This is a genomic window from Aeromicrobium marinum DSM 15272, assembly GCF_000160775.2.
GTDB classification, from domain to species: Bacteria; Actinomycetota; Actinomycetes; order Propionibacteriales; family Nocardioidaceae; genus Aeromicrobium; species Aeromicrobium marinum.
The window spans coordinates 2222686-2277412 of record NZ_CM001024.1 but is presented as its reverse complement, the minus strand read 5'-3'; the positions used below and the strand labels follow the sequence as shown (position 1 = coordinate 2277412).

Genomic DNA, 54727 nt, shown 5'->3' with positions numbered 1-54727 from the left:
CCCTGCTGGTGCTGGCCCTCGGGTTCTTCGGCCACGCCGTGGTGCGATGGCGCGGGTCCGAGCGAGCGATGCGCACGGGCGGTCCGCTGCCGGGATTCATCGGTCCGATCCTGCTCGGCGTCGGTCTGGCCGTCGTGGTCGCCGGTCTGTTGGTCGCCGTGCTCGTGGCCGGCTAGTTCGACGCGACCGGGTCGCGCAGCACCTCGGCCAGTCGGCCGAGCGCGCCAGGCACGACCGAGTAGAACGCCCAGATCCCGCGCTGCTCGCGGGCCAGGAGTCCGGCATCCACCAGCACCTTCAGGTGGTGCGAGACGGTCGGTTGACTCAGGCCGAGGGGCTCGGTGATGTCGCAGACGCAGGCCTCGCCACCCGCGTGCGCCGCCACGAGCGACAACAGGCGAACGCGGGTGGGATCGCCCAACGCCTTGAACGTCCGCGCGAGGGTCGCCGCGGCGTCCGTGCCGATCGGCGCCGACGTCAGCGGCACGCAGCAGATCGGGTCGGCGGAGGTCATGCGTCGAGTATGACGCATCGACCGTCGCCGATGCGGTGGTCGATGCGCCCGCCGGATGTGCTTGACTAGATCGACAGATGTCGATGGGTTCTCCCGTCGCCCCTCCCGCATCTCCCAGGAGTCCGCGTGACCTCAGCCGAGCCCCGCCCAGCAGCCCGGTCCGACGCCGAGGTCGTGGCTGGCCTGTCCCGGCTCGACCGCTTCCTCCCGGTGTGGATCGTCGTGGCGATGGCGGTCGGCCTCGTGCTGGGCCGCACCGTCGACGGGCTCGACGACGCGCTCGACCAGGCGAAGATCGGCTCGGTGTCGTTGCCGATCGCCGTCGGGCTGCTGGTCATGATGTACCCCGTCCTCGCGAAGGTCCGGTACGACGAGACCCATCGGGTCACCGGCGACCGCCGGCTCCTCGCCGCCTCTCTGGTCCTCAACTGGGTGATCGGACCCGCGTTGATGTTCGCCTTGGCGTGGCTGCTGCTGCCCGACCTGCCGGAGTTCCGCACCGGCCTGATCATCGTCGGTCTCGCGCGCTGCATCGCGATGGTGCTGATCTGGAACGACCTGGCCTGCGGCGACCGAGAGGCCGCCGCCGTGCTGGTGGCGATCAACTCGGTCTTCCAGGTGTTCGCCTTCTCTGCCCTCGGCTGGTTCTACCTGCAGACACTGCCCGGCTGGCTGGGGCTCGAGACCACGAGCGCCGACTTCTCGTTCTGGGCGATCACCGTGAGCGTCCTGGTGTTCCTAGGGATCCCGTTGGTGGCGGGTTTCCTCACCCGCACGATCGGGGAGCGGGCGAAGGGGCGTGAGTGGTACGAGGAGACCTTCCTGCCGCGCCTCGGTCCGTGGGCCCTCTACGGGCTGCTGTTCACGATCGTCGTGCTCTTCGCCCTGCAGGGCGACGCCATCACGAGCGAGCCGTTCGACGTCGTGCGAATCGCGGTACCGCTGCTGGTGTACTTCGCCGTGACGTTCGCGCTCGGCATGGTGGTGGGGCGGTGGCTCGGCCTCGGCTACGCCAAGACCGCGACGCTGGCCTTCACGGCGTCGGGCAACAACTTCGAACTGGCCATCGCCGTGGCGATCGGCACCTTCGGCGTCACCTCGGGTCAGGCGCTGGCCGGGGTCGTCGGCCCGCTCATCGAGGTGCCGGTCCTCGTCGGCCTCGTCTACGTCGCGCTGTGGGCGCGACGGTTCTTCCCGTCCACCGACGCTGCCCGAGGAGTCACCCGTGACTGATCGTCCCTCCGTCCTGTTCGTCTGCGTCCACAACGCCGGCCGGTCCCAGATGGCCGCCGGGTTCCTCTCCACGCTGTCCGAGGGTGCGGTCGAGGTCCGGTCGGCCGGGTCGATGCCCGGCGAGCAGATCAACCCGGTCGCGGTCGCGGCGATGGCCGAGGTCGGCATCGACATCGCCGGCGAGCAGCCCAAGAAGCTCACCGAGCAGGCCGTGCTCGAGTCCGATGTCGTCATCACCATGGGGTGCGGCGATGAGTGCCCGTACTTTCCCGGGAAGCGCTACGAGGACTGGGTGCTCGACGACCCGGCCGGTCAGGGCATCGAGTCGGTCCGACCGATCCGTGACGAGATCCGGACTCGCATCGAGGCGCTGTTGGCGTCCCTCACCCCGGCGGCCGAGGCATAGCAAGGGCCTGCCCCGTGCGTCGAGGTGCTCAGAGGACGTGGCTGCGACGTTCCAGCAGTACGGTGTCGCGCCACACGCCGTCGAGCTGACCGATGCGGGTCCGCACCGCGAGGGTCCGGTAGCCGGCCGAGTGGTGCAGGGCGAGGCTGGCGCGGTTCTCCGGGAAGATCGACGTCTGCAGGGTCCAGAGCCCGGCGGCGTCCGCCTCGGTGACCTGGGCGAACAGCAGGGCCTTGCCGACGCCGCGGCCCCGGGCCGACTCCGCGACGTACACGGAGGTCTCGCCGACGCCGGCGTAGCACTCGCGGTCCGAGGTCGGCGTCACCGCGGTCCAGCCGACGACCTCGCCGTCGAGCTCGGCCACCCAGGCCAGCCCGGGACGCCACCGGGACCGCAGCTGGTCCGCGCTCGGGACGGTGGTCTCGAAGGTCGCGTTGCGGGTCGCCAGGCCTTGGTCGTAGATGGCGAGCACGCGCGGCATGTCCGCGTCCGCCACCGGGCGCACGGCCACGTCGGTCGGCAGGTCCGCGGGGCAGCAGGGGGGCGCCGCGAGCGAACCCATGACGACATCGGCGGCGTGGGGGAGGCCGGTGCAGCAGGCGGTGTTGACCGACACCACGCTGGAGGTGCCGACCTTGTCGACCACGACGAATCCCAGCTTCTTCAGCAGGTCGGCGTGGTGGCTGCAGGTGCTCTGGCTGATCTCCAGCTGATGGGCCAGGTCGCCGATCCTCAACGCTCCGGCGGGCGAGGTGGAGAGGTGGTGCAACAGGCGGACCCGCGTGGGGTCGGCCAGCAGCGCGAACCACGCGGCGTAGTTCTCCGCGTCCTCTCGGCTCAGGTTCGGCGCCGGACGACGGTCACGCGACGGCGTCGCCGCGACTCGTGGCTTCGACATGCCAGAACGATACCTTGCATTCATCGATGACTGTCGATACGTTTGATCCATCGACACACGTCGATGAAGTTGTCCCGAATCAAGGAGCCTCCTGTGCAGCACCCCGTGGTCATCATCGGCGCCGGTCCCGTCGGCCTCGCCGCCGCCGCCAACGCCGCCTCGCGCGGCATGGACTTCGTCGTGCTCGAGGCCGGCCGCGACGCCGGGGCAGCCGTGGGCGAGTGGGCGCACGTCCGCCTGTTCTCGTCCTGGTCCGAGCTGGTCGACCCCGTCGCACGGCAACTCCTCGACGCCGGCACCGGGTGGATCGCGCCCGACGAGGCGACCTACCCCACCGGTGGTGAGTGGCGCGAGCGGTACCTGCGCCCCCTCGCCGACGTCCTCGACGCGTCCGAGCGGGGCTCGGTCCACTTCGGCGCCCGGGTGACCGGGGTGAGCCGGGCGGGCCGTGACCTCCTGGTCGACTCCGGTCGCGACGCCGATCCGTTCGCCGTGCACGTCGAGACCGCCGACGGGCGTGAGCGCCTGCTGGCGAGCGCCGTGGTCGACGCGTCCGGCACATGGACCCGACCGAACCCGCTCGGCGCCGACGGCTGGCCCGCCCTGGGGGAGCGCGAGAACGCTGACCGGTTCATCTATGGCATTCCTGACTTCACCGACCCGGCTGTGGCCGCACGCTACGTCGGCAGGCACGTCGCCGTCGCAGGCAAGGGGGCGTCCGCGCAGGGCGCGCTCATCGGTCTGGCCCGCCTCGCCGGTCACGAACCGGCGACCCGCGTCTCCTGGCTGCTGCGCCGCCCGAGCGTCGGCGATGCGTTCGGCGGCGGCGACAACGACCAGCTCGAGCAGCGCGGCAAGCTCGGGCAGGACGCCCGGACCGCGGCGGCGAGCGGAGTCGTGACGGATGTGACCCAGTTCCGCACGGTGTCCGCCGAGACGCAGTCGAACGGTCGACTGACGCTCGTCTCCACCGGCGGTCAGCGGGTCCAGGACGTCGACGAGGTGATCGTGGTGACCGGCTACCGCCCGGACTTCAGCTTCCTGGCCGAGGTTCGCTTGGACCTCGACCCAGCCCTCGGCGCTGCGCGGATCCTCGCCGACCAGATCCACCCCGACCACCACAGCTGCGGTGACGTGGCTCCGCACGGCCACCGCGAGCTGGCCCAACCCGAGCGAGACTTCTTCATCGTCGGCATGAAGTCCTACGGCCGCGCGCCGTCCTTCCTCGCCATGACCGGGTACGAGCAGGTCCGCTCGGTCGTCGCCGCGCTGGACGGCGACCTCGAGGCGGCCGACCGCGTCGACCTCGTGCTGCCCGAGACCGGGGTGTGCGACGGTGCCGGCGCGTTCGACGACCCCGCCGCCTCCGGCGGTGGCTGCTGCGGCGCGCCGCAGGCCGGCGTCCTCACCCTCGGCGGCGCGGGCGCTCGCTGAGGTCGGTCCTGGTAGGGCCCGTGGGACTCGAACCCACAACCTGCGGATCAATAGTCCTGTCGAGGACGTGCCGGGCGGTGACGTCTGATGTCAGGTTCGTCCGTTCTGTACCGGGATGTCAGCCGTTTCGTGCCGGGTAGTGTCGGCGGCGTCCGGCCGTTCTGCGCGCCTCCGTTCTCACAGTGTTTTCACACCTGCGGACTGTCATGGCGTGCTGGCAGACCACTGACTGTCACCGCCGGGCGGCACGGTGGTCGCATGACAGCACACGCTGACCGCCTGTCCCCGCTCCACTCGATCGACGAGGTCGCAGACCGCTCCGGAGTGACAGTCGACTTTGTGCGGCGCCGTTGCGCGGCCGCCAACCCGTAGCCACACATGCGACCTTCTCGGTACGCCTCGACGTGGCGGTTCACTGACGAGGACGTCGCCCCTGGCGTTGGCCGACTGTGGGGTGTTCTCTTCCTGGGACTACCTGAGAAACTCCGAGAACAGCGACTCCGTCAGCGAGTCGGCCGCCTTCGCGAAGTAGTGCCCGTGGGTCTTCTCGATCGTGGCGAGGCTGTCCGCTCCGACCAGTACAACCTCGAACTTGTCAGCGTCCTTGACGTGCAGTGCTTCCATCTCGGCGTAAGCCGCGGTGGCCTCGGCGATGTCGTCGAACTGTTGAATGTCGAGGTGATGGTCGTCGTAGCGGTAGACGATCAACACGTGGACGGTGGTGTTGGACATCCGGACCTCCTGTCTAGCCAGTGTAGAAGCCGGCCGCAATCACTTGCCGGCGGGCCTCGTCGAACTCTGCGTGGAAGGCATCGTCGAGCGCGATCCCGAACTCACGACGATAGATCATCTCGCCTGCGGTGCGGAAGAAGTTCTTCAACTCCTCCGGTGCAACCTCATCTTTCAGGTTGATGCCGTCGACCGTTGCCCAGCGCGCGTCAGCTGCTTCAACAGCATCGGCCCACTGCTGCTGACCTCGCGTCCGGAGTTGGATCTCGATCGCTCGCTTGTCACGTTCGACGACGAAGTGGATCGCCCGGTATCCCATGTCCTTCGGCATGGCGACGTAGTCGCGAGGGCTCCGCACGAACTGGCCACTCCACCGCCTGCGGATGTGTGCCGCTAGCTTCGAGAGTTCCTGAGGCGTGGCGACGACCGTCCGGCACCCCCCGATGTCCTCAAGGCGATCGAGCGCGGTGCCGCCGCCTGGTCCGTCTCGCGTCCGACGCAGTTTCCGAACGATGCGAGCAACTCGTTTGTGTCGCTGCGTCGTTCCCCCGTTGACCTTGGTCGTTCTCACGAAACCCTCGAGTCCGATCCGTACCTTCAGCATCGGGTAGGCGTGCGCCGCGCGGAACAACTGAACGATCTCGAGTGCCTCGTCGACCTTGGTCCCGTCCAGTGCTGACAGATCGGGTTCTTGATCAAGGTCCCGCAGGAACTTTCCGGCCTTCCGGATCTGGTTCTTGGAGGGAACGATGATCTCGGGCGGCATGACGTCAGGCTAGGTGAAACACCTCTGCAGCGGTGTGGTTCAGTCCACGATCCAGCGGCGGGTGAGTCGCTTCGTCTTCCCGATCTGCCGGCGGACAGCGAACGGCTCACGCTCCGACCGGCCCAGGCCGCGGCGCTGGTGCGGCTTGCACAGACCACATCCGCGGAACGACCGTGACGGGTGCTGTGCGGACATGCGCACCAGTATGCAGGCGATCGCCGACGGGACGCCTTGATGTCAGCCAGGGGCGTACCCTCGGCACCATGATGTACCCGCTGACGATGTCCGAAGAGGACTGCGAGCGCGCCTCTGACGAGGACATCATCGCTGCCCGTATGACGGATGGGCGGACGCGCGGAGCTGCGGAGTACATGCTCCCGGTCATCCGCGGCACCGTCGACCCGACGCACACCATCGACTAGTACCCCGGGTGCCACCCGGGCCCAGACTGCTGCATCGAAACAGCTCCGCACCGCAGACACTTGTAGTCCTCGTGGGCACCGTCCATCGCGATCGTCACACCCTTCAGCTTCCAGGCGTGCTCGAGGCACTCGCCCGGACCGTCGCCCTCATTCCGGTCATCGTCGCCCATCGGCCGAGCGTATGACCGCCCGCCGACACTCCGGCACGGTCAGCCAGGGCGTCGGCCGGCAGGCCGCGGAGGCCGCCATGGCGCTCGTCCCACGGGCTCCGGGGGCTCGTGTTCCCACAGTGTTCTCACACAGGGCCGATGACCCCAAGTCGGGGGAGTCCAACAGTGACATTTCGCCGGAACCGCCTGGTAGGGCCCGTGGGACTCGAACCCACAACCCGCGGATTAAAAGATCCCTCCGCGGACTAGCGGGGCGCCCGCCGTGCCGTGAGGTCGCTCGGAACGGCGGGCAATTCCGGTGGCGCCTACACCGGTCTGTTGCTGAGCGGTCCAGTCCGCTTGCGGACTGCGTGCGGATCGGGACCGAAAAATGTCTACACAACACACAGTAGACGGCGGGTCGCGTGTGCATTAATGTGGAAGTACGTTCCCACCCAGGAGGTCATCATGGCTCAGTACATCTTCGATCTGTCCCGATTCCAGCTCGAGTGCGACGAGGGCGAATCCACCACTGAATACGTCGTCGAATTGCTCAACCTCCCTGAGGTGGTCGGTTCCGACGTCGACTACTGGTCCGCCCTCGAGGGTTTCGCACTGGACTCGCTGCTGCCTGAGCACGTGGGTCAGCCGTACGAGGTCACCCGGTTTGCCGGGCCGTGCGACGCGGACCGCGGTCGAGACATGGTCTACCTCGCCCTCTCCTACGAAGATGCGGCAGCCGCCTGAGGTTCAGGCTGAGCGGCGACACACACGAGGGGCAGGCACACCGCCTGCCCCTCGTTGACGTGCCGCCGGATATTGGACTGACCCACAAGGACTTGTACCTGCGCTCGTCGCTTGCCGCTGGCTGGCCCGGTGGGTGAGCGTCACGGCGCACCGCGTCACTTAGCCGTGCCAGGGGGAGGGGGAGGGGTGCGCGGCCGGCTGTGCGCGCCCACGCTTGACCCGGGGGTTTTAAACTCGCCGCTCCCTCTCCCTCTCTGTCTCCCTCTCTGTGTCCGAACCTAAATTCGGGGGATCGGAGCCGTGCCCTGCACCGCGCCGTGTAGAAGCAAGCTTGGTGTCAGCGGTCGCCGATAGCCTTCGCATGTGACGGATGATCCGAAGGCCGAGCGGCGCTCCGTGTGGGAGCAGCCGATCCACCCGCCGTACGACCAGCACTGGTCGTACGAGCGTGAGCGGCGCATGTTCCCGAACCCGTCGCTGTCGGACCGTGCCATCCGGTACGCGATCCCCGCGTTCTGGCTGTTCGGGTTGTTCGCCCTCGTGTACGGCGCCATCACCGTCATCTTCTGAGCGCACGACAAAGGCCCCACGCTTCACGGCGTGGGGCACTCCCTCTCGGGGTCGAATCCACTACAACCGCTAGCCGTGGAGCGCCTAGCGGCCTCACTGCGGGGTATTTGTACCCCCGACCGTTTCTAGGGCCTGTTTCGTCGCTTTTTCTGACGCGCGCAGAAGGCGTCCTGGCGGATCGTCACGATGTCGATGGCTTACTCGCAGGCGACGCCGTCACCATCGCGGTCGAGCTTGTTTGAGTAGCCGGGTTGTCCTGCGTAGATGGGGGCCGCTCCTGCTGCTCGCACGGCGGTGCAATTCTCGTAGTAGACGCTGCTGGGGGCCGGAGGTGGAGGGGCGGGAGCGGGCGGTGGCGGTGGCTGGGGTGCGAATGGTGCAGGCGCGGGCGCGGGCGCCGGCGCCGGCGGGGGTGTGGTCGGCGCGCTGCTTCGCGGGAGTGCAGCCTCGGTGGGCGCAGTGCCCGGGTCCGTTGCGGCCAGGTCGGCGCAGTTGGACAGCACTCGAACCATGGCGTCGCGTTCCGCAGCGGTGACCCATACTTCGTACTTGACCTTCACTGCCACTTGGCGCGCGATGTACTCGCAGCGATAGGGCCTGTTGGGCGGCAGCCAGGTGGCCGCATCGCCGTCACCTTTGGATCGGTTGGCCCCGGCATCGACGGCCAAGAGGTTGAGCGGGTCGTTGGCGAAAGCGAGGCGGCGCTCTGCTGACCACGTCCCGGCGCCCTTCTGCCACGCGTCGCTGAGGGCCACGACATGGTCGATATCGACCTCGCTGGGGCCTCCGACCTCGAATCTGATCTCCTGACCGGTGTAGGGGTCGGGCCGCAGCGTCCCGGCAAGGACTTTGCACGAGTTGGACATGTTCTTCTCGACCAGGTCGCGCCGGAGCATGTCGTTGCGTGTGTCGCAACCGTTGCGGTCGGCATCGAACCAAGCCTGACCGAAGGCTTCGCGCGAGTACCCGGTCTTGGGAGCGCGGCCCTTTACCGCCAACGCTGCGACTGCGGACAGCGCCGTGCCTTGTTCGGCCGACGCCGGGCTGACTGCCGGCGTCGTTGGTTCAGACGTGGGTTCGGGTGTCGGAGCCGGCTCAGGCTCCTCGTCTTCCTTGTCTACTGATTCCTCGCTGGCTACCGCCGCAGAGGATGACTCGGGTTGCGGGTCAGCGCTTGCGCCGCTGAAGGCGATGAGAGCGAAAGCCGTGGCCAGGGCGACCCCGCCAAGGGCTCGACTGCGCATCCCAGCCCACTCCACGTGGCCGCGGATCAGCGCGACGACAGCCACGCCCAAGACGTAGAGGCCGGAGAAGCCGAGCAACCCCTCGAGGCCTGAGTCAACGAGCCCCATCAGGCACATGAGGGCCAAGCCGGACCAGCCGAACCAGACGGCTGGTCCCCATTCGAGCGTCTTGCCGACTCCGCCGACTGAAGAGGGGGTTGGCGGCCACGCGTTGCCATGCGGCGGAGGCGGCGGGGGCGGTGGTGGTGCGACGGCGGGCGATGACGACGTGGGAGGGGGCGGCGGAACCGTCGAGTCGCGGGGTTCGACGTGGGAGGTCCACTGAGAACCGTCCCACCATCGGGATGAGCCGCGCCCGTAGTCGTACCAGCCGGGGGGCCATCCGTTGCCGTCACTCATTGCATGTACCTGACCTTGGATCAACCGTCAGGCTACGAGCCATTTCAGGCGTGTGTACCGGTTATAGCGAGAACGCCGATCATCAGTGCTCGTCGGACCACCTAGAGGCGGCTGCGTGTGAGAGGACCGGTGGCCTTCTGCCGGATCTGGCCCCTACAGTCACCCGCCCGAAGCCGGGCAAGGCATCCGAACGTAGGCCCGCACCCAAGCCCGATCCGATTCGCCGGTGGAAGTGGTGACCACGCCGACCAGGTTCATGGCTTGGGCCTCCCCACAATCCAAGGCGGTTGCCTCACCAACAATCAGCGTCGCCATCACGTAGAAGCTTCCCCCTGGGGAGTAGCTGCCAAAGTTCCCGCCGGCCTCGGTGAATGCTCCGTTCGAAGCTCGCACCCCGTCGGGAATCCTCGCGTTCCCCCAGAGGACTGAGTCGGGAACGAGGGATACACCATCTGGGAGTTCCACGCGAAGAGTCCAGTCGTCAATCTGCTCAGACGACATGTTCCGGGCAGCGAAGACGACTTCGAAGGTTTGTCCAGCCTGGAGGGGGGCAATCTCGTCCCTCCAGCAGGAGTACTCGTCGAACCGGACCTTCATCGTCAGACCGGTCTCGGTGTCTTCGCCACCTACGCTGACGGGGCAGTTGAGGCTCTCAGTGACCACCTCGACAGTGGGCTCGCGGAGACCGGCCGACTCCATCCAGCCATCGACTCGTGGCTCTAGAGCCGACACGAGGAATGTGCTGAGGAGGGTTCCGAGGAACGTGGCGGCGACCCACGTACACAGTGCCCGCGTGGACCACTTTCGGTTGGTGCCTGTCGCGGCGTCAGTATCAACCAGTGGGAGGGGGCGCCGCCAGCAGATCCAGCACTGCACCCACCGAGTCGAGAGTTCGCAAACCGCGCTAGTGCACTAGCGCGCCCCACGGCGGCAGTTGCCGGCTGAGCCCGCCTGATTGGAGTCAGCCCCGGTCATGGGAGTCGGGCCACCTTCCGCTCTTCGCTGTGACACCATCCATCCATGTTCGATCGCGCCGATTGGAACGGGGCACTAGCCGGAGCCCCGCGAGGCCGTCCCGCTGTGAGGCTTATCGCGCCAGTTCGGAAGAGCGGGTCAGGGTCAAACGCGTTTCTAGGATTGGCGGACGACGGCCGCTCGTACTGGTTGAAGGTGCCTGGGAATGCTCAGGGCGACGAGATTCTGAGCGCAGAACAGATCGTCGCCGCAGCAGCGATGCTGATTGAAGCTCCCGCGGTCAAGGTCGAGTTGATCGAAGTCCCGGAGGCATTGAGCGGCTGGGAGTACGCGACGTTTCACCGCCTAAGGCCAGGCATCGCCCACGGTTCGCTCGTACTGGACTCTGCCGAGGAAGGCGACCGCCTCGTCTACTCCCGCCGTGATGGCAACCCGGACAGGATGCCGTCTTTCTTCGCGCTCTGGGACTGGTGCATGGGGGACGACGAACAGTGGCTGTTCGATCAGTCAAAGGACTACGCAATGTGGACCTTCGACCACGGCTGGTGGCTAGGCGGAGGCCCCGGCTGGGATGCCGAGTCACTTGCCACCATGGTGGATCGTGACTGGAGGTGGGGAGGTCCAGTCGCCGGGAGTAACCCCGAGGCATTCGAGGCAGCTGCTGTCAGGCTTGAGGGTGTGACTCCGCAGCAACTCATTGGGGCAGTGGCTTCTGTTCCAGTTGAGTGGGGGGTCTCGGAATCGGAACTCGAGACTGTCGCATGGGCGCTCTATCGTCGTCGAGGACCGGTCGCCCAGCGTCTGCGAGAATTATCAGCTCGGGCTGCGCACTGAGATGGAGGTGACTTCGATGTACAAGTACTGGGTGCTCCGGTACGTACCTGACTCATTGCGCGCCGAGTTCGTAAACATCGGAGTCGTAGTAGGCAACGCTGATGGCGATTGGGACATGCGTCGCGTCATCTCCCTGAGGCGTGCATCGAAGCTGGGCGGCGACGCTAGCCGTGCTGAGTATTGGCTGAATCGACTGGAACGCCGATTCGGCCAGACGGATGTGCGATACCTCGATCTCGATCACGAACCGGGATACGAGTCACGTCCGCCATCGCTCGCGTGGCTTGAGCATCAGAGGGGTCGACTAAACAACTCTGTACAGATTTCGGAAGGCACACCCGTTGCGGCCGAGTCGGCAACTGAAGCTGTGTCTCGCCTCTTTCCCGCACTGGTGCTCGAACCACCGCTGGGGCGCGGACGTACGGCACGCGCTGAGGCAGTGACGAGGCTCGGTGAGGCATACCTCGGCGGGCAGGGAATCCGTCCCCGCCAGATTCAGCGAGACGTCAAACTCGAGACGATGAAGCAGGTTGCCCATTTTGAGTTTGCGATTGGCAGCGAGCATGTGAGGCAGCTCTCGCGTGTCGTTTCATTCCAGCGCCAAGGCATGGACAACTTGCTCCAGGACGTACAGGCCTGGAGCTTCGCGGTCGGCCAGCTGCGACGACGCGGCGGTGAGGTGAGGAACAGTGCGCGAAGGAAGAACCCGATTGCTGAGGTCGACCCAGACGTGCCAGTGCGGGTGCTCTACGTGCCACCCGAGACGACAGAACAGCACTCAGCGTTCAGTGCTGCAAAGTCGGCCTGGGATGATCTGGACGTGAAGGCGTATGCGGCTGGTGACGAGGCTTCCATTGCTCACGAGGCCGAGAGCCTTCTTGCCAGTGCCCCATAGCGCTGGGCGGGGCGGCCAACCTCAATGCTGTGCCGCCCGGGGCACCCCTTAGCCACCCTCGAGCCGGAGGCTCGACGGGTCCCCTTGGGTGTTTCTGGCGAACTATCTCGGCACGCGTGGCCGTCTCTTCAGTACGTTCTTTGCATGGCCATGTTCAGGAGGAAGAAGACCCCGGAGCGACCGTTGCTCTACCAAGGGAAGCTCATTGAGGTCCAGCTTCGACCGAAGGAGGGGTGGTTCCCGGAGCGGAACGCCGCCTTGGGGGACCGGGGCAGGGGCAACCTGTGGTGTGACTTGAGGACGCGACGGGTGGCTTCGGGGAAACTGGCCGGCACCATCGAGATTGACGTCTTGGTAAGGCTTGAGAATGGCAAGTCTGTGGTCGTCGGGCGGATCGTGCAGGATCAGATGGAGCGCGATCCGGCTCTTCTCGAGGCGCTCCAGTCAGGCATCAACGCAGCCACGGTGTTCTTGAGCCGCGACGGGCGCGACGGAGAGCTCACTGCGATCCTCCGGCTGGGTCCTCACCGGTACATGCCCCGGCCCTACTGGTAGCGCTCCGGTGGAGTGTCCCTACCCGCAGTCCCAGAGGGCCTGATTGGCCGAGTTTGGCGATGTCGTGGATTCACGGCACTACTTCGGCCGACACTGGGATGGTGAACGATGAAGCTGACTACCTGACGGCATGCCAAGCCGCGATCGCAAAGTCGAGAAATCTTGGGTACGCGCCAACGGCGTGGGAGCAAATGATTGATCGTCACGGGGCGGTCGAGGCATCTCGCCGGCTGGTCCACAGTACGAACGTGAACAGCGGACTCTTGAGGCTCCTTGTGCTCGGCTGCGAAGAGCTCACCGTGGAGCGAGCAGTGTTGGACGAACGCTGGGCCGACCTCTTCGATGACCAGGATCGATTCATGGCGCAGAAGCATCTTGATGCTGCGCGATGGCAGCGGGACAACGGGCAATGAGCATCCGCGGATGCGGTGATGGTGACCCAGTAGTGAAATCGGAACCCTCGAGCCGCGTAGGCACGTTCCTGCGATTGGCAATGGCTGCGTGCATCTTGCCCACGCTGGTTTCCTGTGGCGAAGCAAGCGATGGTGATCTCGGCGGGGTGACCCTCACTGAACTTGAGTCTGCGATCGACCGTGGCGTCGATTGCCCCGACTTGTTCAAGATTCGAAATGAGATCGACCCTAAAACCGAAGACTTCGAGGCAGCCGCACCTCTGCTGCGCGACGTTGGCTGCTTCAGCAGTTCGTCGTCTCGGAATCGGTAGAGCTATCGCCCCCGGGCAGCACCGCTCTTGACGCTGTCGTCTGGTCGTTCCGGGGCGACCCATCACGAGCTTGAGAGATCGCCGCAAGAGGTCCCTCTTGAGGTCGAAATCGTTACAACCGCTAGCCGTACACCGTCTATCAGCCTCACGGTGGGGTATTCGTACCCCCAACGGTTTCGAGGACCTGTTTCGTCGCTTCTCCTGACGCGCGCAGGCGCGTCGCGAGAGCCGCACCGCTGCGTACGCCGGAGGTCTTGCTTGGCCGCTGACGGCCACCATGCGCATCATCAATTGGTAGTACGATCCCGGGGATGACGGACAGGTACCCAGTGCCCCGGGCGGAGAAGTGGTACACGCATCCGGCGACGACGGTGCGCGGACAGTTCCAGCGGTGGCCGTGGTCGACAGCCCTGTTCTACGGAGCGCTGGCCCTGTTCTATGGCATCGGCCTGTGGGCCGGCATCAGCGCCCTCATCTACTACGTTTTCTGAACTCACGACAAAGGCCCCACGCTTAACGGCGTGGGGCCTTTCGTCGTTCCCGAACCTACTGATGGTTCTCCTGGTTCTGCGTGATCGCATGGGTGGGTGGTCGAGAAGAGTCGAGCCCGTGCTACCTGACGATGCAAACCTCAAGGAAGTCGAAAATCTCCTGTTCACCCGGGAACGACGATCGGTACTCGGCGATCAGCCCTCCGGTTCTTGTGCCCGATGGACAGAAATCGAACTGGTGCTGCAAGAAGCCGGACCCGGACGGAAGTGGGTAGACCGCGCCCGCCTGACCCTCAGGCCCGCGCGGACCACGTTCACCGCGCGGGCCTTCATCCGGGCCAAGTAGGAGGACTGCGCCCGACCCTGTCAGGCCACCGACGAAAGCCGCAGTCAGAACTGCTGCGATGTTGTTGCGAACTGACCTGTCCCGGGTTTCCCGGACGGTTCTTGTGTGTTGATCATGCCGCTTGGTCGGTGGCGGTGTGAAGGGTTTCGTACTCGATTGGGCTGAGGTAGTCCAGGCTCGAGTGGCGGCGGGTCGGGTTGTAGAACGCTTCGATCCACTCGAAGATCCCGTTGGCCAGCTCGGCGCGGGTTGACCAGTTCCGGCGGTCGAGCAGTTCGATCTGCATCGAGCCGAAGAACGACTCCATGAGGGAGTTGTCGTAGGCGCAGGCGACCTTGCCCATCGATCCCATCAGTCCGGCCTCGCGGAGCCGGTTGCCGAACAGCCAGGACGTGAACTGGGTTCCGCGGTCGGAGTGGACCACCGTTCCCGGCAACGGCTTGCGACGCCATCTGGCCATGTCGATCGCGTCGACGACCAACTCGGTGCGCAGGTGATCGGCGATCGACCACCCGACGCATCGGCGGGAGTAGACGTCGATCACCGCAGCGCAGTAGACCCACCCTTCGACGGTTCTGTGTTGGGTGATGTCGGTGACCCACAGCTTGTCGGGCGCATCAGCAACGAACTCGCGTCTGACGTGGTCCTCGAACACCGCCGGCGACCGGCCACCTGCGTGGCGCCATTTGCGGCGGTGAACACCCTGCAGGCCGCCCAGGACCATGAGCCGTTCGACCCGGCCGCGACTGCACCGGATCTGGCGGCCCAGGCGCAGTTCGGCGTGGACCCGCCGGACCCCGTAGGTCTGCCGCGACGCGGCATGGATCTCGCGGATGACGTTCAGCAGGTGCGCGTCGGCGACATCACGCGCCGATGGCGGCCGGCTGCGCCACTCGTAGTAGCCCGACGTCGAGACACCCAGGACCCGGCAGATCACCGCGACGGCAAAGCCATCCGCGGCGAGCTCGTGGACCAGCCGGAACCCTATTTTGGGAGGACGTTCTCCTTGGCGAAGTACGCCGACGCCCGCTTCAGGATCTCGATCTCCATCGCCTGAACACGATTCTCACGACGAAGACGCACCAGCTCGGACCGCTCGTCCTTGCTCAAACCGGGACGCTCACCGTTCTCGACCTCGGCCTGCGCCATCCACCGGCGAAGACCGGACTCGCTGATCCCCAAGTCCTTCGCGATCTGCGCCACCGGCTTGTCACCGGACCGCGCCAACTCCACCGCCCTGCGACGGAACTCCTCGGGCTTTGCTGCAGGCATCCAGACTCCTCTCGTGAAGCGATTCTCGCTCCAACATCGGTGTCCGGGGAACTCGGGACAGGTCAAACGGTCATGCAGTGATTGTGGCGGTCACCATCACACCACCGAGCCGATGCCCCGCATGAGCGCATCGAAGTACGTGGTCGACGCCTGGTAGGCGCCGGCCTCAGGCGTGTCCGTCATCTTCTTCGCCTCGAGTGCGAAGTCGTCGCCGGTGGCGCCAGGCTGCACGGTCGTGTTCGTCGTCTGCGACGAGCCGTCCGCGTTCTGCGTCATCGTGCTCTTGGTGATCTGCGGGTTCGCCGACGCGATCTGGTTGGCGCGCTGCGCGAACGCGCGCACCTCCTCATCCGTCGGGGCACGGCCCAATGCCTGACGCGCGGCGTCCGTCATCAGCGCCCACGCGCCACCCTCGGTGATCTCGTTGATGGTGCGCGACGTCTGTGTGATCGTGCGAGGGCGACCACCGCCACCACCACCGCCGCGGCCACCGCTGCCGCCGGCGGAGCGGGCGCGCAGGTCGATCACATCCCACACGGACAGCGGGGTGCCGGTCTTGCCCCCGTTCGTCGCCTCCCAGGAGCGCGCAGCAAGCTTCACAGCCGCATCCCACTCGCCCAGAAAGTCGTCCAGCCCGACCGGGACGCCGTAGGCGTTGGACATGCGGTCGAACGCCTGCTGCTGCTTCTTCTGCGACCAGCCAAGCGGCAGGTTCGAGGCGTAGGTCGGGCTGACGCCGGAGCGGATACCGCCATTGCGGCCCCACTCGCCCAGCCACACGCCGCCCTCATCCTCGCGGCGAGCGGTGCCGCCGCCACCCAGGTCGGACAGATTGATTCGGCCCTCCGCCAAGGCTTGGATCTGTGACAGTTTGCTGCCGCTTGGACGTGGCCGTTCGGTCTGGCTTCCGCCTCGGGCGGCGCGCATCAAGAGTTCAAGCAAGGTACTCATCTGGTCGTCTCTCCAATTAGGTCGGGGCGGTACAAGGGGTCACGGTCGATCAGACCCGGGACGTGATAGTTGGCGAAGTGGGTATTGCTCTCGCTCAGCTCGTCCACCATCCCCACGAACAGCGTGAGGATGTCGGCGTTCGCCTGCGCCGTGATCGAGCCAGGTTCTCCTGCGTCTACGCGCTTCTGGAGTTCATCGACGATGACTCCGCGGTAGAACAGGTAGTCGTTGAGTGCTCGGATGTCACCACGGGCAGGGTCGCGCGACAGCCGCCGATCAGCGGCAACCTTCCGTAGGCCAGGCAGGATCGTCGACTCGTAGTCGCGCTTACCGATCCGGTTCTCCGCCCACTGCGGGAACCGCTCAGACAGCTCGTCGATGACCTCCGCGCGGAGTCTGCGCAGTTCGGGGTGATCGTTCGGCGACACCAGACCGTTCTGCGTGGCGATGGACTGCAACAGGTCCATCGCCTTGTTGTACTCGCGGTAGCCGGCGCTGACAGCAGTCGAGAACATGGCGTCACGCACGCTCTTGCGGTCGATCAGCTTGCCCCCGCCCTGGGTCAGGGCGATGTCCTTCTGCTGCATCCAGCGGTAGGCGTCGATGCTGAACGCACCCTCACCCTCGCCGCCGACAATCGCCTGCCACACCTCCGGCGGCGTGTCCTCAGTGAGGTCTTCGTACGCCTTCAGCGCGCGCACCGTCGCCGTCGTCGGGTCGATGTTGGCCCGGTACTCCGACGACGAACGCGTCAGGTAGATGTACTCCTCGCCATAGCGGTCAAGGAACTTGTCGGTGGCCCAGGCCCAGCCCTGGCCGCTGTTGCGGCCCTCGTCGGCGAGACGCTGGTACTCCTTGATGAAGCCCTCGAACTTGGACTGGGGCCGGGGCTGCACCGGCGACAGGATCGAGGAGAACGCTCGCAGGAGCGCCATCGACTTCACGACCTCGTCGACCTCGCGCTCGAGCTCGGCCGCCTCCTGCGAGTTCGGGGGGCGATCGTACTTCTCGTGGAACTCGACCTGAGCCTCTTGGAACTTGATCGACCACATGTCGACGAACTCACGCGAGTGCTTCTGGCTGTAGGCATCAAACAAGGTGCCGAGTCGCTTGATCGGCGTCGGAATCGCTTGGTCGAGTGCTTGCAGTGCCTCCGGCAGCAGCGGATTGTCACCCGTGTTCGGGGCGCCGAAGGCGTTGAACCAGCGCATCATGCCGCCGATTCGCTCATCAGAGGAGCCGAACTTGGTGGCGATGTACGCGGCCGGGATCGCAGCTAGCGGACCGGCACCTGGATTCAGGATGGACCCGTTCTGCGTGATCAGGTTGGCGGAGTTGATGTTGACGCTCCACCCGGTTCCCTGCTGTGTCGGATCTTCCGGGTCCGGTCCGCCCCAAGCGGCCGGCACCTGCAACAGCACCCGGTGATCCGACTCGAGGATGCCCTCGCCCGGCTCCACCACGTTGCCGTCCTGGTCAACGACCAGACCCAGCGCATACGGCTGGTTGAACGCGATCTGCAACCCGCGCAGCACCTCAGGTCGCTGCGCGATGGCGCGACCCCAGAACGACATGGAGTCCTGGTGCGCCGCGAAGAACGGGTACAGGTACTTCATCTTCTCCGCCGCGTGCGAACGCGACGTGGTGTCGTAGAAGGTGCGACGCACGTTCAGCGCCGCCGAGCGGCGAGCCTGCTCCGTGATGTCGTTGATCTCGTCCAGTGAGATCATGGCGTCGTCGCCGCGCTCAAGCTGCGCCTTGCGCAGGTAGTCGCCGGCGAGGCGCGTCTGCTCCGCCTCGAAGTGCACCTTGAACATGGGGTGGCGTGTCATGCGCTGCACCGACATCTTGTCGATCCATTGGAAGGCGTGCGCAGACCACCGGTCGATGCGACCGGCCTTGACGCCGATCAGGGAATCCACGCCGGCGGGGTGCGCCCGGGGGCGCACAGTGTGGTCCGGGAACGCCGCCTGCAACTCGTCGAAGCCGACCTCGCGCTCGAGGAGGTTCCGCGACAGGTTCGACGTGGGGGCGTAGTGCATCACCATGTCGGTGATCTCCTCGGCCCACGCGTCCGGGTCGTGGTGGCGGACGATGTTGCCGTTGCGGTAGTCCCGGCCTTCGTCGGACTTCAGGAAGCGCTGCACGCGGGCCACGATCTCGTCAGGCTCGAGCTCGTCAGCCATGCCACGGAGAACCACCCGGCCGGCCGCATCCTGAGCAATCTGCTTGTTCAGAATCCAGGACCAAGCCTCGCCGTGGCGGTCAATGACGTCCTGCGGCGTGCCGGCCACGGACACGTCAATATCGACAGCCTCTCCCAGCCCGCGGAAGCGGGCGTAGGTGCCGTCAGCGAAACCGGTGACATCATTGTCGAACTGGCTGGTCTTCGACAGCTCGCGGTAGATGGCGCCGCGGCTGCCCTCGAAAGCGTTCGGGAACTGCGTGTCGCCGAAGCCGGGCAGCGTGCGAGTGCCCTGGCCCGAGAACTGCGGGTCTTTCAGGGCGGCCTCGAGGGACTCCACCTGGGCGCGCAGCGCCGCAGCCTCCTCGCTCCACTGCGCCTGCTCGAGCAGGGCGGGGCGCGACTCGAGGTACGCGATTCGAGCATCCACCTGCGCGACGTCACCGCCATCCTTCAACTGTCGTTCACGCTGGCTCCGCAGTCGCTTCAGCTCCGCCTTGATCGTGGCGACCTCGGCGGCGAGGTCCGGGTCGGAGGCATCCTCGGTCAGGTCCGCCAAGCGCGTCCGAGCGAGGTTCAGCTCGGTGAACGCCGGCAGAGACTCGTTGACCTGATCCTTCGTCCAGCCACGACGGCGGGCGAAGTCACGGGCGTCATGGTACGCCTGCGCGACAGCCTCGTCGGTCACGGCCGCGGTGCGGCCGACAGCCATCACGCGCAGCTCCTCCTCGATGGAGTTGCGCGCCGCGTACGACGGGGCACGCAGCAGGAGCACCGAACGCTTCCACCACGTGTTGCTGCGCTCAGCGCCAACACGCACCAGGCGGTCCGACGTGCCCTTCCAGGTGCTCGTCACCTTCGAGTTGAAACCGGCCTCGTTGGCGCGAGCCACCAGCGGGTTCGGGTTGCGGCCGTTGCGCAGTACCGCGCTCACCGAAGCGAGCACGTTGTCACGCTTCAGCCACGCCTCGACGTAGTCCAGGTCCATCAGCAGCATGTGGTTCGCGGTCTGCGTGTTGAGGATCGGCGCGACCACGGTGCCGCCCTCGTCGGGCAGCATCATCACGTCGCCGCGTGTGGGGCGACCGTCGTCACCCACACGCACGTGGCCGCTGTACGACTGACCGCGCATGGCGGCAGCGACAGCCTCGGCACGCTTCGAGTGGTCCTGCGAGATGGCCGCCAGGGTGTCCTTGTCGACGCCGTAGCGCTCAGCGATGGCAGCCATCGCCTCGTCCTGGGCGCGGGCGACAGCGATGGCGCGCGCCGGCGCAGTCTCCGCGGCGATCACGCCGTCGGTGAGGGCCTGCACGCGCTCCGGTGCAAGGCCGGCGCGGCGGGCCATGTCCTGCGCGACAGCCACCGACAGGTGCGGGTCTTCGACATTCAGAGAGCCGTGGGTGACGCGACCGCGCAAGGCGTCCGACACCGCGGCGCCTGCCTTCGGAATCCAGCCGCCGGCAACCCAGCCGGCCGTCTTCAGGCCCGAACGGATGGCGATGGCAGGCGTGCCATTGCTCGAGGTGAACCGCACCGAGCGCTCCGGCTGGTACACGCGACCGTTGGCGAGGGCATCATCAGCCAGCGGTGCCGGGTTCAGCTCGTCAGAGGCCGCCAGAGCCTCGTCCACGGGTGAGCCGTTGGAGCGCCAGCGACCCAGCATGCGGTCGTTGACGAAGTTGTCGACACGCTCAAAGCCAGTGTTCAGGGTGCCGTCGCGGCCAAGGCCGCGGCGATCCAGCCGCGCCAGCGCGCGCTGCCCGCCAGGACTCACCCGGAAGGTGCGGTCCTTCATCGCGCCGTACAGCCACGTGGAGTAGCCCTCGGCGGACGTGATCTCACGCTCAATGCCGGCCACGACGGCCGGATCGGAGTAGGCGGGGAGAGCCTCTCCGCGGGCGATCGCGGCAGCGTTCATCTCGTCAGTGATCGCCACCTGGAGGCTGCCGTCACCGCGGGCGCGCATCGCGTTCGACAGGACGTAGGAGAACTCCTCCGTCTCCGCGCGCTCAGCCAGGCGGCCCATCGCAGTCGGATCGCCGCCCATGGCCGCGAGGATGTCGCGGCGGGTATCCACCCGCGCGCCGGCATCAGCGATCTGGTTCGTGCGCGACAGCAGCGTGGCAATCTCCGTGCCGTACGCATGCGTGCGCAGGTTCAGACCTGCGTACACCTGCGTCGCCGACTTGCCATCCAGCCAGCCAGCCCTGTCGGTAACGACGCGCTCGACCGGGTTCCCGGCCTCGTCGAACACGGCGACGCCGTCCTCGAAAACCGTCTCAGACTTCGTCGTCCCGATCAGTGGGTCCGTGCGCGAGCGCAGGCCCGCGCGACGCTGCGAGAACGTCATCCCGAAGACCGGCACCTCGCCCCGGTCTTCCGTCGCCATCAGCTCGGCGAGGTTGTTCTCCTCGCCCTCGCGGACGGGGCGCTGGTTGCGGGCCTGGCGCAGGGCGCCCAGCGGCTTCGCCGCCAGCAGGAACGGGTCAAGCGCGACCTGCGCGCTGAGGTCCGTGGTCGTCGCCAACGCGCCCGACCAGAACGGCGAATACTCCTGAAACTCAGCCCAGGCGTCACGGTCTGCCGCGACGATGTCGCTGTTCTCCTCGACGCCGATGCCAGCACCAGACAAGTACGCGCCCACAAACGGGATAGACCCGATGGCATCCTGGGTGTTGAGGCCGGTGCCATCACGCACCGTCTCAGCCATCTCGTTGCCAACCAGCTGCAACGTCTGTCCGAGGCTGCGCTCGCGGGAGCGTTCCCACGCCTCAGCCCACGAGATGCCAGCGTTCGGCGACCACGAGTCGTGCGACGCCCACGACGAGAACTTCAACCAGGTCGTCTCGATCGGGTTCTCGATCGCGTTGCGGTACGTCCAGTCCAGGCCCTCGCCGGCGCGGTTCACTGACCAGCCGGTCAGGGTGCCCTCGCCGATCAGGAAGTCAGCGGCGCCCTTGCCGGTGAAGAAGCCGGCCGGACCATCATCCAGCGCCTCAGTGCCCGGCAGCTGCCGCGCCACATCCATGGCGAGGCCCGCGGGGAGCGTGGCGATCTGGATCGTCGCCTTGCCTGTGTTCTTCGTCTTCTCCCACAGGTCGTTGAGGAAGTTGCTCATCGGTGATCTCCGTACGTGGTGGTGGGGTCGGTCGTCTGGTTGTCCTGGCGCCTGAGCAGCGCTTCGGCTTCGCGTCGTTTGCGCTCGAGCGTCTGCCACTTCTTGCGCGCCGTCGGGGTCTCCGGCATGAGGGTCAGATGCGTGTACGTCTCGTGCGGCGACCCCAGCCGTCGGATGCGGCCCTCCCGCTGGCGCTCCCGTTGCGGGTTGTCGGAGCAGTCGAGCGTCACGAGGGCGTTGCAGTGCTGAATGTTCAGACCGAGCTCGAGGACTTTCGAGCCAACGAGCACGCGGACCTCTGGCCGGTCTCGGAACGCCGCAAGGGCGATGGTCCGGTCGGGTGCCTTGTTGGCGCCTTCGATGCTGACGTGGCCGATACCGGCGGCCTCAAGCCGCTCGCACACCATGTGGATGATCCCGAGCGTTTCGCAGTAGACGATCACCTTCGACGGGGTCTTCGGTGAGTCCAGGTAGCGCATGAACTCGTCCACCAGCGCAGAGCTGTCACCCGCCCCACGGGCAGCGACCGTGCGCCGGATGTGCCCGACACCGCCGCGGTTCTGAGCGGCGACGTCGTACGCATCAGCCTGTTCCGACGAGAGCTCAACCCAGCGCACCTGCTCACCAACCCGAACGGGCACGGCACCCCCGATGTCTTCCACCGTCCGCCGAAGCATCACCTTGTGCAGGTAGGCAGCAAGCTCGGCCCGGGCCTCCGGCCGCACCCCCAGCGGCCTCGCCGGAACCGTCTTCCACGTACCTGGAATCTGATACGCGGGCGCCCACTCCACGAAGCGGCTGTCGAACTCACCGGACGTCCAGAGGTCCGGCAGGTGCAGCAGACGCAGAATGTTGTATGTCTCAAGCGGCGAGTTCTCGTACGGCGTCGCTGTCATCGCCAACACCCGCGTGGCAGCCGCCGTGATCTCGGAAATCCTGGTGTGGCGTGGTCCGCCGCTCTTCAGCGCCATCGCCTCGTCGATCACCACAAGGGGTGGGGTACCGAACCTGTCGTTGAGGACGCTGCCACGATTGCCGGCCAGTTCGTGCGACACGACCACCACGTCCACGCCAGACGGGAATTTCGAATGGAACCTCGCCCAGCGCAGCGTGCTTCCGCCGGGCTCGAAGAGACGATCGTCGGACGTCAGCACGGCCAGGCTGGGAGCGAAGCGAGCGAACTCCTCGGCCGTCTGCTTCAGCAGGCTCGCCTCAGTGATCCAGATGACCGACGTGCGACCTTCAGGCAGCTCGCCTGCGTAGTCCAAGCGAGCGATGTAGGCGATCGCCTCGACGGTCTTGCCCAAGCCGACGTCGTCGGCCAAGAGCGCGCGAGGGTGGTCCATCAGCCAGTCGGCAGCGTCGAGCTGGTGCGGTTCAAGTGAGCCAGTGAAGATGTCCGGGGCGGACAAGGTGTCGATCATGAGTACCCCTAACGGGTGCCCCAGGAGGGCACCGGCAGCGATGCCCCCAAAGGGGGAATGGATGGGCGCTGCGCTGGTGCGCAGCGAACGGACGAAACAGAAACCGGGGCTGGTCGTCAGACCAGCGGCCCAGAGGTCAACGCAGGCGAGCTACCGCACGCCTGACCGGGACGGACGTGAATGGAGAGCGCTGAAGCGCTCTACCGGGACCAGCGACAGGGCGGAGTCCCACGACGCCCTCATTGCGCGCCCGGCGCTCTGCCCAGGGCAGAGTGCCTACGTGCGTCATGGCTACTCGGCGCCTGTCGACGCCCGCAGGCGTCGTCAGCGCGCTCCCTGCGGCCCGGCGTGCCGGTGCTCCTAGGGTCGCCCCGGCGTTTTTCATGTGTGTGCGTGCGGGGGGTTCTACTAAGGGGGGGTACGCACACACGCACGCCGCACGCGAGGTCACGGCTTGGCCCCGGCAATCCACTTGCCGCCGTCCAGGTGGGCGAAGTTCTTCAGTCCTCGCTGGGCCTTGTTCTTCGACACCCGGAACTGCTGGGCATGCTTCTCAGCGACGGCCCTGAAGCTGCCGGCGTCCGCCGGCTGCTCGGCAACGAGGTAGTCGGCAAGGCGCCCCATGTTCACGGCGTCGTCCCCGGCCCGATTGCGCTTCTTGGATTCCGCGGCAGGTGCGATAGCACGGCTCCAGACAGGCACCTCGGAGTCCGGGGACCGTCGCTCCACGCTGACCCTGATGTCTAGCTCTTGGTGGCCGCGGTTCATTGCCGTGGCCAAACGGCGTCCCTGCTTCTGGCTATTGCGGAGGGTTGCTACTCCACGCGCACCGGCAGCGATAGCTCGGCCGCCAATGACCGAAGAGGAAACCGACAGGCCCTCGGAGTTGCCCTTCGGCGTGTGGGTTATCGCCAGCACCGGGACACCGCTGCCGGTCAGGATGCGAAGAATTGTGACGATGCCCTGCCCGGTGACGGAGTTGGCGATGTCTTCTCCAGCCTTCAACGAGCCCAGCATGTTGTCGAGAACGAACAGGTCCGCCCCTGACTCTGCGAGTTTGTCGCGCACCGTGACCCAGTAGTCGGGTTCGCCCGGCTCACGGATCGAGAAGACGCTCACGCTGCCCGGGGGGACCGCATCGTGCAGGCGGGCCTTGAGCTCTTCCTCTGCGCCGTCGTCGGTGAGGCCAAAGACGACGTGGTGTGCCTGTCGGAAGATCGGCAGATCCAGGAAGGTGTCTTCACCGTTGAGTAGGGCGATCACCATGCCCGCCGCCAAGAGCGTCTTGCCGGACTTCGGTTCGCCACTAAGTATGGTGGCGCGATTGGTCAGTAGGTCGCCGATGAGGAACGAGTCTTCGTAGGCCGTGAGTTCCACGTCCTCGAGTCGCTTGAGGCTGATCACAAGCAACCACCTGTGGACCGACGTCGTGGGCCAAAGGGGTGAACGGCAACGGGCCCACCTGCCTGCGCTCTATCGAGTTCAGCTTCAGCGACGTCGATGGCGAGAACAAGGCGCTGCACCTCAGCGAACGCCGGGGTGACCTGCACGCCGCGGGCTCTCCGCCAGTCATGGACCGCCTTGGCGTACTGCGCGTGGAGTTCCTCGACCCGGTCGCCGGCCCTGATGACCAGCCTCGTCTGTTCCTCATTGATCGCTGGGCCAACTGGGCGGGCGTCGGCGAAGGCCGATGCAGCCGTCACTTGAGCGACCCTGACGCGTGGGACTCGACCCACGAGGCCAGCTCACTCAGTCGGTAGCGCCAGTGATTGCCGACCTTGTAGCGGGGGATCCTGAGGCGCCCCGCATTGGCATACACCCAGCTGGGCGGCTTGTGGAGGAAGGCCGCTGCTTCCTCGGTGTCGCAAAACGGCTCAGCAATGGTGGTGGGCATTGAAGCTCCTGTAGGCATGCGGCTGCTCAGCCGCGATGGGCGAAATTTGGACCACGCATGCCTGGCGGGTGACTCAAGGTCGAAGGGCCATACGGCTGGGGCCAACGAGACCAATCTACGAATACCTAGACGCCGCTACAAGGGCCTCTTGCCGCGTGTCGTGTGTTAATCTCGACCCATGACCTACACGCGAATTACGGATGGGGCTGAGCTGGTGTCGGAGCTCTCCGGATCAGATGTGGACGACGACGTAGAGGTGAGGTACCGAGTGCTCGATCTTTGGATGGTTACGATCCGCTCGGCAACCTCGGGTCTCGATACCGGCCCGGAGACTCTCACCGTCGAACCGTTCGTAGATGAGGACGGGAGGGCAGAGGAGTCGTCTAGGGACGAGTTGCTTACCGGCGACGTGTTGCGCGCGGTGCCGATGCAAGATGCGCGCCGACGGATCAAGCGCGCCAAGCTTGAGTGGGCGCAGACTCATGGCTACATGGATCCAATTCCCTCGCGCTTCTCGACGGATCGAGATTTTGCTCTGCTCGCGAGGATCTATGCCGATGCCGTGGCCGCGGGTCAGCGGAACCCCATCAAGAACCTTTCTGTTCGCTATGGCATCAGTCGAAACACACTGAGTGCACGGATTCGCGTGGCCCGCGATAGGGGACTGCTCACACGACCGGACGAGGGCGACGGCGGGAGCCTGACCCCGGCTGCCGTTGCGCTGCTGGAACAGCAGGCAGGAGAAGCGGGTGGGTCGGATGGCTAGCGCGACGAGGCGCGGCCCCGGCAGGTGGTTGGGGCGCTATCGCGATAAGGCCGGCCGGGAGCGCACCAAGACATTCCCCACGAAGGGTGAAGCGAGGACGTGGGCCGACGAGCAGGAGCGGAAGGTTCGGCGCGGGGAGTGGGTCGACCCCGAAATGTCCCGCATCACCGTCTCCGAATGGGCGGAGACGTGGCTGGCGACGCTGGTCGTGAAGCCCAAGACGATGGAGTCGTACGAATCGCTCCTGCGTTGCCACGTCCTGCCGCGCTGGGGAGCGGTGCGGCTGGAGTCCGTCGCCCTGGCCGACGTGAAGGCGTGGGTCGCCGGAATGCGCCAGCAGAACGGCAGGCCGCTAAGCGCTTCCCGCACGAAACAGGCCTATCAGGTGCTGACGATGATGCTCGACCTTGCCGTAGAGGATGGGCGATTAGCGCGGAACTCGGCCAAGCCCGCGAGCGGGCGATCACGCTCCATGGTGCCGCCCGTGCAGAGAGACCGCGCCAAGAAGTACCTGACTCCGCGCCAACTCGAGGCTCTAGCCGGAGCGGCAGGGGACGGAAGGGTCTTGATCCTCACCTTGGGCTACACAGGACTCAGGTGGGGCGAGGCGTCTGCGCTCCGAGTGTCGGACGTCGACCTCCTGGGGCGTCGTATCCATGTGCGGCGGTCCATCTCGGAGGTCCGGGGAAGTCTGGTGTTCGGCACTACCAAGAGCCACGCCACGAGGACAGTCCCCATCACGAAGAGTCTGGCCGTCGAGCTCGAAGCGTTGATTGACGGTCGCGGTCCGGACGATCCACTCTTCGCCGCCCCCGGCGGCGGATGGCTTCATCTGCGGAACTTCCGCCGCCGGGACTTCGATCCGGCGGTCGCCCGGGCAGGACTCCCGCACATCACGCCGCACGGCCTTCGGCACACCGCCGCGAGCATCGCAGTGTCGGCCGGCGCCAACGTCAAGGCGGTGCAAAAGATGCTCGGTCACGCGAGTGCCGCCATGACGCTGGACGTCTACGCGGACCTGTTTGACGAGGACATGGATGCCCTCGCGGAGCGCCTTGAAACGACCGCTTCTGGAGCTCGTGCGGACTACCTGCGGACTGGGACCGGTGTTGCGGCGCTCCCCAGGGCGACCGATTCGGCCGCTTCGCTGCAAGCGCAGGGGGGATTCCTGGTAGGGCCCGTGGGACTCGAACCCACAACCCGCGGATTAAAAGTCCGCTGCTCTGCCAGTTGAGCTAGAGCCCCTCGCCGGTCCGGTGCCCGGCGCGGCACCAGTCTGTCAGTAGCGCGCCGGTCGCACGGGACAGGTTTCGCCGATTCACGATCACGGGTCGGACGGCGCAGGTATTCTGGCGCTCCAGACGTAGGGGGAGAGGGAGCCCGCTTCGATGACGGAGCCATTGGACGAGCGACTTCGCGACGACGCCGCACTCGACGAGATCGAGCTGACGAGTCGTCTGATGATCGCTGCCTCCGCCACCGACCGGCACCTGACGGCCGGTGAGGTCGACGAGCTGCTGGGGTTGTCCGCGCGCCGCCACCGCACCGAGCCGTTCGGCTGATCGCCGGGCCGTGACGACCCGATCCCCGGGGCGGGGCCGTGGGAGGTTGGTCACCCCCTAGCATGGTGGCGGCCACCTCTGCGTCGACAGGAGTTCAGCGTGCGGATCAGCCTCCGACCCGTGGAGACAGTGTTCTACGACCTGTTCACCACCGCGGCGAACCACCTCGTGGCAGGTGCCGACCTGCTCGCCTCGATCCTTGACGACGACGCTGATCGTGTGGCCGTCTCGGAGGCCATGCGGGAGGCCGAGCACGCGGCCGACGAGACCACCCACGAGATCGTCCGTCGCGTCAACAGCACGTTCGTGACGCCGTTCGACCGCGAGGACATCTACGCGTTGGCCAGCGCCCTCGACGACGTCATGGACTTCATGGAGGAGACCGTCGACACCATCGTGCTCTACAAGGTCGACGAGCTCCCGGCGCAGTTCGCCGAGCAGGTGCACATCCTGCAGCGTGCGACGCGGCTGACCGCCGAGGCCATGCCCCGGTTGCGCAGCATGAAGGACCTCGACGAGTACTGGATCGAGATCAACCGCCTCGAGAACGAGGGCGACCGCAACCACCGGCGCATCCTCGCCGAGCTGTTCAGCGGCTCCTACAAGACCCTGCAGGTGCTGAAGCTCAAGGACGTCGTCGAGTCCGTCGAGCAGGCCATCGACGCGCTCGAGACGGTGGCCAACATCGTGGAGCAGATCGCCGTCAAGGAGTCCTGACCGGTGGACCTGACCCTGGTGATGGTGATCACCGTCGTCGTCGTCGCGCTCGTCTTCGACTACACCAACGGCTTCCACGACGCGGCCAACGCGATCGCGACGTCGGTGTCGACGCGCGCCCTGACCCCGCGGGTCGCGCTCGCCATGGCGGCGATCCTCAACTTCGCCGGCGCCCTGTTGGGCGTGGGGGTGGCCCAGACCATCCAGGGCATCATCGCGATCGAGGAGATCCCGGCCGACCAGAGCGCGCTGGCCCTCACCGTCGTCATGTCGGCACTGGTCGGGGCGATCACGTGGAACCTCATCACGTGGTACTTCGGCATCCCGTCGTCGTCGTCGCACGCGCTGATCGGCGGCATCGTGGGCGCCGGCATCGCCTCGGCGACCTCGGTCGACTGGGACACCCTGGTGACCAAGGTCGCCATCCCACTGGTGCTGTCGCCGGCCATCGGGTTCCTCGGCGCGTTCGCGCTGATGACCTCGATCCTCTGGATCTTCCGCCGCGCCCGCCCCGCCCGCGTGGCGCGAGGGTTCCGGCTGGCCCAGACCGTCTCGGCCGCCGGCATGTCGCTCGGTCACGGACTGCAGGACGCCCAGAAGACGATGGGCGTCATCGTGCTGGCCCTGGTCGCGGGCGGCTACGCCGACGGCTCCGAGGTGCCGTTCTGGGTCATCCTCGCCGCGGCCACCGCCATCGCCCTGGGCACCTACTCCGGCGGCTGGCGGATCATGCGGACCCTCGGGCGGCGCATCATCGACCTCGACCCACCCAAGGGGTTCGCGGCCGAGGCCACCGCGGCCTCGGTCCTCTACGTCATGGCGATCGGTCTGCAGGCTCCGGTGTCGACCACCCACACCATCACCTCGGCCATCATGGGCTCGGGTGCCACCAAGCGGCTCAGCGCCGTCCGGTGGGGCGTCGCTCGCGGCATCATCACCGCCTGGATCATCACGATGCCGGCCGCCGCGGCCATCGCCGCCCTCAGCTACTTCGCCGCGACGCCGTTCCTGCCCTGACGGCGGAAAGACGAGACCGGCCCCGTGACCGCGGCGCCGTGACTACGCCGCGGCCCACGGGGCCGGTCCGAGGCTGAAGGATCAGCCGAAGCGACCGGAGATGTAGTCCTCCGTGCGCTGGTCAGCGGGCGAGCCGAAGATGGTCGCCGTCTTGTCGTACTCGACCAGGACGCCGGTGCGGTCACCGGTGCCCTCGTCGGCGAGAGCCGTGAAGAACGCGGTGCGGTCGGCGACGCGTGCAGCCTGCTGCATGTTGTGCGTGACGATGATGATCGAGTAGTCCTCGCGGAGCTCGACCATCAGGTCCTCGATGCGCGACGTCGCGATGGGGTCGAGCGCCGAGCACGGCTCGTCCATCAGGATGACCTCGGGATTGACCGCGATGGTGCGCGCGATGCACAGGCGCTGCTGCTGGCCACCGGAGAGGCCGTAGGCGGACTGCTTGAGCTTGTCCTTGACTTCGCCCCACAGCGCCGCGCGGGTGAGTGCCTCCTCGACCAGGTCGTCCATGCTCGAGACCTTCATGCCGGTGACCTTCGGGCCGTACGCGATGTTGTCGTAGATCGACTTGGGGAACGGGTTGGGCTTCTGGAAGACCATGCCGATGCGGCGGCGGACCTCGATCGGGTCGACCTCCTTGGCATAGATCTCCTGGTCGTGGAACGTCACCGATCCCTCGACCCGCGCGCCGAGCACCATGTCGTTCATCCGGTTGAGCGAACGCAGGAGCGTCGACTTGCCGCAACCCGAGGGGCCGATGAGGGCCGTGATCTCGTTCTTGCCGAACGTGAGGTCGACGCTCGTGACGGCGCGGAAGTCGCCGTAGTACACGTTGACGTCCTCGCAGGCCATGATGCGTCGCGGGGTGGTCGGGATCTCGCGTTCCACGCGGGCCTCCGGGGTTGGTTCTGTCGACTTCGTGGTCTGGTTGGCCGGAGTCTGTCCGGTCGCGAAAGCTGCCATGGTGGTCACCACCGGTTCTGGAATCGATTGCGGATGAAGATGGCCAGGGCGTTCATGATCAGCAGCAGCCCCAGCATCAGGATGATGGCTGCCGAGGCCACCTGCTGGAACTCCAGCTGCGGCTGACCGGCCCAGTTGAAGATCTGGATGGGCAGGGTGGTGAAACCGGAGAAGAGTCCGTTGGGATCGTAGGTCACGAAGACCAGGCCACCCAACAGCAGCAACGGCGCTGCCTCGCCCAACGCGCGGGAGAGCGCCAGGATCGAGCCGGTCGCGATACCGGGCACGGCCGACGGCAGGGTCTGCCGCCAGACGGTCTGCAACGGAGTCGCACCGAGGGCGATCGAGCCCTGGCGGATCTCCTGAGGCACGGCCCGCAAGGCCTCCCGGGTCGAGATGATGATGACCGGCAGGATCAACAGGGCCAGGGCGATGCCGCCGGCCAGCACGATCCGTCGTTCCATCCCGATCGCGAGGGCGAAGCCGGCGGTCAGCATGCCGTACACGATGGCCGGGACCGCAGCGAGGTTCGAGATGTTGGTCTCGATGAACTTGTTCCACCACTTGCGGTTGTCGGCGAACTCCTCCAGGTAGACCCCGGCGGCGATGCCGAGCGGGATGGCCAGGAGGGCCGTGGTCGAGATGACCCATGCGGACCCGAGAATGGCGGCACGTGCACCGGCGGTCTCGGGGAACACCTGGCTCGTGTAGTTGGTGAGCAGGGCACCGTCGAGCCGGCTGGCGCCGTCGATGAACGACGTGACCAGCAGGACCACCAGGGCCAGCACGGCGAAGGCCAACGCCGCCCACAGGGCGATCAGGAAGCCGATCGACGCGAAACTGGTGTCACCGTGCTTCGCCGTCCGCAGGGCGCGGGGCGGGGGTGTGGCAAGCGCTCCGATGGTGGCCATCAGTACTCCTCCCGGATCCGCCGCACGATGATGCCGGCGATGATGTTGATGGTGAGGGTGATGAGGAACAGCAGCAGGCCGACGGCGAACAGGGTGTTGTACGTCAGCGACCCCGGCGTGCTCTCACCGGTCGCGGTCTGCGCGATGAAGCCGGTCATGGTCTGACCGGCATCGGTCGGGTCGTTGACGACGCTCGCCCGGGTGCCGGCGGCGAGCGCCACGATCATCGTCTCGCCGACCGCGCGGGACAGGGCCAGGACGATCGAGGCGGTGATACCGGAGATCGCGGCCGGGAAGACGACCCGCAAGGTGGTGCGCATCTTGTTGGCGCCGAGGGCGTAGCTGCCCTGGCGCAGGGCCTGGGGCACCGCGCTCATGGCGTCCTCGGACAACGAGGCGACCGTGGGGATGATCATGATGCCGAGCACGAGACCGGCCGACAGCACGCTGAACGTACCGACGTTGATGCCCAGCAGGTCGTTGAGGATGAACGGCGCCACGAAGAACAGGGCGAAGTAGCCGTACACGACCGAGGGGATGCCGGCGAGGATCTCCAGGACGGGCTTCAGGATCTTGCGGATGCGCTGGGGTGCGTACTCGCTGAGGTAGACCGCGGAGGCCAGCCCGATCGGGATCGCGAGCGACAGCCCGATGAGCGTCGTCCAGAACGTGCCGCTGATCAGCGGCACGACACCGAACGAGGCATCGGCGAAGGTCGGCGCCCATCGGGTTCCGGTGAGGAAGTCGATCGGGTTGATCTCGCGGAAGAAGTTGATGGAGGGGAACAGCAGCGCCAGGAAGATGCCGATCGTCACGACGACGGAGGTGGCGGCGGCGCCGAACAGAACGACCATGACGATCTTCTCGCCCGTGCGGGGGGAGGATTTCGCCAAGGGGTTCGTGGTGGGAGCACCCCCGCGGGGGTTCGTCCGGTCGGACGAACCCCCGCGGGTCACGGTGGAGCTCACGGTGAAGGTGACTTTCTCTCGGTGCGTCCGGTCAGCCCGCGAGGCCGGCCAGGACGTCCTCGAGCTCGCCCTGCTGCTCGTCGTTCAGCGCGATGAACTCGGCGGCCTCGGCGATGGACGCCGACTGCTCGACGAAGTAGTCCACGAACGCCGCGACCTGCGGCTTGTCGGCGTAGGACTCGTTCTTCACGTAGATGAAGAGCGGACGGCCGAGCGGGGTGTAGGTGTCGTCGGCGACCGTCTCGGCGCTGGGCTCGACGCAGCCGTCACCGCTGTCGACCTGGACGGTCTTCAACGAACCGGAGTTCTCGAGGAAGTAGCTGAGGCCGAAGTAGCCCAGCGCGAACTCCGAGCCGGAGACGCCCTGCACGATGACGTTGTCGTCCTCAGATGCGTTGTAGTCGGAGCGGCTGGCGCCCTCCTCGCCGTTGATCTCGTCGGTGAAGTAGTCGAACGTGCCCGAGTCGGTACCGGGGCCGTAGAGCTCGATGGTCTCGGCCGGGAACTCCGGGTTGACCTGGTCCCAACTGGTGATGGTGCCCTCGGCGGCCGGGCCCCACAGGGTGGCCAGCTCGTCGGTGGTGAGGCACTCGAGGAACTCGTTGTCCTGCGAGACCACGATCGAGAGGGCGTCGGAGGCGACGCGCAGCTCGGTGAACTCGATGCCGTTCTCCTCGCAGATGACGATCTCGTCGTCGCCGATCGGACGCGAGGCGTTGGAGATGTCGGTCTCGCCGAGGCAGAACTTCTCGAAGCCGCCGCCGGTGCCGGAGGTGCCGACCGAGACGTTGACGCCGCTGTTCTCGGAGCCGAAGAGCTCGCCGGCCGCGGCGGTCAGGGGCTGGACGGTGGAGGAGCCGTCGGAGACGACCTCGCCGGAGATGGAGCCGGAGTCGGACGAGCCGCCGTCGGCGTCGCCACCGCAGGCGGCAAGGCCGAGGGTCAGGACCGCGGCGGCTGGAAGGGCCACCAGGAGCTTGGTGCGTCGGTTCACGGGGAATACCTCTCGAGTGCAGGCTGCGGGGGCAGCCCGGATTGACTGACTCGAGGGACGCTAGGAGGCCCAGGTGTATCGCCGGATGGGGCTTGGTGAACGCAAGGTGAACGATCCTGTAACGCTGGACCCGGTAACCGGCATGGACCGCAGGTGAACGGGGGTGGTCCAGTGACCGACATCACGCCGGGCAGGCGGCTCAGCCCAGAAGGCTGCTCGCGACGACCCGCTCGCCGCGACGGTGCACCACGACCCCGTGCCCGGGGGCCAGGCCGGGATCCTGCACGCCGAGCACGGCGAAGATGTCCGGCAGCACCGGGCCGTGGCTGCACAGCACCACGTGCTTGGACGCGTCGATTGCCTCCCGCACCGCGCGGGTGGTGTCCCGGGGCCGTGAACCTTCGGCGAACCGGGCCTCGGTGCGAGCGGCCACGCCTGCCTGCACGGCGAACGGTGCGACGGTGTCGGCGCACCGGACGGCCGGGCTCGTGACCACCGCGGTGATGCCGAAGGCCGACAGCACCGGGGCCAGCGCGCACGCCTGATGACGTCCGACGTCGGCCAGGGGGCGCTGCTCGTCGCGGCCGGCGAACGACTCCCGCGACTGGGCCTTGGCGTGGCGCAGCACCACGACGGTGCGCGTGCGCAGGCCGTCGGTGTCGCGCAGCACCCGGAAGTGCTCGAGCAGGTCCAGGTCGTGCGCGTAGGTCAGCCGGCGGGCGGCGTCGCGAGGCCGCAGCCACTGCACGGCGTCCACCTCGTCGTTGGGCACGAACCGGCCGGGATCGCCCTTGACGAGGCGGGCGGTCCAGTAGGACACCACCTTCGGCCCGGCGGCGACGCGGTACCGCACGTCGGGCAGGTCGGCCCCGAGACGGACCCGGAACCCGGTCTCCTCCTCGATCTCGCGGACGGCCGTGACGGGCAGCGACTCGCCGGGCTCGGACTTGCCCTTGGGGAAGGTCCAGTCGTCGTAGCGGGGGCGGTGGGCCACCAGCACCTCGACGCCCGTGCGGCTGCCCGCGCGGCGTCGCCACACGATGCCGCCGGCAGCCAGGATCGTCCGCTCACTCGCCATGGACGTATTCTCCATCCCACGGTCGACCGGCGACCGGCGGAGGGTGGTGACGATGACCGAGCGGACCGCTCGTCGTCCCCTGGTCGCCGTCGTGGTGACCGCCCTCGTCCTCGTGGCAGCGCTCGCGGGCGGCTGGTGGGCCTCGGCCCAGGTCGATTCACGCGGCGCTCCGTTGGTGCGGCTGGCCTCGCTCGTCCCCGCCGACGTCCACACGGTGAACCTGACCGACTGGGCCGGAATCCGCGACGCGCTCGGTGAGGGCGGCACCGCCGAGCAGCGCAGCGACCTGGTGGCCACCGCCCAGACCCGTGACCTGTCGTCCCGGTCCGTGGTGTCGCCCTCGGCCGAGCTGCTCGACGAGCTGTTCGGATGGGCGCCCTGGTCGATCGGCTGGGAGGCGTTCGTCCAGACCCCCACCGGCGGGGCGCTGATCATCTCCCTGCCGGAGTCGCAGTCGATGCGCGACCTGGCCGACCGGCTCACCGAGGTCGGGTACGAGCGGGCCGGCGGCGACGGTGACGTGCAGCGGTGGACCATCGACTCGGCCCCCCTGAGGGCGGCCGGCCTCGCGGGCGAGGGCGTCTTCACACGGCTCGCGGTGGTTCCCGGTGAGCGGATCGCGGTCTCGGCCGTCGACGACGCATCGGTCGACCGCGTGCTCGCGGTCATCGACGGCAGGGCCCCGGCCCTGGCCGGCGAGCCGCTCGCCGCGGACGTCCTCGCTCCGCTGCGCAAGGCGGTCACCGTGCTGGCGCAGACCGAGGAGTTCGCCTGCGGACCGGCCGACCCCGCCGGTGTCGGCGAGGACGCTCGCGCCCAGGCTGACGCGGCGCTGGCTCGCACCGGACCGCTGACGCCCTACCGCTGGTCGGCCCGCGCCGTCGCCGACGACGGCGACGAACAGCAGATGACCTTCGCGTTCGGCTTCGACACGGCCGGTGTCGCCGCCGAGCAGGCTGCGGTCCGGCAGGGGCTCGCCACCGGTCCGTTCATCGGTCGCACCGGACGGGTCGACGACGCGCTGCGTGACGGCACCGCCGCCCTGCGCGGCACGACCGCCGTGCTGACCTTCGACCGCGCGCCCGACTCGGCCGTCCTGATGACCGGTACCGGGCCGGTGCTGTTCGCCGCCTGCCGCTGACCCGCGCGGGATCAGGTCGTGGCGCGCGAGCGGCGCCGACGGGCCTTGTCGATGAGCGACGCCTGCAGGTCGACCGAGCCGACGTGCCGCACCCACTCCCCGTCGGGCCCGAGGTGCCACGACGACGTGTCGTCGTCGGCGGAGAGCGCCAGCAGGTCGCCCAGCCGCTCGACGTGGGAGGCCGACGGGATCGACACCAGCACCTCGACCCGTCGGTCGAGGTTGCGGTGCATCAGGTCGGCGGAGCCGATCCAGGCCTCCGGCTCGCCGCCGCCGCCGAACCAGTAGACGCGGCTGTGCTCGAGGAACCGGCCGAGCACGCTGACGGCGCGGATGTTCTCGCTCAGGCCGGGGACACCGGGACGGATCGCGCAGATGCCACGGACGACCAGGTCGACCGGCACCCCGGCGCGGGACGCCTCGTAGAGCTTGTCGATGAGCTCCTCGTCGACCAACGAGTTGACCTTGAACCGCACCGCACCGCCGCGACCGGCGCGGTGGTGCTCGATCTCGCGGTCGATGCGGTCGAGCAGGCCCTGTCGCAGGCGGGCCGGCGCGACCAGCAGGCTGCGGTACTCGGTCTTCTGGCTGAACCCCGACAGGTTGTTGAACAGGTCGGTGAGGTCGTGCGTGATGTCGGGGTCCGACGTCAGCAGGCCCAGGTCCTCGTAGTGCCGGGCGGTCTTGGGGTTGTAGTTGCCGGTGCCGATGTGGGCGTACCGGCGCAGCCCGTCGGGCTCGTCGCGCAGCACCAGCGCGAGCTTGCAGTGGGTCTTCAATCCGACGATGCCGTACACGACGTGGCAGCCGGCCCGCTCCAGCTTGCGGGCCCACCGGATGTTGGCCTGCTCGTCGAAGCGGGCCTTGATCTCGACGAGCACGAGGACCTGTTTGCCGGAGCGGGCGGCGTCGATGAGGGAGTCGATGATGGGCGAGTCGCCGGAGGTGCGGTAGAGCGTCTGCTTGATGGCCAGCACCTTGGGATCGGCGGCCGCCTGCTCGATGAACCGCTGCACGCTGGTGGCGAACGAGTCGTACGGGTGGTGCACCAGCACGTCACGCTTGCGCAGGGCGCTGAACATGTCGGCGGGGCTGGCGGTCTCGACCTCGGCGAGGTGTTCGTGGGTGCCCGGGACGAACGCCTCGAACTTCAGCTCGGGACGGTCGACGTCGGCGATCTCGTTGAGCGACCGCAGGTCGAGCGGACCGTCGAGGTGGACGACCTCGTCGGCGCGGACGCCCAGCTCGGACACCAGCAGGTCGAGCACGTCGGCCGAGATGGACGTCTCGACCTCCAGGCGCACCGGGGGGCCGAACTTGCGGCGCAACAGCTCCTGCTCGAGCGCCTTCAGGAGGTTCTCGGCGTCGTCCTCCTCGACCTCGAGGTCCTCGTTGCGGGTCACGCGGAAGGCGTGGTGCGCCATGACCTCCATCCCCGGGAACAGCAGGTCGAGGTGGGCCGCGATGACGTCCTCGAGCGGCAGGAACCGCTGCGGCGAGACCTCGACCCACCGGTCGATGATGGGCGGCACCTTGACTCGGGCGAAGTGCTCCTTGCCCGAGTCGGGGTTGCGCAGCACCAGGGCGAGGTTGAGCGAGAGCCCGGAGATGTAGGGGAACGGGTGGGCGGGATCGACGGCCAACGGGGTGAGCACGGGGAAGACCCGCTCGCGGTAGGTGGTGCTGACCCGGTCCCGCTCCTCGGGGTCGAGGTCGTCCCAGTGCAGGACCTCGATGCCCTCGGCCCGCAGCTCGCCGACGATCGTGTCGCGGAAGAGGTGGCTGTGGCGCAGCATCAGGTCGTGGCTGGCGGCGAAGCTGCGGGCCAGGACCTCCTTGGGGTTGAGCCCGCTGGCCGACGGCACGGCGACACCGGCGGCGATCCGGCGCTTGAGGCCGGCGATGCGCACCATGAAGAACTCGTCCAGGTTGCTGGCGAAGATCGCGAGGAACCGGGTCCGCTCGAGCAGCGGCAGCTCGGGGTCCTCGGCCAGCTCGAGCACGCGGGCGTTGAACGCGATCCACGACAGCTCACGGTCGAGGAAGCGGTCGGAGGGCAGCTCGCCGGACGTGGAGTCGTAGGGCGGGTCGACATCGAACTCGTCGGGGGATCCTGCGTCCGAGACCTCGAGGTCAGCACTGTCCATGCTGCCCATGGTGACAGGTTCGGGTGACGCGACGGTGAACCGTCCCCGGTGCGATACCTTGCCGCCATGGTGACTGTCCCTGACCTGTTGATCGGCGCACGCGACACCGGGTCGCGAGGTCTGATGCGGCTGCCGCGCCGGGTGCTGGCGACCCTGGCCGGCTCGCCCGTGGTGGTCGACGGCAAGCGGCTGGACGTCGAGATGCAGCTGCTGCTGAAGCTGCAGGGCCTGGCCGGGCCCTCCGTCGAGGACGTGCCGGTGACCAAGGGGCGCAAGATCGTGGCCGAGCAGTCCCAGCTCGTCGGCGGGTCCCCGGTGGTCGGCGCGGTGACCGAGCGCACCGTCCCCGGGCCCGGCGGCCGGCTCCCCGTGCGGTTCTACACGCCTCGCGGGCTGCGCGGCACCTCGGCCGCGCTCGTGTTCTACCACGGTGGTGGCTGGATCTACGGGTCGCTCGACACCCACGACGCGCTCTGCCGGACCCTCGCCGAGCAGGCGCAGGTCCGGGTCGTGTCGGTCGACTACCGGCTCGCGCCGGAGGCCCCGTTCCCCGCCGCGACCGACGACGCGTGGGCCGCCTGGACCTGGGTGCGCGACCACGCGGTCGGCCTGGGCATCGACCCGTCCCGCATCGCGGTCGGCGGCGACAGCGCCGGAGGCAACCTGGCGGCGGGTGTGGCGCAGCGGGCCGCCCGCGAGGACGGGCAGGCGCCGGCGTTCCAGCTGCTCATCTACCCGGCGACCGACTTCGCCGAGCGCGCGCCCAGCCGGGAGCGGTTCGGCACCGGGTTCTTCCTCACCACCGGGTTCATGGACCTGGCCGAGGAGAACTACCTGCTGGGTGACGAGGACCGCTCCGACCCGCGCCTGTCACCGCTGCACGGCGACGTCTCGGGTGTGGCGCCCGCGTTCGTGGTCACCGCCGGCTTCGACCCGCTGCTCGACGAGGGTCTCGCGTACGCCGAGCTGATGCGGTCGGCCGGCGTCACGGTGGAGTACCTGTGCGAGGAGGGGCTGATCCACGGCTACGCCAACATGGTGTCGTTCGGTCGCTCCGCTCCCGCTGCGGTGGCGCGGATCTCGCGCGCCCTGCAGCGCGGTCTGTCCTGACCGAGCGCGGGGAGCGAGCGCGGGGCCCTCAGGGGGCGCGGTACAGGGTGTCGCGGGCGTGCTCGTCGAAGCCGAGCCGCCGGTAGACGGTGAGGGCCGCCTCGTTGTCGCCCTCGACGTAGAGATCGACCACGCGCACGCCGGACTCGAACAGGTGGCGCAGGCCGCGCGCGGTCAGGGCCGTCCCCAGCCCCTTGCCGTGCTCCGACGGATCGACCCCGACCACGTACACCTCGCCGAGGAGCTCCCCGTCGGGGGCGGGTTCGACCTTGGTCCAGTGGAACCCCACCACGGCGCCGTCGCGCTCGGCGACGAACAGCCCCGCCGGGTCGAACCAGTCGGCGGCCGCGCGGCGCCGGAAGTCGGCCAGGTCCATCGCGCCCTGCTCGGGATGGTCGGCGAAGGCTCGCGCGTTCACAGTCACCACCGCCTCGGCGTCGGCGTCCTCGAAGGTCCTCAGCGTCACCCCGTCGGGGACGGTCTCGCGGGCGGGAGCCTGCGGCATCCGCAGCCGCAGCACCAGCAGGGTCCGCCCCGCCGACAGGCCACGGGAGCCGGCCAGCGCCCGGGCGGGGACCAGGTCGCCGTGGGCCCAGAACCCGGTCTCGCCGTCGGTACGGCACAGGTCGAGCAACCGCCCGCCCAGACCGCCTCGGCGGTGGGTCGGCGCCACGAGGATCTCGACCGGCGCCTCGCCTGCGGAGAACGCGGCGGCCACGAGCCGGCCGCCCACCTCGATCCGGTGGTCGACGCGTGGGGGGTCGCCGGCGTCGAGCGCCAGGCGGGAGGCCTCGTTGAGCGGGTCGACGCCGTCGTGCGCGGCGACCGACGCAGCCAGGTCGAGCAGGCTCACGGTGACCGCAGGGTCTCGATGCGGACCGCCACCTCGGCGGCCATCGCCCGGGCGAACGACTCGGCGTCGTCGTCGGCGTACTCGGGCACCAGGTGGTGCACCACGCCGTGTCCGTGCAGGGCGACGGCGCTGACCTGCTGGGCCTCGGCCATCTCGGCGGCATGGTCGACGTCGCCGTGCACGATCGCGCTGGCCCCCTCGGGCGGCAGGGGCGACAGCCACGCGTTCTCGGCCGCGACCACGACGTCGGCCGGCAGCAGCGCCAACGCTCCGCCGCCACAGCCCTGGCCCAGCAGCACCGACACGGTCGGCACGGTCAGGATCGACATCTGGCTGATGCAGCGGGCGATCTCGCCGGCGATCGCGCCCTGCTCGGCCTCCGGCGAGAGCTCGGCGCCGGGGGTGTCGATGAACGAGACCAGCGGCAGGTGCAGCTCCTCGGCCAGCCGCATGCCGCGCCGGGCCTCCCGCAGGGCCGCCGGTCCCATCGGGTTGTCCTTGGTCTGCGTGGAGCGGTCCTGGCCGATGACCACGCACGGCTGACCGTCGAGGCGGGCCAGCGCCACGATCATCGCGGTGTCCCGCTCGCCCTCCCCGGTGCCCTGCAGGCGGATGGTGGCGTCGCTGCCGTAGCGCAGGACCTCCCGCACACCGGCGCGGCCCGGGGCTCGCGTCAGCTCGATGGACTCCCACGTGCCGCGTCGCGGCCCGCCGTGGCCCGCCCGTCGTTCGAGGGAACGCGGCTGCGGCCCGTCGACCAGGAGGGCCAGGGCACGGTCGACGACCGACGGCAGCTCCTCGGGGAAGACGACGGCGTCGATGATCCCGTGCTGGGCGAGGTTCTGGGCGGTCTGCACCCCCGGAGGGAACGGCTTGCCCTCGAGCAGCTCGTAGACCTTGGGCCCCAGGAAGCCGATCAGTGCACCCGGCTCGGCGATCCGGATGTGGCCCAGTGAGCCCCACGACGCGAACACGCCTCCGGTGGTGGGGTGGCGCAGGTACACCAGGTACGGCAGTCCGGCCGCGCGGTGGTCCATGATGGCGCGGCTGATGTCGATCATCCGCACGAAGGCGGGGGTGCCCTCCTGCATACGGGTGCCACCCGAGGAGGTGGCAGCGAGGATGGGCAGCCCTTCGGCGGTCGCCCGCCGGACGGCCGCGACGATGCGGTCGGCTGCGGCGCGCCCGATGGACCCGGCCAGGAACCGGAACTCGTTGACGACGAAGGCGACCGGTCGGCCCTGCATCGTGGCGCGACCCGTCAGCACGGACTCGTCGGTGCCGGCCCGCTCGGCCGCCGCCTCCAGCTCGCGCCGGTACGACGGGGCGTGCCCGCTGATGTCGACCGGGGTGTCCCACGACTGCACGGAGCCGGCGTCCAGCACCAGGTCCATCAGGTCGTGGACGGTCAGGTGGGTCACGGGGGAGTCAGGCGCGGGCGTCGGCGGAGTCGCGCGCGGGCTCGGTCTTGGTCGCGACGAACCGGTAGCCGACGTTGCGGACGGTGCCGATCAGGGTCTCGTGGTCGGTGCCCAGCTTGGCGCGCAGCCGGCGCACGTGGACGTCGACCGTGCGGGTGCCGCCGAAGTAGTCGTAGCCCCACACCTCCTGCAGCAGCTGCTGGCGGGTGAAGACCCGGCCGGGGTGCTGGGCGAGGAACTTGAGCAGCTCGAACTCCTTGAAGGTGAGGTCGAGCGTGCGGCCCTCGAGCTTGGCGGTGTAGGTGGCGTCGTCGACCACCAGACCGCTGGAGGAGATCACGTGGGTCTCGCCCGGACCGTCGCCGGCGGCCGCGATCCGGCCGATGCCGAGCCGCAGCCGGGCCTCGAGCTCGGCCGGCCCGGCGGTGGTGAGCAGGACGTCGTCCATGCCCCAGTCGGCGGCGGCGACGGCGAGACCGCCCTCGGTCAGGATGACGATCAGGGGGCACTCGATGCCGGTGGTGCGGATGACACGGGTCAGGCTGCGGACCTGGGCGAGGTCGTGGCGACCGTCGACGAGCACGGCGTCGCAGGGTGGGGCGTCGAGCAGGGCGCTGGCCTCGGCGGGGAGGATGCGCACGTGGTGGGGCAGCAGGGCCAGAGCGGGCAGCACCTCCACCGACGACTGCGTGCTCTTGGTCAGCAGGAGCAGGTGCGACATGGTGCCTCCGATGTAACCCGGATACAGGACGAGGCCAGGTGAAATCATCACCATGGCCTCATTGCATGAGACAGAATATCCCAGATGACGTCCAGATCTCCATCGAATGACGAACGGGTGACCGTCGTCACGTGCCGGTACTGGGGCGGGGCGAAGGCCGCAGCGGGCACCGAGAGCGAGCTCGTGGCGGCCACCACCCTGGCCGGCGTCATGGCCGAGATCACCCGCCGACGCCCGGCCGACCGGCGGTTCTCCGATGTCGTGGACGCCTGCTCGGTGCTGGTCGAGGGCGTCGCCGTCGGCTCCCGGGATCCCGCGTCGGTGCAGCTGCGGACGCGCACCACGGTGGAGTTCCTCCCGCCCTTCGCCGGCGGCTGACGACGTCCCCCATCGGCGTGTCGGCTGCGGTGCGGTGGCACGTCGGACGGCGGTGCGATCATGCGGAGGTGTCCCGCCTCGCTCCGACCGCCCTCTCGATCGCGTTGGTCGCCGTCATCTCGCTCGCGGCCCACGCGGAGGTGTGGCTGGTCGCCGTGACCGTGGCCGTCGTGCAGGTCCTCGTCGCGGCCGCCCCGCCCCCGGCGGACGCCCGCGGCCGTTCGGTGCGGACCCCCAAGGTCGCCGCCACGGTCGCTGCGGCCACCGTGGCGACCGTCGTCACGGTGCGTCCGTCCGTGCTGGTCGGCGCCGAGGGTTCGGTCTCGGGCAGCTCGGGCGGGGTGGCGAGCGGCACGCTGGCCGGCATCCTTCCCGCCGTCGCCGTCGGCGTCATGCTGGCCCTCGTGTCTCAGATGCTGAGGTCCGACGGCCGGCGCGACCTGGTGAGCTCGACCGGCTACGCGGTCACCCTGACGATGTTCGCTTCGTTGTCGGTCGGCTGGATCAGCGCGGTGCAGGCCGTCAACGGCCCCGAGGTCGTGGTCATCGGTGCTGCTGCCGTGGCGGCGTCCCTGCTGACGTGGACGGTGCCGCTCGACCGGTGGATCTGCGGCTCGCTGGCGATCACCGCCGGTGGTGCTGGCGGGGCGGCCGCGGCGATCGTGCTGGACTCGTCGCTCACTCCTGTCTTCGGGGTCACGGTCGGTCTGGCGGTCGGTCTGTTCGCGGTCCTCGGGCAGGTCCTCGGGCGCGCCTGGGCCAAGGCGCGTCGGCACGCCGCTGCCGGGTGGGGGTTCCCCGGCGCGCTCTCCGTCGCGCTCACCGCGCCCGTGGTGCACGTCGGCGGTCAGCTCGTCACGGCCTTCTGACGCCGACGTAGGCTGGACGCGTGACCGGGATCTGGGTGCTGGCCGTCGCGATCGTCGTGACCTTCGCGCTCGCGCTGCTGATGCGTCGCCGCAACGGTCGCTTCCGCGAGGTCGCCCCGCCCCGTTCCGCCCCGTCCGAGGCCATGACGGGTGAGCGGCTCACGGCGGCGGAGATCGGCGGTGAGCTGGGGTCGCGCGTCAGTCTCGTACAGTTCTCGAGCGCGTTCTGCAGTCCGTGCCGTGCGACCCGCGCGTTGCTGCACGACGTGGTGGCCGGCCGCTCGGACGTGCGCCACGTCGAGATCGACGCCGAGGCCCACCTCGACCTGGTCCGCCGGCTCGGCATCCTGCGCACCCCCACCGTGCTGGTGCTGGACGGCTCCGGGCGGGTCGTCGGGCGGGCCTCGGGACTGCCGTCGCGGGACCAGGTCGAGGCTGCGATCGCAGCGGTCGGTGGCCCGTCGCAGGGATAGTTGTCCGCATCCTGGGATGAATGTCCATCATCTGGGACACCGAGGTGTTCCGCCGGGTCGGGCTCCGTACTCTGTTCACATGCTCGAGCACACCCACCTGACGCGGCGCCTGGCGGTCGACAACTGCCGTACGCGCTCCGCGCTGTGTCGCGCTCGCTGACCGACCCCATCCGTCCGGTCCACCTCCCGCGGCTTCCGCCGCGGTCCCGCCCTGCCGCGTCCCGCGGCCAGCGCCCAGGAGCTCCCATGTCCACGTCCACCTCCCGTCCCGTCGCGGCCGGCGCACCCCAGGTCGATCCCCGGGGGCTGCGAGCCGCTGCAGGCATCACCGCCGCGGTCCTCGTGCTGGTCCTGCTGACGGCGTCGGCGTCCACGCCGATCGCCGTCGGTCTGCTCGCCGTCCAGGCCGCCGTCTTCGCGATCGGCGCCTTCCTCGGCGTCCGGCACTCGCCCTACGGCCTGTTCTTCGCGCGAGCGATCCGGCCCCGGCTCGCGCCCCCGGCCGAGCTCGAGGACGCCCGTCCGCCGCAGTTCGCCCAGCTCGTCGGCCTGGCCTTCGCCGTCGTCGGGCTCCTGGGGTTCGCCCTGGGGTCGTCGGTCGTCGCCCTCGTGGCGGTCGGGTTCGCCCTGGTCGCCGCGCTGCTGAACGCGGTCGTCGGGTTCTGCCTCGGCTGCGAGATGTACCTGCTGGTCCGCCGCCTGGCGCCCAGCGCCGCCTGAACCACCCCGCCTGAACCACACCGACTGCCCACCCTGACCACCACACCATCTTCCGTGGGAACTTCCCACGGCGAAACGGAGGAACCATGAGCCGCGCCACTGCGCTCGTCGACGCCGACTGGGTCGAAGCCCACCTCGACGACCCCAAGGTCGTCCTCATCGAGGTCGACGAGGACGTCTCGGCCTACGACACCGGCCACATCCGCGGAGCCGTCCGGCTCGACTGGCGCCAGGACCTGCAGGACGGCGTCCGCCACGACTTCATCGACAAGGAGCGCCTCGAGCAGCTGCTGTCCGACCGTGGCATCGCCAACGACGACACCCTCGTGTTCTACGGCGGCAACAACAACTGGTTCGCCGCCTACGCCTACTGGTACCTCAAGTACTACGGCCACACCGACCTGCGGCTGCTGGACGGCGGGCGCAAGAAGTGGGAGCTGGACGGCCGCGAGCTCACGACCGAGGTCGCCGACCGCCCGGCCACGAGCTACTCGGCCGGCGAGCCCGACGACGGGATCCGTGCGTTCCGCGACGAGGTGGTCAGCGCCATCGGCAGCCAGAACCTCATCGACGTGCGCAGCCCCGACGAGTACGCGGGTCGCCTGCTGGCCCCGGCCCACCTTCCCCAGGAGGCCGCGCAGATCGCCGGCCACATCCCGACGGCGGGCAACGTGCCGTGGAGCAAGGCGGCCAACGACGACGGCACCTTCAAGAGCGACGACGAGCTCAAGGACCTCTACGCCGAGGTCGGGTTCGACGAGGGCAAGGACTCGATCGCCTACTGCAGGATCGGTGAGCGCAGCTCGCACACCTGGTTCGTGCTGCACGAGATCCTGGAGTACCCGAAGGTCAAGAACTACGACGGGTCGTGGAGCGAGTACGGCTCGCTGCGCGGGGTTCCCGTCGCGGTCGGCGACGAGCGCGGGGAGGCCTGACATGTGCGGAGCGATCTCCGGCGGCCCCAGCCTCGAGGGCGTCGACGTGGCCGGCCAGGCCGTCATCCAGGGCATCGTCACGCGCGACGGCGAGCCGGTGGGCAACGCCTACGTGCGCCTGCTGGACCGCACCGGTGAGTTCACCGCCGAGGTGCCCACCTCGGTCACGGGCCAGTTCCGGTTCTTCGCCGCCCCCGGTGAGTGGACCGTGCGCACCCTGGCCCCGCGGTCGGCCTCGGTCGACCGTCCGGTCATCGCTGCCACCGGCAGCGTGGCCGAGGTCGCGGTCACGGTCTGACCTCTGACCCCCACGCGCGACGCCCCGGAGCCCTGCGGCTCCGGGGCGTCGCGCGTCCCGCAGCACCCCGTACCTCACCGTCACCTTCCGTCACAGTGATCGTTGGACCCTGGTGAGTGCACGTGGACCCTTCATCCATGTAGACTCAGGCAACCCACGCGAACGCTCGTCCAGACTTGGAGCATCATGAACCGGACTCTCGGATCCTTCGTCGCCTTCATGGCGGCGTGCATGATCGCGGTCTTCGCCGCCCCCTCTGCCTCGGCCGACACGGTCGACGACTATGCGCCGTGGGACGTCAACCTCCTGATCGACGTCGGTGGGGGCACCTACTTCGGTGGTGACCTCGTGCCCGTCTCGGTCGAGGTCGAGAACGACGACATCATCTGCAACTGGACCCTGACGCTGAACATCGCCGGCGGCGGCACCGCGTCGTCCACCTCTCCGTCCAAGACCTTCTCGGCCAACCTGGCCTCGCCGGTCGTGCCCAGCCGCACCCCCACCTCGGTCACCGCCACCTGCGGCGTGGTCGAGCTCGACGCCGCACCTGCTGCCGCCTCGTCCGGAACCGCCTCGGCGACGCAGGCGACCTACAGCGTCACGCTCCCGCTGGCGTACCCGTCGTCCGCCTCGGCCACGGCCGAGGTCATCCTCCTGCCGCGCGGCGGCGACTCGACCGACTCCAACGGCTTCCTGCCGGGCACCGGCGGCTTCCCGCTGTGGCTGCTCGTGGCCGGTGGCGCCCTGGTCGTCGGCGGCGGCGCCGTCACCGTCGCAGCACGTCGCCGCAGCTCCTGATGGCGGTCGTGTCCTCGCGACGCGACGCCTGAGCACTGATGTCGAGATCACATGAGGTGTCCCGGCGCGCCCGGATCCGTCGTGCCGTGACGCGGCGACGGATCCTGATCGCCCTCGGCGTCGTCGTCGGGGCCGCGGTGCTGTGGACGGCGTACGAGGTCCCGCGGGCGGCGCTGTCGCTGGACCGGGCCGCCGACCAGTCCGAGATCCTGCGTCAGGCACTGGTCGACGGCGACAACGAGCTGGCCGCCGAGGCCTACGACGCACTGGCCGACTCCACCTCCCGCGCCCGGTCCTCCAGCGACGGGCCGATCTGGTGGCTGGCGGCGAAGCTGCCGGTGCTCGGCTCGACGGTCGACGCCATCAGCACCATCTCGTCGTCCTTGGATGCCGCGGTCGCCGAGGCGCTGCCGCCGATCCTGGAGGTCTCCGACCAGGTCGAGGCCGACGTCTTCACCCCCACCGACGGCCGTGTCGACATCGCGGCCATGGCGGCCATCGCGCCGGCCTTCCAGCAGGCCGACGAGGCCCTCACCGAGGCGGTCGCGCCGGTGGCCGAGATCGACCCCGCCGACCTGTTCGGCCGGCTGCGTCGCCCCGTGGCGGGCCTGCAGACCCGCCTCGTGGAGGCCCAGACCGCCGTGAGCACCGCCGCCGAGGGTTCGCGCCTGCTGCCCCGCATGCTGGGTGCCGAGGGTCCGCGCGACTACCTGCTCATGGTGCAGACCAACGCCGAGATCCGGTCCGCCGGCGGAGTGGCCGGGTCGTGGGCCGTCATCCACGCCGAGAACGGTGTCGTGGAGATGCGGGAGCAGGGCGGGTCGGCCGACATCGCGCCGGTCGACGCCCCCGTGGTCGAGCTGGCCGAGGACGAGCTGAGCCTGTTCAACCGCACGCTCGCGACCGACTTCCGCAACACCACGATCACCCCGGACTTCCCGCGGACCGCGCAGATCGCCCGCGCGCTGCTGCTGGAGCGTCAGGGCATCGCTGTCGACGGCGTGATCTCGGTGGACCCGGTGGTGCTGTCCTTCCTGCTGGCCGGCACCGGACCCGTCGAGGTCGGCAACCCCGCGGTGGTCCCGCCCGAGTTCGGCGGCGTCCTGACCGCCGACAACGCCGTGGTGGCCCTGCTGAACCGTGCGTACGCCGTCATCCCCGAGGGTCCCGAGCAGGACGACTTCTTCGAGGGCGCGGCCAAGCGGATCTTCGACGCGGTCAGCGCCGGGCAGGGCGACGCGTCCGTCGTGCTGCGGGCGCTGGCCCAGGGCGCGCTCGAGAACCGGCTGATGGTGTGGAGCGCCGACGAGCAGATCCAGGAGGCGCTGGCCGCGACCGGGATCGCCGGTGGGCTGGCCGGTGACACCGGCGACGTGCCGCACGTCGGGGTCTACCTGAACGACGGCACCGCCACCAAGATGCAGTTCTACCTGCAGTACTCCACCCGGGTGGAGGCGAGCAGCTGCGAGGACGACCGTCAGACGCTCTCGTTGCGCACGGTGGTCGAGTCGACGGCTCCCGCCGACGCGGCCAGCCTGCCGGTCACCGTGACGGGGCCCGGGTTCCGGGTGCCGCGCGGCTCGATGGACGTCGGTGTCGACCTCTACGCCCCGTTCGGCGGACAGGTCACCGACGTCCGGGTCGACGGCGAGCCGCAGACGATCTACGCCGAGGAGCTGAACGGCCGCCCGGTCACCTACGTGACCCTGCGGCTGGCGCCCGGCGACCGGTACGTCATCACCGCGGACATCCGCACCGGCGAGGGCCAGACGGCGGACGGCGTGCTGACCAGCACCCCCGGCATCACCAGCGCCCCGAACGACCTGCGGATCCGCAGCGCCTGCTGACGGCAGGCTGACAGACCGTCAGGCGATCTCGCGGTCCGAGCCGAGCTCCTCGTCGGGGTAGGCGTCGAGGTAGGTCTGGATCGTGTCGCTCGCGATGGCCTGCCACAGCTCGGTCGCGCGCGCCTCGTCCAACCGCACGATGCTGCCGACGCCGGCGAGCTCCTCGGTGGTCGCGACCGGCGCCGTGAGGAAGTTGACGGTGCCGGAGCCCACGCCGCGCAAGGACAGCGCGAGGTTGCGCAGGTTGCCCGTCGACCAGCCGCTGTCGAGCGTCATGTTGTCGGCCAGGGCGCCGAGCGTGTTGGCGAGTGACACCGGGTTGGCCAGCACCCCGCGCGACAGCATCTTGTTCATGACCGACCGCATGAAGTTCTGCTGGCGGGCGATGCGGTCGAAGTCACCGCGCAGCAGACCGTACCGGGTGCGGACGTACTGCAACGCCCGCTCGCCCTCCAGGACCTGGTCGCCGGCCTCCCAGCGGATCTTCTGGCTGGGGTCGTAGAAGGTGTTCGGGATGAAGACCTCGACGCCGCCCACGGCGGTCGTGATGTCCTTGAACCCGGCCCAGTCGATGATCGCCAGGTGGTCGATCGACAGGCCGGTCAGCGCCTCCACGGTGTTGACCGCGCCACGGGGTCCGTAGGTCGAGAAGGCCGCGTTGATCTTCTCGCGGGACTGCACCTCGCCGTCCTCGTCGAGGATGTCGGTGTACGTGTCGCGAGGGATCGAGACCAGGTGGACGGCACTGCGGTCGCGCGGGATGTGCACCACCATCAGGGTGTCGCTGCGGTACTTGCCCGACGGCCAGCTGGCCGCCGCGGCGTCCTCCTCGATGGAGTCGCCACCCTCGGAGCCCTCGCCCTGGTCCGACCCGAGCAGCAGGATGTTGAGCGCGCGCCCCTCGTCGGGGTCGACGTCGCCGTCACCGACCGCGGAGATGTCGACCCGACCGAACTGGTTCAGCTGGGCGTTGAGGTGGTACGCGTAGCCCGCCACCGACCCCATGAGCAGCACGAGGACGGTGGTGACGCCCGTGATGAGTCGGCGGTGCCGACGACGGAACGGCTGTCCGCCGAGACGCCTCTTGCCGGCGTCTCGGTACCTCCGCCCGCTCCTGGGTCGCCTCGCCATGCTGTCCTGTCTGTTCGGTCTGCCCCGCTCCGTGCAACTCTCAACCGGTCCAGTGTGCCGGGTCGTGCCCCGCCGGCCAACTGTTCCCGGCCGACGTCACAGGTCGAGGACCAGCGTCACCGGTCCGTCGCCGACCAGCGAGACGGCCATCTCGGCGCCGAAGACCCCGGTCGACACCGTCGTACCTCTCCTGCGTAGTTCGTCGCAGAACCGCTCGTAGATGGGTTCGGCCACCGGGCCGGGCGCTGCCGCGGTCCACGACGGCCGGCGGCCCTTGCGCGTGTCGCCGTAGAGGGTGAACTGGCTGACGACCAGCGCGGAGCCGGCTCCGTCGGCCAACGAGGTCTCCCCGCGCAGGATCCGCAGGGAGTGCACCTTGGCCGCCAGGCGGTCGGCGAGCTCGGGGGTGTCGTCGTGCGTGACGCCCAGCAGGACCACGAGGCCGGGACCGATGGCCCCCACCTCGGTCCCGTCGACGACGACCCCGGCCCTGGTCACCCGCTGCACCACTGCTCGCACGGGGCCACCATCGCACGACGTCGGTGTCGGCGGTGGGACGCCTCTCACGCCGGTCGGGCCCGGGTCGGCCGGTAGGCTGGAGGCATGGCCTTCGAGATCCCGTCCGACCTGCACCCGGATCTCGTGCCGATGGCGTGGCTGCTCGGCACGTGGCACGGCAACGGCCGCGGCGACTACCCCGGCATCGATGCCTTCGGGTTCGAGCAGGACGTCGTGTTCGCCCATGACACCCGGCCGTTCCTGCACTACTTCAGCCGGTCGTGGATCACCGACGACGCCGGCGAGCGGATCCGTCCCGGGGCACTGGAGACCGGGTTCCTCCGGCCGGTCACCGACGGGGTCGAGATGGTACTGGCGCATCCCACCGGCTACGCCGAGGTCTGGTACGGCGTCGTCGACGGTCCGCGCATCACGATGACCACCGATCTCGTCGCCCGCACCACCACCGCCAAGGAGTACACCGCGGGCCAGCGCATGTACGGGTTGGTCGAGGGTGCCCTCATGTACGCCTACGACATGGCGGCCGGTGGCGAGGAGATGCAGTCCCACCTGTGGGGGAAGCTCGAGCGTGTCTGAGTCCACCGAGCGCCGTTCGCCGCTGCTGGACCTGCCCGGAGCGGTGGCGGCCGACGCCCCCGACGCCGCCGTGGCCGCGCACTACGGGTCGATCGTCGCCGAGCAGCGCACCCTGCTCGCCGGCGGCACCTTCGTCGACCTCTCACACCGGGACGTCGTCACCGTGGCCGGCCCGGACCGCCTGACCTGGTTGCACGCCCTCACGACCCAGTACCTGCTGGACCTGCCTCCGGGCCGGCCCACCGACGTCCTGCTGCTGTCGCCGCAGGGCCGGATCGAGCACGCCTTCACCGGCGTCGACGACGGCGCGACCTTCACGGTGCACACCGAGCCGGGCGCCGGCGCTCCCCTGGTGGAGTTCCTCGACCGCATGCGCTTCATGTCCAGGGTCGAGGTCACCCTCGCCACCGACCAGTGGGCCGTCATCGGTCTGCCCGGCCTGGCCTGGGAGGTCCGCCCGCGGGCCGACCTGGCGTCGCTGCCGGCCGTGCTCGGCGACCCCGTCGGGTCGTGGGCGTGGGAGGCGCTGCGCATCGAGGCGGGTCGGCCACGCATCGGTCTGGACACCGACGAACGGGCCATCCCCAACGAGCTCGGCCTGCTCGGCAGCGCCGTGCACCTCGACAAGGGCTGCTACCGCGGTCAGGAGACCGTCGCGCGCGTGCACACGCTCGGCCGACCGCCGCGCCGCCTCGTCCGGCTGCACCTCGACGGCTCGGTCGACCACCTGCCGCCGGTCGGGACGGACCTGCTCGACCCGGCCGGCACCCGGGTGGGCGCCATCGGCACCTCGGCCCGCCACCACGAGCTCGGTCCTGTCGCCCTCGGTGTGGTCAAACGCAACGTCGACCCGACGCTGGTGCTCACCGCCGACGGGGTGCCCGCCTCCCAGGAGGTGCTGGTCGATCCCGAGATCGGCCTGCACGTGCGTCCGCGGCTCGGTGGCTGAGGTGACGCGGCGGTTCACGGTCCTGGCGGTGTGCACCGCGAACATCTGCCGCTCGCCGATCATGGAGGTGCTGCTGCGCTCCCGGCTGGACCCCCGGCACTTCGAGGTCGCGAGCGCCGGGGTGCGGGGATGGGACCGGTCGCCCATGGACGCGATGGCGGCCATGGAGCTCATGCGGCTCGGCCACGACCCGACCGGGTTCGAGTCCCACCCCATCGACGGCTACCTGGTGGGGTCGGCCAACCTCGTGCTGACCGCCACCCGCGAGCACCGCTCGGCCGTGCTCGAGCACAGCCCCCTGGCGCTGCGGCGCAGCTTCACCCTGTTGGAGTTCGCCGACCTGGTCGACACCGTCGACGCGGACTCGCCACCGGCCCTGGTGGCGGAGGCGGCCCGTCTGCGCGGCAGCGCCGGCTCCGTCCTGGACATCCAGGACCCCTACCGGCGCAGCCCCCAGGTGCACCGGGACACCGCGGACGAGATCGACCGGGCGTGCTCCACGATCGCCGCGCGGCTCAACGCCCTCGTCGGGGTGGGTGGCTCGTCAGCGGGCGGCGCGCCGGGTGCCGCGCTGCCGTGACGAGGTCGAACCCTCCGGTCCGTAGCCGTACCGCCGGGCCTCGCGGCGCGGCGTCATCGTGAGGACGGTGCCGAGTACCGTGGCGTCGACGGCCCGGAGCCGCTCGGCCGCCAGCTCGAGCTCGTCGGCGCGCGTCCGGCCGTGCCGGACCAGGACGATCGCCCCGTCCGACAGGGCCGCGAGCAGGGCGGCGTCGCTGACCGGCAGCAGCGGGGGCGCGTCGATGAGCACCACGTCGTAGCGGTCCCTCAGGCCGTCGACCAGGCGGGCCATGGCCGTGGTCTGCAGGATCTCGGTGGGGTTGGGCGGCAGGGCGCCGCTGGTCAGGACGTCCAGCCCCGGAGTGCCGCTGGCCTGCACGGCCTCGTCGATCGGGATCCTGCCGACCAGGGCGGTGGTGAGCCCGACCGTGCGCTCGATGCCGAACATCTCGGCCAGGCGGGGACGTCGCAGGTCGCCCTCGACGACCACGACGCTGCGGCCGGTCTCGGCGATCGCCTGCGCCAACGCGCAGGTCGTGGTGGTCTTGCCGTCGCCCGGCAGGGCGCTGGTCACCGTGATGACCTGCTGGGCCTGGTCGACGTCGAGGAACTGCAGGTTCGTGCGGAGGATCCGCAGCGCCTCGTGACGGGGGTGGTGCGGCTCGAGGTCGGACAGCAGCGGACGGGTCCGCACGTCCGGGTCGGTGGCGACGCTGGCGAGCACCGGAGCCCCGAGGATCTCCTTGGCCTGGGCCGAGGTGTCGACGACGCCGGGCGGGACGCCGCGGAAGACGGCGCGGACGGATCCGACCACGAGCCCGACGACGGTCGCGATCGCGAGCCACGTGGGCCAGTCGGGACGGCTGGGGGAGTCCGGCGCCCCGGCGGGGGAGATCACCTGCGAGGAGACCTGCGGCCCTGCCTCGGGCTGCTCGAGGTCCAACCAGGCGGCGAACCGGTTGCCCAGGGCGGTGGCGGCCGCAGCCGCCTCGCGCGCGGTGTCGGCCCGGACGTCGAGCCGGATGACGTCGGCCCCCTCGCGAGGGGTCGCACGGACCTCGACGTCGGTGGCGCCCTCGGTCGACCCGATCAGGGTCCTGCCCTCCAGCACGGCGGCGTAGGAGGCGATGGCCCGCTCACCGGGGGACCCGGCGGACCCGGCCTCGTCGACCTGCAGCAGCAGCAGGTCGGTGGAGGCGGTGTACTGCCGCGGCACGACGGCCGCGACCGCGGCCACCACGGCCACGGTCAGGGCGGTGATGAGTAGAATTGACGTCCATCGTCCGGCGATCGCGCCGAGTGTCGTCCGCAACTGATCCTCCCCTGTGCTGGGCCTCCCGCCGGCCAAACACTACGGTATGCCGAGAGGGTCGGTGTGCATCCACGCTGCCGTCGCCGCTGGCCGTCGCCGTACCCCAGGAGTTCTGATGAGCGAGTCCGTCCCGTCCTTCGCCGACCTCGGCCTGGGGGACGCCCTCGTGGCGGTCCTCGCCGGCCTCGGCTACGAGACCCCGACCCCCATCCAGGCGCAGGCCATCGGGCCGTTGCTCGACGGACGCGACGTGGTCGGCCTGGCGCAGACCGGCACGGGCAAGACGGCCGCCTTCGCGCTGCCGATCCTCGAGCGGCTCGACCCCGACCGCGCCGAGACGCAGGCCCTGATCCTCGCCCCCACGCGTGAGCTGGCGCTGCAGGTCAGCGACGCCTTCGCCACCTACGCCGCCCGCACGCCGGGTCTGCGCATCCTGCCGGTCTACGGCGGCCAGGGCTACGCGGCCCAGCTGCGTGGGTTGCAGCGGGGCGCGCACGTGGTCGTGGGCACGCCCGGTCGTGTCATCGACCACCTCGACCGCGGCAGCCTCGAGCTGTCCGGCCTCGACCACCTCGTGCTCGACGAGGCCGACGAGATGCTGACGATGGGGTTCGCCGAGGACGTCGAGCGGATCCTGGCCGACACCCCCGAGGACAAGCAGGTCGCGCTGTTCTCGGCCACGATGCCCCCGGCGATCCGACGCCTCGCCAAGAAGTACCTCAACGACCCGGTCGACGTGGCGACGCCGGCTGCCACCCGGTCGACCACGACGGTGCGTCAGCGCTGGATCTCGGTGCCGCACCACGGCAAGTTCGACGCGCTCACCCGCCTGCTGGAGGTCGAGAACGGCGACGGGATGATCATCTTCGTCCGCACCAAGCAGGCCACCGAGGAGCTCGCCGAGAAGCTGCGGTCGCGGGGCTTCGATGCGGCAGCCCTGAACGGCGACCTCGTGCAGGCGCAGCGTGAGCGCATCGTGGGCCAGCTCAAGGGCGGCAGCCTCGACATCCTCGTGGCGACCGACGTCGCGGCCCGAGGGCTCGACGTCGACCGCATCACCCACGTGATCAACCACGACATCCCGCACGACGCCGAGTCCTACGTGCACCGCATCGGGCGCACGGGCCGGGCGGGTCGCTCCGGCGAGGCCGTCCTGTTCGTCACCCCCCGTGAACGGCGGATGCTCTCGGCGATCGAGAAGGTGTCGGGCCGGCCGGTCGAGGAGATGAGCGTCCCGAGCGCCGAGGAGGTCAACACGCAGCGGTCGGAGCGCTTCGCCGCCGCCATCACCGAGAGCCTGGGGTCGCCGCAGTTCCACCCGTTCCGCCGGCTCGTCGAGGAGTACGCTGCCGCGCACGAGGTCGACATGACCGACGTGGCCGCCGCGCTGGCGGTGATGAACACCGACGACAAGGAGTTCTTCCTGCGGCCCGACCCGCCGGTCAAGGAGCGGCCGAAGCGGGAGCGGACCGAGCGGGACGACCGTCCTCGTCGTGACGTCCAGGAGCAGGCCGGGCAGGAGGCCCCCGAGGGGTGGCGCCGGTACCGGCTGGCCGTCGGCAAGCGGCACCGCATCGGCCCTTCGGCCATCGTGGGGGCGATGGCCAACGAGGGCGGGCTGCGGCGCACCGACTTCGGCAAGATCACGATCGGTGTCGAGCACGCCGTCGTCGAGCTGCCGGCCGACCTGCCCGACGCGGTGTTCGACGCGTTGGCCGACACCCGGATCTCGGGCAAGCGCATCGACCTGCGGGTGGACGACGGCCCGCCGCCGGCCCGCCAGCGGGGTCCCCGCAGCGGCGGGTACCAGGGCTCGG

General features: G+C 68.9%; 57 protein-coding genes, 1 tRNA gene and 2 pseudogenes (1 of these 60 cut by a window edge). 32 read left to right on the top strand and 28 right to left on the bottom strand.

Annotation, left to right across the window (positions count from 1 at the left end; translation table 11 throughout):
* Positions 1–176 carry the end of a YidH family protein gene (locus HMPREF0063_RS11555; RefSeq protein ID WP_007078859.1) on the top strand. It extends 205 nt beyond the left edge of the window, so 176 of the gene's 381 nt are visible here — the last part of the coding sequence; its start codon lies off the left edge, out of view; it ends in the stop codon at positions 174–176.
* On the opposite strand, the gene HMPREF0063_RS11550 is transcribed toward HMPREF0063_RS11555, so the two are convergent.
* Positions 173–514 (bottom strand): ArsR/SmtB family transcription factor, encoded by a 342-nt coding sequence (locus HMPREF0063_RS11550; RefSeq protein WP_007078858.1) that lies wholly within the window; start codon positions 512–514, stop codon positions 173–175. The genes HMPREF0063_RS11555 and HMPREF0063_RS11550 overlap by 4 nt on opposite strands.
* Positions 515–640: 126 nt before the next feature.
* On the opposite strand from HMPREF0063_RS11550, the gene arsB reads away from it, so the two are divergent.
* Together arsB and HMPREF0063_RS11540 are read left to right on the top strand one after the other, a co-directional pair.
* Positions 641–1747 (top strand): ACR3 family arsenite efflux transporter, encoded by a 1107-nt coding sequence (gene arsB, locus HMPREF0063_RS11545; protein WP_007078857.1) that lies wholly within the window; start codon positions 641–643, stop codon positions 1745–1747.
* Positions 1740–2153, top strand: coding sequence for an arsenate reductase ArsC (locus tag HMPREF0063_RS11540; protein ID WP_007078856.1), 414 nt, complete (start codon positions 1740–1742; stop codon positions 2151–2153). Before arsB ends, HMPREF0063_RS11540 begins: the two co-directional genes overlap by 8 nt.
* 28 nt (positions 2154–2181) lie before the next feature.
* Here HMPREF0063_RS11540 and HMPREF0063_RS11535 read toward each other — a convergent pair whose 3' ends face one another.
* Positions 2182–3051 (bottom strand): helix-turn-helix domain-containing GNAT family N-acetyltransferase, encoded by an 870-nt coding sequence (locus HMPREF0063_RS11535; protein ID WP_007078855.1) that lies wholly within the window; start codon positions 3049–3051, stop codon positions 2182–2184.
* 93 nt (positions 3052–3144) lie between these two features.
* On the opposite strand from HMPREF0063_RS11535, the gene HMPREF0063_RS11530 reads away from it, so the two are divergent.
* Entirely contained in the window at positions 3145–4485 is a 1341-nt protein-coding gene (locus HMPREF0063_RS11530; protein WP_245527709.1) for an NAD(P)-binding domain-containing protein, read from the top strand.
* Positions 4486–4956: 471 nt separating this feature from the next.
* On the opposite strand, the gene HMPREF0063_RS11525 is transcribed toward HMPREF0063_RS11530, so the two are convergent.
* From HMPREF0063_RS11525 to HMPREF0063_RS16825, 3 genes are read right to left on the bottom strand one after another with little or no spacing between them, the layout of a single operon-like run.
* On the bottom strand, positions 4957–5217 hold the full coding sequence (locus HMPREF0063_RS11525; RefSeq protein ID WP_007078853.1) for a hypothetical protein: 261 nt from the start codon (positions 5215–5217) through the stop codon (positions 4957–4959).
* 13 nt (positions 5218–5230) lie between these two features.
* On the bottom strand, positions 5231–5980 hold the full coding sequence (locus HMPREF0063_RS11520) for a RelA/SpoT domain-containing protein (RefSeq protein WP_007078852.1): 750 nt from the start codon (positions 5978–5980) through the stop codon (positions 5231–5233).
* Positions 5981–6019: 39 nt separating this feature from the next.
* Complete coding sequence (locus HMPREF0063_RS16825; protein ID WP_007078851.1) at positions 6020–6175, bottom strand: hypothetical protein; 156 nt, start codon at positions 6173–6175, stop codon at positions 6020–6022.
* Between the two features lie 68 nt (positions 6176–6243).
* On the opposite strand from HMPREF0063_RS16825, the gene HMPREF0063_RS16620 reads away from it, so the two are divergent.
* The 3 genes from HMPREF0063_RS16620 to HMPREF0063_RS16615 all read left to right on the top strand — a co-directional run bounded on the left by HMPREF0063_RS16620 (position 6244) and on the right by HMPREF0063_RS16615 (position 7868).
* Positions 6244–6402, top strand: a complete 159-nt coding sequence (locus HMPREF0063_RS16620) for a hypothetical protein (protein WP_007078850.1) — start codon at positions 6244–6246, stop codon at positions 6400–6402.
* 617 nt (positions 6403–7019) lie between these two features.
* Positions 7020–7298: a hypothetical protein gene (locus HMPREF0063_RS11515; protein WP_156794113.1), complete on the top strand. Its 279-nt coding sequence runs from the start codon at positions 7020–7022 to the stop codon at positions 7296–7298.
* A 363-nt stretch (positions 7299–7661) separates the two neighbouring features.
* Positions 7662–7868, top strand: a complete 207-nt coding sequence (locus HMPREF0063_RS16615; RefSeq protein WP_007078847.1) for a hypothetical protein — start codon at positions 7662–7664, stop codon at positions 7866–7868.
* A 197-nt stretch (positions 7869–8065) separates the two neighbouring features.
* Here HMPREF0063_RS16615 and HMPREF0063_RS16285 read toward each other — a convergent pair whose 3' ends face one another.
* From HMPREF0063_RS16285 to HMPREF0063_RS11505, 3 genes and pseudogenes are all read right to left on the bottom strand, one after another.
* On the bottom strand, positions 8066–9157 hold the full coding sequence (locus HMPREF0063_RS16285) for a GmrSD restriction endonuclease domain-containing protein (protein ID WP_211208730.1): 1092 nt from the start codon (positions 9155–9157) through the stop codon (positions 8066–8068).
* Positions 9158–9436: 279 nt separating this feature from the next.
* A pseudogene (locus HMPREF0063_RS17335) lies at positions 9437–9511 on the bottom strand (hypothetical protein); the annotation flags it as partial.
* 159 nt (positions 9512–9670) lie between these two features.
* The gene (locus HMPREF0063_RS11505; RefSeq protein ID WP_007078845.1) at positions 9671–10210 is read right to left on the bottom strand and encodes a hypothetical protein; all 540 of its coding nucleotides are present in this window, start codon (positions 10208–10210) and stop codon (positions 9671–9673) included.
* Positions 10211–10531: 321 nt separating this feature from the next.
* Here HMPREF0063_RS11505 and HMPREF0063_RS16280 point away from each other — a divergent pair, with 321 nt between their 5' ends.
* The 5 genes from HMPREF0063_RS16280 to HMPREF0063_RS11480 all read left to right on the top strand — a co-directional run bounded on the left by HMPREF0063_RS16280 (position 10532) and on the right by HMPREF0063_RS11480 (position 13985).
* Entirely contained in the window at positions 10532–11320 is a 789-nt protein-coding gene (locus HMPREF0063_RS16280) for a hypothetical protein (RefSeq protein ID WP_156794111.1), read from the top strand.
* 16 nt (positions 11321–11336) lie between these two features.
* Positions 11337–12215: a DUF3037 domain-containing protein gene (locus HMPREF0063_RS16275; RefSeq protein WP_169309982.1), complete on the top strand. Its 879-nt coding sequence runs from the start codon at positions 11337–11339 to the stop codon at positions 12213–12215.
* 144 nt (positions 12216–12359) lie between these two features.
* The gene (locus HMPREF0063_RS11490; protein ID WP_007078842.1) at positions 12360–12770 is read left to right on the top strand and encodes a hypothetical protein; all 411 of its coding nucleotides are present in this window, start codon (positions 12360–12362) and stop codon (positions 12768–12770) included.
* Between the two features lie 101 nt (positions 12771–12871).
* On the top strand, positions 12872–13183 hold the full coding sequence (locus tag HMPREF0063_RS11485) for a hypothetical protein (protein ID WP_156794110.1): 312 nt from the start codon (positions 12872–12874) through the stop codon (positions 13181–13183).
* A 622-nt stretch (positions 13184–13805) separates the two neighbouring features.
* Positions 13806–13985 (top strand): hypothetical protein, encoded by a 180-nt coding sequence (locus HMPREF0063_RS11480; RefSeq protein WP_007078840.1) that lies wholly within the window; start codon positions 13806–13808, stop codon positions 13983–13985.
* 458 nt (positions 13986–14443) lie between these two features.
* On the opposite strand, the gene HMPREF0063_RS11475 is transcribed toward HMPREF0063_RS11480, so the two are convergent.
* From HMPREF0063_RS11475 to HMPREF0063_RS11450, 6 genes are all read right to left on the bottom strand, one after another.
* The gene (locus HMPREF0063_RS11475) at positions 14444–15268 is read right to left on the bottom strand and encodes an IS3 family transposase (protein WP_007076723.1); all 825 of its coding nucleotides are present in this window, start codon (positions 15266–15268) and stop codon (positions 14444–14446) included.
* Between the two features lie 47 nt (positions 15269–15315).
* Positions 15316–15603 carry a transposase gene (locus HMPREF0063_RS11470; RefSeq protein WP_007076722.1) on the bottom strand — a complete coding sequence of 96 codons (288 nt, stop codon included), beginning with the start codon at positions 15601–15603 and terminating at the stop codon, positions 15316–15318.
* Positions 15604–15699: 96 nt separating this feature from the next.
* The gene (locus HMPREF0063_RS11465; RefSeq protein ID WP_156794109.1) at positions 15700–16554 is read right to left on the bottom strand and encodes a hypothetical protein; all 855 of its coding nucleotides are present in this window, start codon (positions 16552–16554) and stop codon (positions 15700–15702) included.
* Positions 16551–21857 carry a hypothetical protein gene (locus HMPREF0063_RS11460; RefSeq protein ID WP_007078838.1) on the bottom strand — a complete coding sequence of 1769 codons (5307 nt, stop codon included), beginning with the start codon at positions 21855–21857 and terminating at the stop codon, positions 16551–16553. Before HMPREF0063_RS11460 ends, HMPREF0063_RS11465 begins: the two co-directional genes overlap by 4 nt.
* Positions 21854–23281 (bottom strand): DEAD/DEAH box helicase, encoded by a 1428-nt coding sequence (locus HMPREF0063_RS11455; RefSeq protein WP_007078837.1) that lies wholly within the window; start codon positions 23279–23281, stop codon positions 21854–21856. The genes HMPREF0063_RS11460 and HMPREF0063_RS11455 overlap by 4 nt, the downstream gene beginning before the upstream one ends.
* 447 nt (positions 23282–23728) lie before the next feature.
* A complete protein-coding gene (locus HMPREF0063_RS11450) occupies positions 23729–24685 on the bottom strand; it encodes an AAA family ATPase (protein WP_007078836.1) in 957 nt (318 codons plus the stop codon).
* Between the two features lie 38 nt (positions 24686–24723).
* On the opposite strand from HMPREF0063_RS11450, the gene HMPREF0063_RS16820 reads away from it, so the two are divergent.
* The gene (locus tag HMPREF0063_RS16820) at positions 24724–25041 is read left to right on the top strand and encodes a hypothetical protein (protein ID WP_007078835.1); all 318 of its coding nucleotides are present in this window, start codon (positions 24724–24726) and stop codon (positions 25039–25041) included.
* Here the strand turns inward: HMPREF0063_RS16820 and HMPREF0063_RS17330 are convergent.
* Complete coding sequence (locus tag HMPREF0063_RS17330) at positions 24981–25175, bottom strand: helix-turn-helix domain-containing protein (RefSeq protein WP_169309981.1); 195 nt, start codon at positions 25173–25175, stop codon at positions 24981–24983. The two genes, HMPREF0063_RS16820 and HMPREF0063_RS17330, sit on opposite strands and share 61 nt — an antisense overlap.
* A 178-nt stretch (positions 25176–25353) precedes the next feature.
* Here HMPREF0063_RS17330 and HMPREF0063_RS11440 point away from each other — a divergent pair, with 178 nt between their 5' ends.
* Positions 25354–25941: a hypothetical protein gene (locus tag HMPREF0063_RS11440; RefSeq protein WP_007078834.1), complete on the top strand. Its 588-nt coding sequence runs from the start codon at positions 25354–25356 to the stop codon at positions 25939–25941.
* A pseudogene (locus tag HMPREF0063_RS17325) lies at positions 25934–26908 on the top strand (tyrosine-type recombinase/integrase); the annotation flags it as partial. The gene HMPREF0063_RS11440 and the pseudogene HMPREF0063_RS17325, both read left to right, overlap by 8 nt.
* Before the next feature lie 202 nt (positions 26909–27110).
* On the opposite strand, the gene HMPREF0063_RS11430 reads toward HMPREF0063_RS17325, so the two are convergent.
* Positions 27111–27186 (bottom strand) — tRNA-Lys (locus tag HMPREF0063_RS11430).
* A 143-nt stretch (positions 27187–27329) separates the two neighbouring features.
* Between HMPREF0063_RS11430 and HMPREF0063_RS16815 the strand changes: the two genes are divergently transcribed.
* From HMPREF0063_RS16815 to HMPREF0063_RS11420, 3 genes are all read left to right on the top strand, one after another.
* Positions 27330–27503 carry a hypothetical protein gene (locus HMPREF0063_RS16815; RefSeq protein WP_007078833.1) on the top strand — a complete coding sequence of 58 codons (174 nt, stop codon included), beginning with the start codon at positions 27330–27332 and terminating at the stop codon, positions 27501–27503.
* Positions 27504–27602: 99 nt separating this feature from the next.
* Positions 27603–28220: a DUF47 domain-containing protein gene (locus HMPREF0063_RS11425; RefSeq protein WP_007078832.1), complete on the top strand. Its 618-nt coding sequence runs from the start codon at positions 27603–27605 to the stop codon at positions 28218–28220.
* A gap of 9 nt (positions 28221–28229) precedes the next feature.
* Complete coding sequence (locus HMPREF0063_RS11420) at positions 28230–29237, top strand: inorganic phosphate transporter (protein ID WP_040320822.1); 1008 nt, start codon at positions 28230–28232, stop codon at positions 29235–29237.
* Positions 29238–29318: 81 nt separating this feature from the next.
* Here the strand turns inward: HMPREF0063_RS11420 and pstB are convergent, their stop codons facing one another.
* From pstB to HMPREF0063_RS16810, 5 genes are all read right to left on the bottom strand, one after another.
* Entirely contained in the window at positions 29319–30089 is a 771-nt protein-coding gene (gene pstB, locus HMPREF0063_RS11415) for a phosphate ABC transporter ATP-binding protein PstB (RefSeq protein WP_083789001.1), read from the bottom strand.
* Between the two features lie 116 nt (positions 30090–30205).
* Positions 30206–31111 (bottom strand): phosphate ABC transporter permease PstA, encoded by a 906-nt coding sequence (gene pstA, locus HMPREF0063_RS11410; RefSeq protein WP_007078829.1) that lies wholly within the window; start codon positions 31109–31111, stop codon positions 30206–30208.
* Positions 31111–31965: a phosphate ABC transporter permease subunit PstC gene (gene pstC, locus HMPREF0063_RS11405; protein ID WP_083788913.1), complete on the bottom strand. Its 855-nt coding sequence runs from the start codon at positions 31963–31965 to the stop codon at positions 31111–31113. The genes pstA and pstC overlap by 1 nt, the downstream gene beginning before the upstream one ends.
* A gap of 145 nt (positions 31966–32110) precedes the next feature.
* Positions 32111–33073, bottom strand: a complete 963-nt coding sequence (locus HMPREF0063_RS11400; RefSeq protein ID WP_007078827.1) for a PstS family phosphate ABC transporter substrate-binding protein — start codon at positions 33071–33073, stop codon at positions 32111–32113.
* Positions 33074–33272: 199 nt separating this feature from the next.
* Positions 33273–34151, bottom strand: a complete 879-nt coding sequence (locus HMPREF0063_RS16810; protein WP_007078826.1) for an NUDIX hydrolase — start codon at positions 34149–34151, stop codon at positions 33273–33275.
* Between the two features lie 52 nt (positions 34152–34203).
* Between HMPREF0063_RS16810 and HMPREF0063_RS16805 the strand changes: the two genes are divergently transcribed.
* Entirely contained in the window at positions 34204–35292 is a 1089-nt protein-coding gene (locus tag HMPREF0063_RS16805; RefSeq protein ID WP_040320253.1) for a hypothetical protein, read from the top strand.
* Between the two features lie 11 nt (positions 35293–35303).
* Here HMPREF0063_RS16805 and HMPREF0063_RS11385 read toward each other — a convergent pair whose 3' ends face one another.
* Complete coding sequence (locus tag HMPREF0063_RS11385) at positions 35304–37448, bottom strand: RNA degradosome polyphosphate kinase (RefSeq protein WP_007078824.1); 2145 nt, start codon at positions 37446–37448, stop codon at positions 35304–35306.
* Between the two features lie 57 nt (positions 37449–37505).
* Here HMPREF0063_RS11385 and HMPREF0063_RS11380 point away from each other — a divergent pair, with 57 nt between their 5' ends.
* Entirely contained in the window at positions 37506–38549 is a 1044-nt protein-coding gene (locus HMPREF0063_RS11380) for an alpha/beta hydrolase (protein ID WP_007078823.1), read from the top strand.
* 28 nt (positions 38550–38577) lie between these two features.
* Here HMPREF0063_RS11380 and mshD read toward each other — a convergent pair whose 3' ends face one another.
* The 3 genes from mshD to HMPREF0063_RS11365 are packed head-to-tail and all read right to left on the bottom strand — an operon-like array spanning position 38578 to position 41544.
* Entirely contained in the window at positions 38578–39402 is an 825-nt protein-coding gene (gene mshD, locus HMPREF0063_RS11375) for a mycothiol synthase (RefSeq protein WP_007078822.1), read from the bottom strand.
* Positions 39399–40823 carry a carboxyl transferase domain-containing protein gene (locus tag HMPREF0063_RS11370; protein WP_007078821.1) on the bottom strand — a complete coding sequence of 475 codons (1425 nt, stop codon included), beginning with the start codon at positions 40821–40823 and terminating at the stop codon, positions 39399–39401. The genes mshD and HMPREF0063_RS11370 overlap by 4 nt, the downstream gene beginning before the upstream one ends.
* A 7-nt stretch (positions 40824–40830) precedes the next feature.
* Positions 40831–41544, bottom strand: coding sequence for a winged helix-turn-helix transcriptional regulator (locus tag HMPREF0063_RS11365; RefSeq protein ID WP_040320252.1), 714 nt, complete (start codon positions 41542–41544; stop codon positions 40831–40833).
* 117 nt (positions 41545–41661) lie between these two features.
* Here HMPREF0063_RS11365 and HMPREF0063_RS11360 point away from each other — a divergent pair, with 117 nt between their 5' ends.
* From HMPREF0063_RS11360 to HMPREF0063_RS11325, 8 genes are all read left to right on the top strand, one after another.
* Positions 41662–41922 carry a MoaD/ThiS family protein gene (locus HMPREF0063_RS11360; RefSeq protein ID WP_007078819.1) on the top strand — a complete coding sequence of 87 codons (261 nt, stop codon included), beginning with the start codon at positions 41662–41664 and terminating at the stop codon, positions 41920–41922.
* Positions 41923–41990: 68 nt separating this feature from the next.
* Entirely contained in the window at positions 41991–42791 is an 801-nt protein-coding gene (locus HMPREF0063_RS11355; RefSeq protein ID WP_007078818.1) for a hypothetical protein, read from the top strand.
* Between the two features lie 20 nt (positions 42792–42811).
* A complete protein-coding gene (locus HMPREF0063_RS11350; RefSeq protein ID WP_007078817.1) occupies positions 42812–43264 on the top strand; it encodes a thioredoxin family protein in 453 nt (150 codons plus the stop codon).
* Positions 43265–43510: 246 nt separating this feature from the next.
* Entirely contained in the window at positions 43511–43984 is a 474-nt protein-coding gene (locus HMPREF0063_RS11345) for a DUF4395 domain-containing protein (protein ID WP_007078815.1), read from the top strand.
* Positions 43985–44070: 86 nt separating this feature from the next.
* On the top strand, positions 44071–44919 hold the full coding sequence (locus HMPREF0063_RS11340) for a sulfurtransferase (protein ID WP_007078814.1): 849 nt from the start codon (positions 44071–44073) through the stop codon (positions 44917–44919).
* 1 nt (position 44920) lies between these two features.
* Positions 44921–45217, top strand: a complete 297-nt coding sequence (locus HMPREF0063_RS11335; protein ID WP_007078813.1) for a DUF1416 domain-containing protein — start codon at positions 44921–44923, stop codon at positions 45215–45217.
* A 186-nt stretch (positions 45218–45403) separates the two neighbouring features.
* On the top strand, positions 45404–46015 hold the full coding sequence (locus HMPREF0063_RS11330) for a hypothetical protein (protein WP_007078812.1): 612 nt from the start codon (positions 45404–45406) through the stop codon (positions 46013–46015).
* Positions 46016–46053: 38 nt separating this feature from the next.
* Positions 46054–47862, top strand: coding sequence for a DUF4012 domain-containing protein (locus HMPREF0063_RS11325; protein WP_083788911.1), 1809 nt, complete (start codon positions 46054–46056; stop codon positions 47860–47862).
* A gap of 18 nt (positions 47863–47880) precedes the next feature.
* Here HMPREF0063_RS11325 and HMPREF0063_RS11320 read toward each other — a convergent pair whose 3' ends face one another.
* Complete coding sequence (locus HMPREF0063_RS11320; RefSeq protein ID WP_007078810.1) at positions 47881–48993, bottom strand: LCP family protein; 1113 nt, start codon at positions 48991–48993, stop codon at positions 47881–47883.
* Positions 48994–49089: 96 nt separating this feature from the next.
* On the bottom strand, positions 49090–49512 hold the full coding sequence (gene dtd, locus HMPREF0063_RS11315) for a D-aminoacyl-tRNA deacylase (protein ID WP_007078809.1): 423 nt from the start codon (positions 49510–49512) through the stop codon (positions 49090–49092).
* An 84-nt stretch (positions 49513–49596) separates the two neighbouring features.
* Here dtd and HMPREF0063_RS11310 point away from each other — a divergent pair, with 84 nt between their 5' ends.
* Genes HMPREF0063_RS11310 through HMPREF0063_RS15845 form a run of 3 tightly spaced genes read left to right on the top strand, consistent with a single transcriptional unit; the run spans position 49597 to position 51617 of the window.
* Positions 49597–50088 carry a heme-binding beta-barrel domain-containing protein gene (locus HMPREF0063_RS11310; RefSeq protein ID WP_007078808.1) on the top strand — a complete coding sequence of 164 codons (492 nt, stop codon included), beginning with the start codon at positions 49597–49599 and terminating at the stop codon, positions 50086–50088.
* Complete coding sequence (gene ygfZ / locus HMPREF0063_RS11305; RefSeq protein WP_007078807.1) at positions 50081–51037, top strand: CAF17-like 4Fe-4S cluster assembly/insertion protein YgfZ; 957 nt, start codon at positions 50081–50083, stop codon at positions 51035–51037. Before HMPREF0063_RS11310 ends, ygfZ begins: the two co-directional genes overlap by 8 nt.
* 1 nt (position 51038) lies before the next feature.
* Positions 51039–51617, top strand: coding sequence for an arsenate reductase/protein-tyrosine-phosphatase family protein (locus HMPREF0063_RS15845; RefSeq protein ID WP_156794105.1), 579 nt, complete (start codon positions 51039–51041; stop codon positions 51615–51617).
* Here the strand turns inward: HMPREF0063_RS15845 and HMPREF0063_RS11295 are convergent.
* A complete protein-coding gene (locus tag HMPREF0063_RS11295) occupies positions 51582–52910 on the bottom strand; it encodes a tyrosine-protein kinase domain-containing protein (protein ID WP_156794104.1) in 1329 nt (442 codons plus the stop codon). The genes HMPREF0063_RS15845 and HMPREF0063_RS11295 overlap by 36 nt on opposite strands.
* A gap of 115 nt (positions 52911–53025) precedes the next feature.
* On the opposite strand from HMPREF0063_RS11295, the gene HMPREF0063_RS11290 reads away from it, so the two are divergent.
* A partial coding sequence (locus tag HMPREF0063_RS11290) for a DEAD/DEAH box helicase (RefSeq protein ID WP_007078804.1) occupies positions 53026–54727 on the top strand: 1702 nt, incomplete at its 3' end.

Excerpts from the sequence above, each read along its gene's own strand:
- HMPREF0063_RS16275 (WP_169309982.1), top strand. The coding sequence starts at position 11,337 with ATGTACAAGTACTGGGTGCTCCGGTACGTACCTGACTCATTGCGCGCC.
- HMPREF0063_RS16805 (WP_040320253.1), top strand. The coding sequence starts at position 34,204 with ATGACCGAGCGGACCGCTCGTCGTCCCCTGGTCGCCGTCGTGGTGACC.
- HMPREF0063_RS11550 (WP_007078858.1), bottom strand. The coding sequence starts at position 514 with ATGACCTCCGCCGACCCGATCTGCTGCGTGCCGCTGACGTCGGCGCCG.
- HMPREF0063_RS11340 (WP_007078814.1), top strand. The coding sequence starts at position 44,071 with ATGAGCCGCGCCACTGCGCTCGTCGACGCCGACTGGGTCGAAGCCCAC.
- HMPREF0063_RS11505 (WP_007078845.1), bottom strand. The coding sequence starts at position 10,210 with ATGGAGTCGGCCGGTCTCCGCGAGCCCACTGTCGAGGTGGTCACTGAG.
- HMPREF0063_RS11325 (WP_083788911.1), top strand. The coding sequence starts at position 46,054 with ATGTCGAGATCACATGAGGTGTCCCGGCGCGCCCGGATCCGTCGTGCC.
- HMPREF0063_RS16810 (WP_007078826.1), bottom strand. The coding sequence starts at position 34,151 with ATGGCGAGTGAGCGGACGATCCTGGCTGCCGGCGGCATCGTGTGGCGA.
- pstA (WP_007078829.1), bottom strand. The coding sequence starts at position 31,111 with ATGGCCACCATCGGAGCGCTTGCCACACCCCCGCCCCGCGCCCTGCGG.
- HMPREF0063_RS17330 (WP_169309981.1), bottom strand. The coding sequence starts at position 25,175 with ATGCCCACCACCATTGCTGAGCCGTTTTGCGACACCGAGGAAGCAGCG.
- HMPREF0063_RS11335 (WP_007078813.1), top strand. The coding sequence starts at position 44,921 with ATGTGCGGAGCGATCTCCGGCGGCCCCAGCCTCGAGGGCGTCGACGTG.
- HMPREF0063_RS11365 (WP_040320252.1), bottom strand. The coding sequence starts at position 41,544 with ATGTCGCACCTGCTCCTGCTGACCAAGAGCACGCAGTCGTCGGTGGAG.
- HMPREF0063_RS11385 (WP_007078824.1), bottom strand. The coding sequence starts at position 37,448 with ATGGGCAGCATGGACAGTGCTGACCTCGAGGTCTCGGACGCAGGATCC.
- HMPREF0063_RS11525 (WP_007078853.1), bottom strand. The coding sequence starts at position 5,217 with ATGTCCAACACCACCGTCCACGTGTTGATCGTCTACCGCTACGACGAC.
- HMPREF0063_RS11520 (WP_007078852.1), bottom strand. The coding sequence starts at position 5,980 with ATGCCGCCCGAGATCATCGTTCCCTCCAAGAACCAGATCCGGAAGGCC.
- HMPREF0063_RS11440 (WP_007078834.1), top strand. The coding sequence starts at position 25,354 with ATGACCTACACGCGAATTACGGATGGGGCTGAGCTGGTGTCGGAGCTC.
- HMPREF0063_RS11330 (WP_007078812.1), top strand. The coding sequence starts at position 45,404 with ATGAACCGGACTCTCGGATCCTTCGTCGCCTTCATGGCGGCGTGCATG.
- HMPREF0063_RS16825 (WP_007078851.1), bottom strand. The coding sequence starts at position 6,175 with ATGTCCGCACAGCACCCGTCACGGTCGTTCCGCGGATGTGGTCTGTGC.
- pstC (WP_083788913.1), bottom strand. The coding sequence starts at position 31,965 with ATGGTCGTTCTGTTCGGCGCCGCCGCCACCTCCGTCGTCGTGACGATC.
- HMPREF0063_RS11490 (WP_007078842.1), top strand. The coding sequence starts at position 12,360 with ATGGCCATGTTCAGGAGGAAGAAGACCCCGGAGCGACCGTTGCTCTAC.
- HMPREF0063_RS11515 (WP_156794113.1), top strand. The coding sequence starts at position 7,020 with ATGGCTCAGTACATCTTCGATCTGTCCCGATTCCAGCTCGAGTGCGAC.
- pstB (WP_083789001.1), bottom strand. The coding sequence starts at position 30,089 with ATGGCCTGCGAGGACGTCAACGTGTACTACGGCGACTTCCGCGCCGTC.
- HMPREF0063_RS11470 (WP_007076722.1), bottom strand. The coding sequence starts at position 15,603 with ATGCCTGCAGCAAAGCCCGAGGAGTTCCGTCGCAGGGCGGTGGAGTTG.
- HMPREF0063_RS16280 (WP_156794111.1), top strand. The coding sequence starts at position 10,532 with ATGTTCGATCGCGCCGATTGGAACGGGGCACTAGCCGGAGCCCCGCGA.
- HMPREF0063_RS11535 (WP_007078855.1), bottom strand. The coding sequence starts at position 3,051 with ATGTCGAAGCCACGAGTCGCGGCGACGCCGTCGCGTGACCGTCGTCCG.
- HMPREF0063_RS11345 (WP_007078815.1), top strand. The coding sequence starts at position 43,511 with ATGTCCACGTCCACCTCCCGTCCCGTCGCGGCCGGCGCACCCCAGGTC.
- HMPREF0063_RS11465 (WP_156794109.1), bottom strand. The coding sequence starts at position 16,554 with ATGAGTACCTTGCTTGAACTCTTGATGCGCGCCGCCCGAGGCGGAAGC.
- HMPREF0063_RS11310 (WP_007078808.1), top strand. The coding sequence starts at position 49,597 with ATGGCCTTCGAGATCCCGTCCGACCTGCACCCGGATCTCGTGCCGATG.
- HMPREF0063_RS11455 (WP_007078837.1), bottom strand. The coding sequence starts at position 23,281 with ATGATCGACACCTTGTCCGCCCCGGACATCTTCACTGGCTCACTTGAA.
- HMPREF0063_RS11480 (WP_007078840.1), top strand. The coding sequence starts at position 13,806 with ATGACGGACAGGTACCCAGTGCCCCGGGCGGAGAAGTGGTACACGCAT.
- HMPREF0063_RS16620 (WP_007078850.1), top strand. The coding sequence starts at position 6,244 with ATGATGTACCCGCTGACGATGTCCGAAGAGGACTGCGAGCGCGCCTCT.
- HMPREF0063_RS11320 (WP_007078810.1), bottom strand. The coding sequence starts at position 48,993 with ATGGCGAGGCGACCCAGGAGCGGGCGGAGGTACCGAGACGCCGGCAAG.
- HMPREF0063_RS11380 (WP_007078823.1), top strand. The coding sequence starts at position 37,506 with ATGGTGACTGTCCCTGACCTGTTGATCGGCGCACGCGACACCGGGTCG.
- HMPREF0063_RS11460 (WP_007078838.1), bottom strand. The coding sequence starts at position 21,857 with ATGAGCAACTTCCTCAACGACCTGTGGGAGAAGACGAAGAACACAGGC.
- HMPREF0063_RS16815 (WP_007078833.1), top strand. The coding sequence starts at position 27,330 with ATGACGGAGCCATTGGACGAGCGACTTCGCGACGACGCCGCACTCGAC.